The following is a 57,671-nucleotide window of genomic DNA, read 5'->3' on the forward strand; positions in this document are numbered from 1 at the left end:
TAGCCCGCCGTGTTGGAGAGAAGAATATCGAAGCAGCTTCGCGAAGTGCCGCACAGGGTATCAACCTCGCATTGATCGTTGCAGCATTCATCAGCATACTCGGATCCATCTTCGCAGATGATGTGCTTCGCATGATGGGCGGATCGCAGGCCGTTATCGAAGTTGGCACTACCTACACCCGCATCATGTTCGGCGGATCGGTGGTGATCACTTTGCTGTTCCTGATCAATGGTGTATTCCGCGGAGCGGGCAATGCCAACATCGCACTATGGGTGCTGGTGATCGCCAACGGAAGCAATATCATTCTCTGTCCGCTGCTCATTCATTTCTTCGGATTGCCCGGCGCTGCCATTGCCACCACTACCGGCCGTGCAGTAGGCGTACTGATTCAATTGTATTTCCTCTTCAAATCGAAAAGCGGGTTACTGAAAATAAAACGATCCTACTTCAAAATCGACTGGGGCATTTTCAAATCAATCTACAGTCTCAGCTGGGTGGTGTTCGTGCAGTTTTTCATTGCATCTGCCAGCTGGATCTTCCTCAACAGAATCATCGCCAAATTCGGAGACGATGCCGTTGCCGGTTATGGTCTCGCCATCAGGGTGCTGATGTTCTTTTTGTTGCCTGCATGGGGACTGAGCAATGCAGCTGCCACACTGGTAGGGCAAAATCTCGGAGCCGGTCAACCTGAACGTGCGGAGAAATCTGTATGGACAACGGCGCTGTACAATGTTGTATACATGGCCATCGTATCGCTGGTATGCCTGGTATTTGCCGACCAGATCATCTACTTCATGAACGATAAGGAAAGCATGGGCGTATGGGGAAAGAAAGCGTTGCACATCATCAGCCTTGGTTATATCTTCTATGGCATCGGCATGGTAGTAACCAATTCGTTCAACGGAGCGGGCGATACCAAAACGCCGATGTTCATCAACCTCTTCGGATTCTGGGTATTTCAGATCCCCTTCGCATATGTGCTGTCGATAGTGCTGAATATGGGACCGAGTGGCGTTTTCATTGCCGTGGTAACGGCCGAAACCCTTATCAGCATTACTGGCGTGCTCTTATTCCGTAGAGGTAAATGGAAGCAGGTAAAGATATGATGAAGTCTGGCCTCATTTTTATTATGTACTTTAGTATCCACTAAAGGCAGGCGCATGAATTATTTATCCAACAATGTTGTGAGGCAGGTGCTCATTCTGCTGATGATCATCTTCCTCGGAGTTATCCTGTTTATTCATCTTGAATCATTTTTGCCTGCCTTTCTCGGCGCATATACCTTTTATGTATTGCTGCGCAAATGGATGTTTATTCTGGTGGATAAATACAAATGGAAGAAAGCGCTCGCGGCCGTTGTGCTGATGCTGATCTCCTTTATTGTGATCATGGGCCCCATACTGCTGCTGGTAAATATGATGAGTTCGAAAATATCGTTCGCCATCGAGCACTCCAATGAAATAATGACCAGCATCGAACGATACGTGAATCAGTATGAACAACGATTCAAGATCGAACTGATCACCGATGAGAATATCAAAAAAATGACACAATACAGCGCCGAGATATTGCCCAAGATACTCGGCGCTACTTTCAATACGCTCCTCACCATTGTGATGTTGTACTTCATCCTTTACTTCATGCTGGTGGAGAATCGCAGAATGGAATCGAGGTTCTACGACTGGGTTCCGCTCAAAGATGATAATGTAATCACCATCAGAAAAGAAATGAACGGCATGGTGTTCTCCAATGCCATCGGCATTCCGCTCATCGCCTTGTTCCAGGGCCTTGTGGCCTTGCTCGGATTCTTTTTGCTCGGCGTAAATGAACCCATGTTCTGGTTTGTGATTGTTTGCATCACAGCCATGCTTCCTGTGGTTGGTGCCGCACTGGCATATGTGCCGCTGGCATTGATCTTCTTCGCAGAAGGCCATGCCCTTAAGGGTGTATTTATGCTGATTTACGGATTCGGCATTATCGGAACAGTTGATAATGTTGCGCGATTCTGGCTGCAAAAGAAACTGGGCGATGTGCATCCGCTGATCACGGCCTTCGGGGTAATCATCGGCATTCCCATATTCGGGTTCATCGGATTGATATTCGGACCAATTCTTATTTCTCTCTTCCTTTTAATGATCAGGGTTTATGCCAGCGAATTCAATGATGGCGGGCGTAAAGCAAACGCTGGTTGACCATTGAATTTCAAAACGATACATATTAGGAGTACCGGTACGCGTACTTTTTAGCTGCATCTGCACAATAAATAATTACGTCAGGTGCGGGGCATTTTCGGGCGGATGTGATACTATTTTTCCACAATCCCCGTTTAAAATGCGGATCATACACGTACCTATAACCTTTGAAAACCCTAAGCCATGTATCGTCCTGTAAAATCCGTATCCATTAGCCTGGTGTCTGTTTTCTTATTGTCTCCGGTATTCATGACCGGTTCGTCCAGCAAAGCAGATTCCCCATCAGACAAGCTTATCATCTATCTCCCCAAAGATGTAGAACCTAAAGCTGCTGTACACGATCCTCTTACACAGGAAGCCACAGCCTTGTATGAATCGCTTCAACTAAAAAAATACGGATTGGCACGAAAGGCATTCGCTTATGCCTTCAAAGGATACACCAGTTTGCTTGAAAAAGGAAAGCTGGCAAAGGATGGCGTGCTGAGCATCTGCGATTTCAGCCAGAGCAGCAGAAGAAAGCGGTTATACGTACTCGATATGGAACAGCGGAAACTGCTGGTGAATACATATGTGGCACATGGCCGTCAATCGGGCGGAGAGTATGCGCGTTCTTTTTCCAATAGCCCTGAATCACATAAAAGCAGTCTCGGATTTTATGTAACACGTTCTACTTATTATGGAGAACACGGACTGGCCCTTAAGATACAGGGACTGGAGCGCGGATTCAACGATAAAGCAGAGTCACGCAATGTGGTGATCCATGGATCGCAGTACGTAGGCAAACAATTTATCAGCAATAACAAATTCAACGGAAGGAGTTTCGGATGCCCTGCATTACCCGCGAAAGAGGCGCCGACTGTTATTCAGCAGATCAAGAATGGCTCCTGCCTTTTCATTTACCACCCAACAAAGAATTATATAACCCAGTCGAGGTTGTTGAATTGACTTAGCGTGGACATAAACTTCAGATGGTTTGATGGCAACAGAGCTCAATGTAGGTTCGTACCCTATGATTGGGCTTTTGTTTTTATAACCAGGTAGCCACCAGCTGACAAAGCATTCCCACCAGAAAGCCGGAATAAATATCGCGCTGCGTATGATCACTCACAATGAAACGCGCAGTGCAAACCAATCCTGCGATGATCAGTGCAACAGCGAAATACAATGCGGTGCCTTCACGCATACCGGTGGTGAGCAAATAGAAGAACATCACCAATCCGCCAACGCCTGTTGCGTGCATGCTGATCTTATAACGAATGTTGAACATCCAGGCAGCACAAACTGCCAGAAAACTTCCCAGCAAAAACTTCACGTAGTAAACAGGGATATCCTGAAGATTGTGGTATACGTACCAGATCCAGAAGTAAAAGGTGATAGCTGCCACATAAGGAATGATCCTTTCTTTTTGTGTACGCAGCTGAAAGCTCTGCACAAATCCGAGCGCACGCATCAGCAGCACAGCAAATGCAGGCAGAAAGCCCGTGCTGAAGAACACACTCACCAGCGTGAACACTTTCTGCTTCTCTCCCATCCCGGCAAAAGCATAGGGATGAATGAACAACAGAAAAGCCGTTACATATGTAGAAATAAACAAGGGATGAAATACATAACTCAGCAGATGCGCTCCAAATCTTACAGGTGCAGCAAACTGCTGTGAAGTATTGAGTTCAGTATGTTGTGCGGTGATATTGTTCTCCATTATAATTCTTTTCGCAGCCTCGCAACAGGGATATTCAATTGCTCCCGGTACTTGGCTACCGTTCTGCGTGCAATATTATATCCTTTTTCCTGGAGCATCTCGGTTAACTTTTCGTCGCTCAGCGGTTTTTTCTTGCTTTCGCCTTCGATCATGTCGCTGAGGATCTTTTTCACCTCGCGTGTGCTCACTTCTTCGCCGCTTTCGGTACTGAGACTTTCGCTGAAGAAGAATTTGAGACGATAGGTTCCGAACTCCGTCTGAACAAATTTGCTGTTGGCTACGCGGCTAACGGTAGAAATGTCGAGCATGGTGCGTTCAGCAATATCTTTCAGGATCATGGGTTTGAGGCTGGTTTCATCACCCGTCATGAAGAAATCGTGCTGATATTCCATGATGGTGCCCATTACACTGGTAAGCGTATGCTGGCGTTGCTTGATGGCATCGATGAACCATTTGGCTGCATCGATCTTTTGCTTGATGAAGAGAACGGCTTCTTTCTGACGTTTGTCTTTTTTACTGGCTTTGTCGTATTCGCGCAGCATATCGCGATAGCCTTCGCTGATGCGGAGGTCTGGTGCGTTCTTGGAATTGAGTGTCAGCTCCAGCTTTCCGCCATTGTTGTAAACGAAGAAGTCGGGTATCACATAGCTTTCAGCCTTGTTGATATTCTCGTGATTGCCACCGGGCTTGGGGGTGAGGCGGATGATTTGTCCGATCACTTCTTTGAGGCCTTCGTCGTTGATGCCGATGCCACGCTGGATCTTGTCGTAATGTTTTTTGGTGAATTCATCGAAGTAGTCGGTGAGCACGTCGATGGCTTTTTCTACTTCCTTGCCTTCGGCTTTCTGACGCTGGAGTTGCAGCAGCAGACATTCCTGCAGATCGCGGGCGGCAACGCCTGCGGGGTCGAAACTCTGTATCAGTTTGATCACAGACTCCACTTCAGCTTCGGAGCTGTCGATATTCTGGCGGAAGGCCAGGTCGTCGACAATGGAGGCGGAATCGCGGCGCAGGTAACCATCATCATCGATACTTCCTACGATCTGTTCAGCGATGCGTTTTGTGCGATCGTCGAGTTTGAGCATACCGAGCTGCTCCAGCAAAAATTCGTGGAAGGATGTTTCGATGCGATAGGGAACAACTTTATTGTCGTCGATCTCAGGATAGTTGTCGTCGCGGAGTTTGTAATCTGCGATGTCGCCATCTTCATCACCCACATATTCGCTGATATCGATATTGTCGTATTCTTCCTCACTGCCATCCGGCTCATATTCTTCGTCCCCTTTATCTTCAAATTCGTCTTTCAGATCGTTATCGAACTGATCGTCGTGATCTTCATCGGACTGTTCGAGGGCGGGGTTTTCTTCGAGCTCTTCTTTTATTCTTTCTTCGAGATTGGCAGTAGGCACCTGCAGCAGTTTCATCAGTTGAATCTGCTGAGGAGAAAGTTTTTGTAATAGTTTCTGTTGTAAACTCTGACTCAGTGCCATGTGCGTCTTAGGGATTTAGTTCGCTATCTCCCAAAATTTTGGAAAATTTCGCGGTTCCACAAAAATCAGGCCGTAAATTTACTTACAAATGTAATGCAGCCGATGAAACGATATTATAAAATTATGGTTATGCCGGCAATTTTCGTTCAAATGCTTGCCTGTATTGGATTGCAGGCGCAAAATAATTTTGGGAGGCATGTTGGTAAAACCAATGGCGGGACCATGATTTTGTTCGACGCATCTAAGGTTAAATCCGTATCGCTGGTAAAGTCAACCGCTGATTTTCAGGAAGGTATGCAAATGGTCAGGGGTTTCAATGAAGCCGCGACGTGCCTGTTGCTTAGCGGGCGCCCGGTCGCTCGCGTCGCCGCGAGTGACTTATATTTGGTCGGCTCCCGGCGACCCAACACGCTGCTGAACTCAGAAACCTGGGGTGAACGTAGGCCGCTGCTGCTCTCCGGAGGCGAGGAAATAGCCGTCACTCGCGAGACGCGAGCGACTGAGAGCTCCCGAAGTATGTCCGGGAATTTGGGTACAGCTGTGAGACCCGATTACTATTCTTCACACTTAGGCTTCTTCTGCCGTAAAGAATTGCAAATAGAAAAAGCGACCAGCATTCCCTTCCGTTTCCGGCTGGGATCACTGGCCGCCTGCAATGCTATCGAAGGAAAATAACGATCGTTTCAATTACACTTTCAGCCTGATCGCTTCACCGGCAAGTGATTTTCTGATCACCTGTGCCATCTTCTCTCCTTTCTCACGCGCCTGCTCCGGCGTCCACAACATACCTACTGCTGTTGATACGCTTCTGCCGATCACTGCATCACTCGCAGAAAAATCTTTATTCGCATGATGGATCACTGCTTTCTTCAACTCAGGGTTGAGTGCATTGAGTGAGTCTGCTGTTTTCAGATGCGCCCAGTTGCGGATATAGTGCCAGTTGTGATCGTACCAGTAAATGCTTCCTGCTGCCTGGCCTTCTGCTTTCAGCAATGCCATGGCATTTGCAGTGGCTTCGCGCGTAGGAAGGAACCAGCTCACATGGGTATGACTGTCGCCCTTAGGATCAGGAATTCTGCGGAAGCTGATCTCAGGAACCTCTGCCAGTGCAGATTTCAGCGCATCGAAGTTTCTTTTGAGGATAGCGAGGAATTCATCGAGTCTGTTGAATTGCGCCAGGCCCACAGCTGCATGCAGTTCAGAGATACGGTAGTTGTATCCGAGGAAAGGATGCTGGTCTGCTCCACGATCAACGCCGAGGTGATCATGACCATGATCGCTGTATCCGTCGCATTTGCGCCAGATCTCTTCGCTGTTGGTGGTGATGGCTCCGCCTTCGCCACAGGTTACTGTTTTTACGAAGTCGAAAGAGAAGGTACCGGCATCACCGATGGTGCCGAGATACTTTCCATTATACGTTGCACCGGTGCTCTGACAAGCGTCTTCGAGCAACAGCAGTTTATGTTCTTTACAGATCTGTTGCAGCGCATCCAGATCGGCCATGCTTCCGCACATATGCACAGGCATGATCACTTTGGTGCGTGGTGTGATGGCTGCACGAACAGCAGCAGGATCGAGCGTGAGCGTGTCGTCCACATCTACCAGCACAGGCACGGCGCCTACAGCGATGATCGCTTCAAAGCTGGCCACGAATGTGAATGTAGGCATAATCACTTCATCTCCTGATCCTACGCCCATAGCAGCGAGCACTGTTACCAGCGCAGCTGTACCGCTGGATACCACCTGCGTGTACTGACATCCTAATTTATTGCTGATGGCTGCTTCCAGCTCTTTCGCTTTCCATATTCCTTTACGGGGGCCGTCGAAACCATATCGCATAATGATACCTGTTTCAAGCACATCATTCACGTGTTTCCGTTCCGACTCTCCGAATAATTCAAAGCCTGGCATATAAATACATTTTATTTGTTATTGGGTTCCGTTTCAAGCGGATAACAAAGGTATAAAAATCAATAAATAGACATACCCCTATTTCATTATCCAGCCAAACTGGTCGTCTTTGATCGCATCGAGCGATAGCGGCCAGTTTGTATAAGGCTTACTTTCCTTGTTCTGTTCGTCCAGCGTTGTGAGGTAAAACCTTGCAAATTTTTTATCGGGAGGAAGCGGTGCATGAAAACTTACCGAATCTCCCTGGAACAAGGTGGTCACCAGCGCCGAATTATAGAAGTTATTGTTAGGGCCGTCGATATAACAGGCGTAGATACGGAAACCCTTGATGGGCCGCGTATCGAAATCGCTCTTCTTCACTTGTATCAGCAGACCATTATTGATCACAGCAACCGCCTGCACAGTTGGTCTTGCGGGAAGCAGACTGTCCAGCCAGGGCATATCAGGAATGCGGGCCGGTTGTTTGTAATAATTTGTTCGCAGGCTGTCGTTCCATCCAAACGGATTGCTTTGGAAAGATTTGCTGCTGAAGTAAATGGCGCCCTGCACAGTGGGATATTGTCTCAGTTCGCGGATCTGACGGGGAAGCTGTGTTTTATCGCGCCACGCCGCATTGCTGCCTGCACGATAAATGCCGAGCCCAACATAGCAGTGACGACCGTAAGTATGTTTGCTCCACCAGTCGATCAGCACTTCGTAAGGAGCAGCTTTTTGCCCGAACTCCCAGTAAAGTTGAGGCGCCACATAATCTATCCATCCTTCTCTGAGCCAGAGCAGGATGTCTGCATAGAGATCGTCGTAATTGGTAACACCTGCGCGGGTGGCGCTTCCCATCGGATCTTTATCTGCATTGCGCCATACGCCAAATGGAGAGATGCCGAATTTCACCTGCGGATTCTCATCTTTGATGGCCCTGCTCAGTTTCACAATGATGCTGTCTACATTGGCTCTTCTCCACTCATCTTTCGTAAGGCCTTTACCATATTTATTGTAGGAGCTCCAGTCGGGGAATTCTTTACCCGGCAGGCGATAGGGATAGAAATAATCATCGAAGTGAATGGCATCTACATTGTATCTGCTTACGATATCGCGCACCACTTTCACAACAAACTCCTGCGCTTCGCGGTTGCCCGGATCGAAGTAGCGGGTAGTACCATAAGTTACAAACCATTCGGGATGCAGTTTGGTTACATGCGTAGGCGCGATAGGAACTTTGCCGATGCTGAATTCTGCACGATAAGGATTGCACCAGGCATGGAATTCCATTCCACGCTTATGTGCTTCTTCTATCATGAATTCGAGCGGATCATAAAAAGGCGAAGGAGGGGTGCCTTGTTTACCGGTAAGCCACTGGCTCCAGGGTTCATATTGCGAAGGATAGAATGCATCTGCTGCGGGGCGCACCTGTACCACAACGGCATTGAGCCCATTGCGCTGGTGCATATCCAGCATACGGATGTATTCGGCTTTCTGACTTTCTGTATTGTAATTGCCGCGCGAAGGCCAGTCGATATTATCGACCGTTGCGATCCATGCCGCTCTGAATTCTGAAGTAGGCTGCGCCTGAACGGCGTAATTGCTGAGCAGAAGGGCCAGCAGAACAACAAACAATACTCTTTTCATAATTACGGGTCCTGTGTTCGCAAAACGCCGAAATTACTGATTATTCTGAGTCCCGAAGCTTATCCAGCAGCTGATTTAACGTTTTTGCCTCCTCATCGCTCAGTCGTCCGAGGATATTGTCCATCTCTTCAGTATACTCATCGAGCTTGGCCAGCACTTCCTTTCCTTTCTCAGAGATGGTAACATCTACCAGTCTTCTGTCTGTTTTACAGATCACCTTATCTGCCAGTCCTTTTCTGATGAGGCGATCCACTATTCTGCTGGTATCGCTCATTTTATCGAGCATTCTGTTGCGGATCTGCAGGGTTGACAATGGTGTGGTAGCTCCTCTGAGAATGCGGAGGATATTGAATTGCTGGGGAGTGATGTCTTCGCGCCCAAAGATGTCTTTGAGCTTCTCCATCATCCAGTTATACGTGAAGATCAGGTTTACCATCGAACGGCGGTATTCATTTCTGAACTTCGTTTGTTGAATATCGTTATCTATACTCATGTTCAATGCTGAAGGGTGTTTTTGGTTGGTTGATGTATTACAATCAAAAAGGCTTCATCGTTGCACGGGTTCTGCTGGTTAGTTGAAAAATATTCCAGCAATGATGGCTTTCGTGAAGCAGGAACATTTCCGTCCAGTCCGGAATGCTGAGCACACCGTAAACCGGATGGATTCCAGCACGCCGCAGGGTTGTATCCGGCAGCGCAACAAGATGGTTGATGAGAATAAAACGTTGGGTACTGAAATCTTCGGTCACTTCTTTGAGCGACCCTTGCAGGCAATCGTTGAATGCAGCATCGTTTTCTGCTGCGTATGGCTCAATCTCTGGCTGATCTTCCTGTTCGATCCTTTTCAGCCGATTGTAAAATACAGGCTGATAGGTTGTAAGATGCACCAGTTGTTCAAAAGCACTCCATTTATCAGGTATCACGCGGCGTCGTAGTTGCTCTTCCGACAGCCCCCTTATCAGATCATCGATCACTTCATGCTGATGTTGCAGACGACTGGTGACTGCAGTGGAAAGTGGCATGCGACTGATTTTTGGCTCGTCAAGTTACGAACAAATCATTGGGTTCGGCAAACCTTCACATATTCTTATGACTCAACAGGCACTATTCGCTCCACACTTTCGTGCCCTCACTGCAGTTGGCGCAGATGTCGATATTCTTGCGGCTCTGCAATATCTGCCTCCTGAAATTCACATACTGCTCGTTGTGCCAGATCTCACTGAACTTTTTCCCTTTGAGATCGCCCAGTGTATGTTGTGCATCCTTATCGAAACAACAGGGCACAACCAATCCATCCCAACTGATCACCGTTGCATGCCAGAGGCGCCAGCAGTGATTACTGAGATTGTTCTTGAATTCGTATTCTCCGCTGCTGTTCTTTTTGTAGCGACTGTATTTCTCATTGGTGGGGATCAGGTTGTTGGGATCATTTTCGTAATCGTACACCTGTGCTGTTTTGAACCGCACTTCGTCCACCCCTATTTCTTTTGCCAGCTGTTTGATCTCTTCAATCTGATGTTCATTGTGTTTCACCACAAGGAATTGAAAGAACACGAAGGGCGTTTTGCTGTTCATCTCTTTCTTCCACTTCACAATATTTCTGGCGCCTTCGAGTACTTTGTTCAGCTTTCCGCCAACACGATAACTCTGATAAGTGTCTTGTGTTGTTCCGTCGATGGAAATAATGAGCCTGTCGAGTCCGCTCTCGATGGTCTTCTTCGCATTCGCATCCGTGAGGTAATGCGCGTTGGTAGAAGTGGCGGTGTATATGCCTTTGTCCGAAGCATACTTCACCATGTCGAGAAAAGCGGGATTGAGATAGGGCTCTCCCTGAAAATAGAACACCAGGTAAAACAGATCGGGAGCCAGCTGATCGATGGTATCACGGAAAAAATTGTTCTGCAACATGCCGGTTGGCCTCGTAAACGCCCTTAGTCCGCTCGGACATTCGGGGCACCGAAGATTGCAACTGGTGGTGGGCTCAAATGAAATGGAAATCGGAAATCCCCATTGCACGGGCTTCTTCGTCCACTTGCTGATGTAGTAGCTGCATAACACTTTCGTCGCATTGAAAGCGCGGCGGAAGGTAAGCTTCGATAACAGATTTTTACTATCGTTCCAGTTAATTGAAGGCATTGGAACTATAAAATTAAGGGTATGCCTTTAACAGGCAATGAATTGACCCCATGAACGTTTAAAGTTGGCGGATTGTTCGCCTTTTGGGAACATTTATCCATTTGCATTCTTACGGTAAGGTGCACTCCTATATATTTGTATGCACATTATGGCTAAGGCGAATAAAAGAAATATCGGTTGGAAGATTCTGATGGGTGCAGTTTTTCTCGGACTGCTGGTGATGGCAGGCTTCCGCCTGTATGAATGGTGGATCGAAAGACAGGCGCATTTTGTTCGGTACGAAGCCTTCGGCATCGAAGTACCCACCAATTACGAGATCCATGGCATCGATGTTTCCAAGTATCAGGAAGCCATCGACTGGGAAAGCGTAAAGGGCATGAATGTAGAAGGCATCAAACTCCATTTCGCCTTCATCAAAGCCACCGAAGGCAACGGAAATGAAGACCGCTACTTCAAACGCAACTGGAAAAAAATAAAAGATGCCGGCATGGTGCGCGGCGCTTATCACTTCTTCATCGCCAGTAAAAGCGGCAAAACACAGGCCGAGAATTTCATCTCCTCCGTAGAACTTCAGCCCGGCGATCTCCCGCCCGTACTCGATGTTGAACAAACCAACGGACAGAAAAGCGACAAGATCCGCCAGCGTGTTCAGGAATGGCTTACCACTGTTGAGAACTATTACGGCGTAAAGCCCATCATCTATACCAACGTAGATTTCTACAAACAGATACTGAAAGACGACTTCGATCATTACCCCCTCTGGGTGGCCCACTATCTTCAGAAAGAAAAGCCGCGGATCTACCGCGACTGGCATTTCTGGCAATACAGCGAGCAGGGCCGCGTGAATGGCATCCTCAGCAAAACAGACTTCAATGTATTCAATGGAGATTCTACCGACTTCAAAGGATTGCTGATCAACTGATGCATATCCCTTAAAAAAAGATGCACCGGCCACCTTTATCAGGTACCAGTGCAACTATTAAAAATGCGTTTTGCAATATCAGTTGTGCGGATGCATTAACTGCTGTGATCTGCCACAATCACCCATTCTTTATTGATCTTGCGGATCAGCAGATTGAAGTGACCGCTCATATCGCCATCCTTCTTTTCTTTCAGTTCCCATTTGCCTACCACAAAATAGTACTCAGGACTTACCCGCGTGAAACGGATGAACGTGAAAGTGAGCTTGCCCATCGAGTCTACATTGCCGTTGCCGTATCCTTTCTTATAATTTTCGAGTGTGTTCTTGTATCCGTAGGTAACGCCGCTCTTTCCCACGAACATGAGGGAGTCGTTGTTCCAGTAACCTTTCATGAATCCTTCGAGGTCGCCGCGGTTCCAGGCAGCATTTTGTTTGGCCAGAATTTCGCGGATGGCTTTTTCATCGGCAGACTGTGCTTTTGCAACAACAGGACTAAGGCAGGCAATCAGTAAAATCAGCAGAAGCGATCTCATAATGTGTTGTGTTTTTACAAATATCCGTATTTAAGCAAACGCTCTGTCTCCTTTTTTATAGGGGAGGTTGCCATCGTAATGGCCGGGAACTTCTTCGTACCGCAGAGCTTTTGTTGCGCCGTACTCCGACGTAAAATAACCCAGCATGGTTAGCTGCTTCATCATCATAAAGTAGTGGGTAGCCTGTCCTTTTGCTTTGGATTTTTCGTACTTGCTCATATCATTGTCAATAGTGGTCAGCAGCTCATTGCGCTGCACTGGCGTGAGCGCCATAAATCCCGCTTTGTATTTTTTAGTGCTGGCGTCTTCGATCTTCTTCATGCCATCACGGAAGATCTTCTGATCAACAGGTTTGTAAGAGTCGGTTACCATCACCGCCATGAAAACACCTACCTCAGCAGCTTTGGCGCCTGGCGTATCTGTTGTTGGAATGATGATCTCAGACACTTCATTCAGATAAGCAATCTCTTCCTGCGTAAAGAGCTTTCCGGTATATTCCAGTTTCTTTGGAGGTGTATCTTTTTTTACCTCAGTGTTTTTGTTTTTGGAATCCTTCGCTGCGAGTTTCTTCTTTTCCTCTTCTTCCCTGCTGTTGAGTTTGCAACCACTGAGGAAGAACTCTGCACCAATCACAGCAGTTCCAAGCAATATGGCAACTTTTGAAACGGCATCTCTTCTGTTCATATGAATTGATTTGATGGTGAGGTTTAGAGGTTTCCTTTTTTCAGTTCTTCTACTGCAAAGTTCACTGCTCTTGCTGTGAGCGCCATGTAGGTGAGCGATGGATTCACACATGCGCCGGAGGTCATGCAGGCGCCATCGGTTACAAATACATTCTTGCAATCCCACACCTGATTGTTGCCGTTGAGCACAGATGTTTTAGCGCTTTTTCCCATGCGTGCTGTTCCCATTTCGTGAATGCCCATGCCGAAGTCATAACCATTGTCGCTGGCTTTGGCATCTTTTACGCCGGCATTGGTGAGCATTTCAACGGCATCATTCATCATGTCTTTGCGCATCTTCTTCTCGTTCTCTTTGATCTCACAGTTCATATCAAGTACGGGCAGCCCCCACTTGTCTTTTACCTTATTATTGAGCGTGATCCTATTCTCGTGGTAAGGAAGAATTTCTCCGAAGCCCGTGATTCCGATGCTCCATTCACCTGGCTCCTGCAGTGTTTCTTTGAGATTAACGCCGATGCCGAGTTCTGCTACGTTGCGGCTCCAGCCCTGACGGCCTGCACCACCCTGATAGCCGAATCCACGAAGATAGTTGCGCTTTTCGTCGGAAAGGTTTCTGTATCGCGGAATGTAAATGCCGTTAGGCCTTCTTCCGAAATAGTATTTGTCTTCATACCCTTCTACTTTACCACTTGCCCCGCAACGGAAGTGATGGTCCATTACGTTGTGGCCAAGTTCGCCGCTGCTGCTGCCCAATCCGCCTGGCCAGATATCGGTGGCAGAATTGAAGAGCACCCAGGTGCTGTTGAATGCAGAGGCACAGAGGAAAACTAGCTTCGATTTGAATTCGATGGTCTGATTGGTTTCGGTATCCAGCACTTCAACACCTTTCGCTTTCTTCGAATCTTTATCGTACAACACTTTAGTAACAAGGCTGAAAGGACGAAGTGTAAGATTGCCTGTGGCCACCGCCGCAGGCAGCGTACTGCTCTGTGTGCTGAAATACCCGCCGAACGGACATCCCAGCCAACACTTGTTGCGGTACTGGCAATTGGTTCTTCCGGGAAGCGGTTTGGTGATATTGGCCACACGGCCGATGATCATCTGTCGTTTATTGTCGTAATGTTTTTTGATGCGCGCTGCTACATCTTTCTCCACCACGTTCATGTCCATGGGTGGAAGAAACTGTCCGTCGGGCAATTGTGGAAGCCCTTCGAGACTGCCGCTGATGCCTGCAAATTTTTCCACATAATCGTACCATGGCGCAATCTCGTTGTAACGGATCGGCCAGTCGACACCATGACCGTCTTTTGCATTGGCTTCAAAATCGAGATCGCTCCAGCGATAACTTTGCCGTCCCCACATGAGTGAGCGGCCACCCACGTGATATCCACGGAACCAATCGAAACGTTTTGTTTCTGTATACGGACAATCCTTCTCATTCGCCCAGTAGCTGAGATTGATCTCGTTGAGCGGATAATCTCTTTTGAGTACCGGATAATCGTTGATCATCTGCTGCGTTCGGCCACCACGATGAGGGAACTCCCAAATGGGTTTGGTAGCATTCTCATAATCTTTCACGTGTTTGATATCGCGGCCTCTTTCGAGCAACAGAACTTTCAGACCTTTTTCAGTGAGTTCCTTGGCGGCCCATCCGCCGCTGATTCCGGAACCAACCACTATGGCATCATAAATATTGTCGGGCATGCGGGATCGTTTGATAATGTGGAAAAAATATGTTGATAACCGTTAGACGAACTTAGATATCACAGATCTGAACAGCTTTCTGCAATGCAGCAAGTTTTTCAGTATTGTCTTTTGAGGACGGAATGAATTCCTGCGCCACATAACCGGTGAAACCTGTATCCACAATAGCTTTCATGATGGCAGGATAATACAGCTCCTGTTTCTCGTCTATCTCATGCCTTCCCGGAACACCGGCAGTATGATAATGCGCGATGTACTGATGATTGTCGCGGATAGTGCGTATAACATCTCCTTCGTCGATCTGCATATGATAGATATCGTAGAGCAGTTTGAAATTGGGCGAGCCGATCCGCTTCGCCAGCTCAACACCCCAGGGCGTTTTGTCGCACTGATAATCTTTGTGATCGATCTTGCTGTTGAGCAGTTCCATCACTAAAGTAACATTGTGTTTTTCGGCAAGGCCGATCACCTGTTTGAGACCACTAACACAATTGTTCCATCCGGTTTCATCATCCTTTCCTCTTCGGTTGCCGCTGAAGCAGATGAGGTTTTTGTAGCCGGCTTTAGCTACAAGCGGAATCATCTCCGTATAGTTTTTGATGAGAGTGGCATGAAACTGAGTATCGTTCCAACCATCCACCAGATTGATCTCTGCGCCATTGCACATGGAAGAATAGAGGCCATGCTTTTGCAATATGGGCCAGTCTTTCGGGCCAACGAGATCGATGGCCTTGATACCCATCGGTTTTACAGCTGCACAAAAATCTTCTAACGGAACAGAGCCGAAGCACCACCGGCAAACAGAGTGATTAACTTTTCCTTTCAATGAATAATGATTGTCTGATGAAGAAGTGAATGAGGAGAGCATACCAGCAGTGCTGACAGCAGCAGTACCTGCAACAATATTTTTGATGGCAAGCCTTCGTGTGTGTTTTCCCATACTTAGTGTCGTTGGAACACCAAAATACAAAATGTTGGTTTATCTTTCGGCCATCAAACGTTTGCATGAAAAGAAAATTAAGAATGGGGATGATAGGTGGCGGAAGCAACGCATTTATTGGCGCTATCCATCGCCTCGCCACCAATATGGATGGGCTTATTGAACTCAGTTGTGGCGCATTCAGCTCAAACCCAGACACATCAAGAGAATCTGGCCGTGCACTGTTGCTCCCTGAGAACAGAATTTATGCGAGTTATGAAGACATGATTGTGAACGAACGATCGTTACCGGAAAATGAACGAATGGATTTTGTCAGCATCGTTACTCCCAACTTCGCACATATCGATCCCGCCCTCACGGCACTCAACAACGGCTTTCACGTTGTGATCGAAAAACCCATGACCTTCACCCTCGACGAAGCAAAACAGTTGCAGCAGAAAGTGAAGGATACAGGTTTGTTGCTCGCACTCACCCATACATACGCAGGCTATCCGATGGTAAAGCAGGCCAGATCGATGGTACAGGATGGCACTATCGGCAAAGTGAGAAAGATCTATGTGGAATATCCGCAGGGATGGCTCAGCACACTCAGCGAAAAAGAAGGCAATGCACAGGCAGCCTGGCGCACCGATCCCAAACGTTCCGGCAAAAGCGGAGCCATGGGAGATATCGGAACGCATGCCGCGCATCTCGCAGAATATGTATCAGGATTGAAAATCACAGAACTCTGTGCCGATCTCAACATCGTTGTTCCCGGCCGCGCACTCGACGATGATGGCGCAGTGCTGCTTCGCTTCGACAACGGCGCAACCGGTGTGCTCATGGCCACACAGATCGCCGCCGGCGAAGAGAATGCCCTCAAGCTGCGCGTGTACGGAGAAAAGGGAAGCATCGAATGGCAACAGATGGAACCCAACACATTGCTGGTGAAATGGCTCGATCAGCCAACACAAGTGTATCGTGCAGGACAAGGCTATCTTTCTTCATTCGCTAAATTCAATACGCGTACACCAGGTGGACATCCTGAAGGATATATCGAAGCCTTCGCCAATATCTACCGCTGCTTCGCACATACACTCAATGCAAGGCTCGAAGGCACTACCCCTACACCCGAAATGCTCGACTATCCCGGCGTGGAAGAAGGCGTTCGCGGAATGGCTTTCATCGAGAATGTAGTGGCCAGCAGTAACTCATCACAAAAATGGACAAGCTTTAAAATATGAGAACCATCAAAGGTCCCGGCATTTTTCTGGCGCAGTTCGTTGGAGACAATGCACCATTCAACACACTCGACTCCATATGCAAATGGGCGTCTGGTCTGGGTTTCAAAGGCGTGCAGATTCCTACATGGGATAGCCGCCTCATCGATCTGCAAAAGGCAGCCGAAAGCAAAACCTATGTGGATGAACTGCTCGGCACCGTTGCAGCACATGGCATGCAGATAACAGAACTGAGTACGCATTTGCAGGGGCAGCTGATTGCAGTGCATCCTGCATACAATGCATTGTTCGATGGATTTGCACCGGCGCAGTATCACAACAATCCATCATCAAGATATGAGTGGGCAGTGCAGCAACTCAAATGGGCAGCGAAAGCATCACAGAACCTTGGGCTCAATGCACATGCAACATTCAGCGGTGCGCTGCTCTGGCAGAATGTTTATCCATGGCCGCAGCGACCTGCGGGATTGGTAGAGACAGGTTTCAGAGAACTCGCTGCACGCTGGATTCCCATCCTCAATACATTTGATGAACACGGAGTGGATGTTTGTTACGAACTGCATCCCGGAGAAGATCTGCACGATGGCATCAGCTTCGAAACATTTCTCGAACACACTCACAACCACAAACGCGCTAACATTTTATACGATCCATCACATATGGCTTTGCAGTGTTTGGATTATCTGGCATTCATCGATCATTATCACGAGCGCATCCGCGCTTTCCATGTGAAAGATGCAGAGTTCAATCCCACAGGAAAGCAGGGCGTGTATGGCGGATACCAAAGCTGGATCAACCGTGCAGGAAGATTCCGTTCACTGGGCGATGGTCAGGTGAACTTCAAATCTATCTTCAGTAAAATGGCGCAGTACGATTTTCCGGGATGGGCTGTAATGGAGTGGGAATGCTGCATCAAACATCCTGAAGTGGGAGCTGCGGAGGGTGCGCGCTTCATCAGCGAACATATTATTCCGGTTACCGACAAAGCCTTCGACGATTTCGCGGGTACCGGAAGTAACGAAAATTTTAATAGGGCAGTTCTCGGTTTGTAAAGTAACTTGCCATATTCTTTGACGATTGATAAAACTGGTAACGAATGAAAAAGTTAATGGTTCTTGGCGCTATAGCTGCCGCCAGCCTTATGATGTATGCATGCGGAGGAGGTGAAACCAAAGCTCCTGAGCAGAAAGCCGAAGAGAAAAAATCTGCTTCTACAGTTGATGCTGATGCAGAGAAAGCACTTACCATGATCGGTAAGCTCGATTGCACTACCTGCCACAAGATCAGTGAAAAAAATATCGGTCCTGCTTATACAGATGTAGCAGCCAAATATGAAGCTACCGATGCAGTGATCGACGACCTCAGCAACAAGATCATCAAAGGAGGTCAGGGTGTATGGGGGCAAGTACCCATGACGCCACACCCAAGCCTCTCCATGGATGATGCGCGCATGATGGTGAAGTACATTCTGAGCCTGAAGAATCAGAAATAATCATTGACAGGTCCGGATGGAATGGCAGCTGCATTTTCAGCCAGCCATACACTGCGGCTTTCTCAACATATTCGAATGGCCGGTTACTACAACCGGCCATTTTAGCTTTCTGCCCTCTTGAATTCACTTCACAGCAGCTGTTGCCCGGCCATTAACGGAACAATAACGAGGCAAAACACTTCATATCTAAAATTTTTGCAGCACAAATGCGGGATTTGCTTATTTTTAAGCATCAATGAAACCCGTATGCTAAACCGATTTTGCACCATCCTGACACTTATCGCATTATGCAGCTGCACAACCAGCCGCAAATCGCAGACAGCTTCTTCAAACAATACACTCAGCTCCAAAGAACAATCGCAGGGCTGGGAATTGCTGTTTGATGGCAGTACTAAAAACGGATGGCATGTTTTCAACAACCGCACCGACGGCGCTGCCTGGAAAGTGGAAGATGGCGTGCTTTTTCTCGACCCTAAGGCCAAAGGCCCCAAAGGCGAAGGAGGTGGCGATCTCACATCAGACAAAACGTATGGCAACTTCCATCTCAAACTCGATTGGAAAATCGATTCCGCCGGCAACAGCGGCATCATGTTCCATGCACAGGAAGATCCGAAATACAGATGGGCTTATGTAACAGCTCCCGAAATGCAGATCATCGACAACAATGCACATGCCGATGCAAAATTTGTGAAGCATCGCGCAGGTGATCTCTACGACCTCATTTCGGCAGTACCTGAAAACAGCCGCAAAGCCGGTGAATGGAATACCAGCGAGATCATTTATCAGAACGGTAATCTCTCGTTGTATCAGAATGGCAAAGAAGTTGTAATCACCAATATGAACAGCCCTGAATTCAAAGAGCTGATCGCCAAAAGCAAATTCAAAACGATAGAAGAATTTGCAAAAGTGAATTCCGGCAAACTGGTATTGCAGGATCATGGCGATAAAGTATGGTTCAGAAATATAAAGGTGAAGACCTTATAATTGCCTATATTACTATCAATAAAAAACCGAATTGCTATGCGATCAATGCTCGCCGTTTTCATGCTCGCTGCAGGCTTTGTATCCTGTGGTGCCAACAATGACCATCCGCTCGACAATCAACCCAAAACCGATACAACCAAAGGTGGACCAGCCATCGATGTAGAGCCATACCACAACCAGTTGACCGGTCAGGAAAAAGAAGAAGGCTGGGAATTGCTGTTCGATGGCACTACCAAAAACGGATGGCACGTGTACAACAACAAATCAGACGGCAGCGCCTGGGTTGTTGCCGACGGTACACTGCACCTCGATCCCAAACAAAAGAAAGACTGGCAGACTGTGGGCGGTGGAGACATCGTATCTGAAAAAGAATACGACAACTATCACCTCAAACTGGAGTGGAAACTCAATGCAGCCGGCAACAGCGGCATCATTCTCTTTGTGAAAGAAGAACCTAAATACGAACATACCTGGCATACCGGCCCCGAAATGCAGGTGCTCGACAATGCAGGACATCCTGATTCAAAGATCAACAAACATCGCGCAGGCGATCTCTATGATCTCATCAGCAGCTCACCCGAAACTGTTCGCCCCGCAGGTGAATGGAATCAGGTGGAGATCATTTCAAAAGACGGCAAACTCGAATTTATGCTGAACGGCACAAAAGTGCTGAGCACCACTATGTGGGACGATCAGTGGAAGCAATTGATCGCCGGCAGCAAATTCAAGTCCATGCCCGATTTCGGTACCTATAAAAAAGGCAGATTCGGTCTGCAGGATCATGGCGATCCTGTATGGTACAGAAACATCAAGATCAAAAAATTGTAACGAAAGGTTGAGATAGTACTTACAATGAAACCGGGGCTGCGTTGTGAAATGCAGCCCCGGTTCTTTTTTCGAAACAGTTCTTTCGTTATTTCAGAATGCGTTCTTTCAGATTGGTGATGCTTGTTTGAATGCTGTCGAAAGGAGAGCCCGGGCATTGATCCTGCTCTACAAAAAAGTATTGCATGCCACTCTTCTTTGCGTGTTTAAAGATGGTAGTAAAATCGATCACTCCATTGCCTACTTCTGTGAATTTCTTTTCGGGTGTATTGTCCATATCCTTCACATGCCACATCGCAAAACGGCCGGGATATTGGTTGAACAAGGCAATGGGGTCATGCCCGGCCTTGGTGGCCCAGTAAATATCGAGCTCGAAATGCACGAGTGATTTGTCGGTGCCGCGCATCAGAATGTCGAGGCCGTTTTGTCCGCTCTGATCGGCAAATTCAAAATCGTGATTATGATAAGCGAGTTTCAGTTTGGATTGCTGCGCAATGGTACCCGCTTTATTGAGTTGATCTGTGAGTTGTTTGTAATGTTCGATGCTGCGAAACTTCTGATCGAGCCAGGGAACAACTATGTATTCCTGCCCGATGGCTTTTGCATCAGCTACTGCTGTTTTCCATCCTTCTTCCCAATTGGGTTCGAGAAAATATTGTCCTCCGTAAGTGTGGCCTGATGGAGAGCTGAGATCGTTTTCTTTCAGCAGCTTATTGAATTCATCTACAGAGAGGCCAAACCATTTACGGTCTTTGTATCCGTAGGTTTCAATTTGTTTGTAGCCAAGGCGTGCTACACGTGTAATGGTATCAACAGGGTCTTTCGCTACTTCGTTGCGAAGCGTATACAGCTGCACTCCAATGGGTGCCTGTTTTACAAAAAAGTTTTCGGGAATAATAAAGAGACCTGCAGTAAGTACAGTGGACTGCTTCAGAAATTGCCTGCGCGTTTTCATCGACATACGACATACGTGTTAGGCAATCAAGATACAAAGATATTCTGAGGAATCCCCGCTTAGGTGCTGGCGATAACAGCAGCAGATTGTTCTTCTGTGTGGATAACGGTATACCATCCGATCATCAGCAACAGCATGTATTCTGCAACGGGTGTGGCATGGATCTGCACTTTGCCGCGCTCCGATTTGCTGTGACTGCGGCTGAGTATGCTGATCACCGGTTTTTGCTGCGCATCCAGCCAGGCGTATTCTGCTTTGAATACCGCGGTGCGTTTCATTTTGTAGGTGTTGCCATCCTGATAACGGATCTCCAGCTTTTTGTTCCAGTTGATGGGATACGATTCAAGTGTATACGGACTCTGCTCTGCTTTGATCTCCAGTTTCGTTTTCCAGAAACCGGTTTTCTTCAACACCCATTTCTTATCACCGATGGTAACAACGGCATCGCTCTTGAAGGACGAAGGATAATTTATTTCGGCCAGCAATTCGTTATCGTGCCAGAACTCAAAATGCTTTTTGAGGTAAGCCGGCTTTTTTACTGTGATGGTTCCGGGGGTGTTCATGTGCAGTTAGATTTCGTCCATTTGCCTCAGCAGATCTTTCAGGTATTTGATATGCTGGCCATACAGTTTATTCAGGTACCATTTATTGAGGAAGTACATGCCGGCTGTTACCACTACTCCACCGATCAGAAATTCTGTGAAGAGGCCATGCTCTCTCACGGCATTCAGCATCGGCTGGGCGCGGTTTCCAAGGGTTTCTCCGGAAAGCTGAAAAGAAGGTGTTTTGTAAAGTATGATCAATCCGGTTAAGTAGTACAAAAACGGCATCAGCAAAGTGCCTGCGATGAAATAGAATCGTACATATTTTTCGAGCGTACCGAGTTGATGCTGCAGATTGCTTTTCACTTCCGATTCTACACACTGCATCGATTTCAGCAGTTTGTCTTTATGATAGTAGTAGAATCCGAATCCTACCGCTACGAGTGTAAACAGGATGGACACTTCCCAGTACCGGCCATGTTTTTCTGTGAGGTAGTAAATTATAGCAAATGCATAGGTGATTATTACGGCAACCAGTTCCCATCGGAGATTACGTCTGAGCTTTGCAACCGGGCTCTGCGATTTCTTACCCAGCATGGACAAAATCTCGTTACTGTTATCAGGGTGACGGTCCACGTGCTGGTCCTGTTCTTTCCAAATATCTTTCAGGCTATCCAACTCCATGTTCTACTGCTTTAGTGAGTTTACGTAATTTTTCTTTGATGCGGTTCATCTTTACCCGCAGGTTATTCTGGTTGATACCGAGAATCTCTTCCATCTCTTCGTAGCTTTTATCTTCCAGATACAACATCACAATACCTCTTTCGATTTCTGGTAGCTGGTGAATGGCTTTGTACAGTTGCGCCAGTTTTTCTTCTTTATCCTTGTTGTATTGAATGTCCTGGATCTCTGTGGGCAGCAGTTCCGGTTCAACGTTTTTGATAAGGTTTTTTTGCTTTCGGAGGTCGGAGATAGCAGTGTTCAGGGCAATACGATAGAGCCAGGTGCTGAATTTGGAATCGCCGCGAAAACGGGGGTAAGCCCGCCATAGCTGTATTACGATCTCCTGAAACAGGTCCTGTTTATCATATTCCGTGGCACAATACAGGTTACACACTTTGTGCAACATGCCTTTGTGCTGGTTTACCAATGCTAAAAACTCATCCGGGTCGGTCTTCGGGTGCAAACTTTAATTGGTTTTGGCGCAAAAGATACCAAATAGGTCGCGATAGACTATAAAAATATTACAGTCCTCCCCCTATTTTTGCCGGATTAATCCGAAAAGATGAAAAAGTTCTACCACCTCGGCAATTGCACTACCTGTCAGGCCATTATAAAAGACACAAAGGTTGATCAGAAAGGGTTTATGATGCAGGAGATCAAAACCGAATCCATCACTCCGGCGCAGCTGGACGAAATGAAGGCGCTGAGCGGATCTTATGAATCACTCTTCAGCCGAAGGGCGCTCAAATACAAAGAGATGGGATTGAAAGACAAAAACTTAACGGAGGATGATTACCGGAAACTCATTCTCGAAGAATATACATTTCTCAAAAGACCTGTGGCCATCATCGGTAAACAGATCTTTATCGGCAACGATAAAAAGAATGTAGCCGCACTCGCTGCCGCCGTAGAAAAATTATAGCCTACGGCTTGATCATCAGTTTCAGCACCTCGTTGAAATCGATGGCAGTGATGCGCACCAGGCCTTTCACGCCCGCATAGTCCCGTGCAGAGCTGTAGAGATAATCTTCGGGCAGATCCACAATTTTGTCGCGCACCGGATTCTCATGAATATGCAATACTTTTTCCTTGAGCCTGAATGGCTCCCTGAAATGAATGCATGACGGATTGGTGCAGCTCTGCCACACACAGAATTTTTCAAGACGTTTGAGAGATTGACTGCAATGTTCGAACCTTTCGAGCATCCACGATTTGCGGAGGTCCGTTTCAGTATCCATTGCTTCGAGTATCTTATTGGTAGTGATTTTCTTGAACTCTTTTTCGATATGTGCCAATCCGCCCGGATCGTCGCAACGGGCCAGCAGGTGAAGATGATTGGTCATCAGGCACCAGGCATGTACAATCAATCCTTTGGAGACGATGAAACTGTTCAGCACATCGGTAATGATCTGCTTGTAAACCGGACGGATAAAGATATCCACCCAATCAACCGTATTGAATGTGATGTAGGAACATGCCTTCGGGTCCACTCTGTTTTCCTTCTTTTCTTCCATTACCATTGGCTTTTTTAAAGCTTGAAAAATGGCTCAGGGGCATCTTCTTAAAGTTACGATTATCGTGCCGGGAGAACAAGGAGAAGGCCTTAAATATCATTAAAATTTATCATTGAAAAGTTAAATCCGGCAGCCTGAAAGCCGCACTGAGAAAGCTGTTGAATTAATGCAGGCAGATATTTCAACTTAATTGGCTGGCAACTTTTCGCTTCGAAATAAAAAGGGACTGACCACAAAGGCCAGTCCCGATATCGTTGATGCAGTTGCACCGATATGTTTACGCAAGAATGCGAAGCTTCGCGTAATTCAACATTATTTTCTTTTCTCCGTTCTGATCGAATTTGATGGTTGCAACCGGGTTGTGCGCAGAGCCTTCGATCTTAGCAACGGTTCCGAATCCGAATTTCTGGTGCTCTACTTTTTGCCCTTCTTTCAGTTCAGAAATGTCGCTTGCCACGAAGTCTGCACTGGGCGTATGTTCCACTACTTTTGATGTAGGTGGCTTAGGTTGCACATAAGAAGGTGTGGCTGCTTTTTTGGATGGCGGAGGTCCATATTGTTTTTCAGCATCGCGGGCAGAGTTGCCTCCCCATCCACTACCGCCGCCGCTTCCGCCATGCATGCGGTCGTAAGCGCTGCGACCCGATCCCCACTGGCTTCCGTTGCCGCCCTGATTGCGAACACCACCTCCGGCGAAACTGCGATCGATATACTGATCGGGCAGTTCATCGATGAAACGGCTGGGCTCGTTCTGCACCAGTTGTCCGAAACGGTATCTGGTATTGGCGTAAGTAACCCAGAGTCGCTGCTTGGCGCGGGTGACCACTACGTAGAATAATCGTCTTTCTTCTTCCAGTTCTTCCTTGGTGTTTATGCTCATGGCATTGGGGAAGAGCATTTCTTCGAGACCGGCGGCAAATACGCAGGCGAACTCCAAACCTTTTGCGGCGTGGATGGTCATCAGTTTAACCGTGTCGGCATTGGGATCTTTGTCGTCGGCATCGGTAAGCAGTGTGATCTGCTGCAGATATGCGCCGAGACCTTTATCCATCACTTCGCCTTCTTCACTGTCCGGACTTTCTACCCATTCTTTGATGGAGTTCAGCAACTCCTGAATGTTCTCGTAACGGGCAATGCCTTCGGTACTTTTATCGTTGAAAAGTTCTTTAACGAGGTTTGTTTGCTTACCCACATGAACGGCCACATCAGAGGCGTTTCTGTTTTCGAGCATGCTGGTAAAGCTCTTGATCATAGTTACGAAACCGTCGATGGCTTCGAGTGTATTGCTCTTGAAACCGAAAAGCTGCGCCTGATCCAGCACCTGCCACATGGAAATGTTCTGCTGATTGGCCACCAGCAAAGCCCTGTCGATAGTGGTTTTGCCGATACCGCGTGCAGGGTAATTGATAATGCGTTTCAGCGCTTCTTCGTCATTGGGGTTTACAATGATGCGGAGATACGCTACAAAATCTTTGATCTCTTTACGCGAATAGAAGCTGGTACCGCCGTACATGGTGTAGGCGATGCCCATGCGGCGAAGCGCTTCTTCAAACGCACGGCTCTGCGAGTTGGTGCGGTAGAGAATGGCGAAGTCGCGGTTACTGTAATGATTTCTGAGCTTTTGTTCCTGAATGGTGTCGGCAACGAATTTGCCTTCGTCGTTATCGGAAGAAGTTCTTACCAGTTTGATCTTTTCTCCTTCACTGTTTTCGGTCCAGAGGTTTTTGGGGATCTGTCCTTTATTGTTCTTGATCACTTCATTCGCAGCATTGATGATGCTCTGCGAACTACGATAATTCTGTTCCAGTTTCACAACTTTGGCATCTTCATAATCTTTCTGGAACTGAAGGATGTTTTCGATGGTAGCTCCGCGGAAGCCATAGATACTTTGCGCATCATCCCCTACCACGCAGACATTCTCGTGCATGGCTCCGAGCAGTTTGATGATTTCGTACTGCGCAGGGTTGGTATCCTGATACTCATCGATGAGGATGTATTTGAACTTGTGCTGGTATTTGCTGAGTGCATCGGGGAAATTCTTGAGCAGTTCATAGAATTTCATCAACAGATCATCGAAGTCCATGGCGCCGTTCTTGAAACAGCGTTTCACATAGGCATCATAGATCTGAGCGATGGCGGGGCGGTTGCCACGAAGGTCTTCCTGCTGAAGACCATAATCATTGGCATATTCGATGGGGCCAACGAGGGCGTTCTTGGCAGATGAGATACGATTGTAAACTGCGGATGGCTTATAGGTTTTGTCATCCAGGTTCATTTCGTTGATCACAGCCTTGAGCACGCTTTTGGCGTCGTCGGTATCATAAATGGTAAAGTTGCTGGGATATCCGAGGCGATGCGCTTCGGCGCGCATGATTCTGGCAAATACGCTGTGGAAAGTGCCGATATATAAGTTACGTGCATCGGAATTACCAAGGATATGCCCGATCCTTTCTTTCATTTCCTTGGCGGCCTTGTTGGTGAAGGTAAGTGCCAGGATGTTGAAAGCGTCTACTCCACTTGCCATGAGGTGTGCGATACGGGTGGTAAGTACTTTGGTTTTACCGCTACCTGCGCCTGCAACGATCATGAGAGGTCCGTCTTTGTGGAGAACAGCTTCGCGCTGTTTATCATTCAATCCTTTTAAATAGTCGATCATGGGTGCAATTTACGAAGGGTTCACCGGAGTGAAGGAATGTTTATAAATTTTTATGGGTTGGGTGATAAGTTAATGAGTGGATGCGGCATGTGAAGCGTCATGGCTAGGTGGTTGAATGAGAGTTATGTTTGATTTGCGATAGTTCAGAGAATGAAGGAGGCATTTTACTTCGCATCCGCTCAGTGTCCGTAGAGTGAGTAACGCGTGGGATGCGGGCGACCGGCAGTCCCGGCATATTTTCCGAACATTCTGCAATTCAGAAAATCCCTAAAACCATCTACGGTATTGTATTTCCGCGTATGTCAAAACATACGTAACCCTAACGGTAACGAATATCCTTATTCGTATTTTATATCACTATTTTTACCCAATCATTCCTTATCTTGCCGGCAAAGTGGAAATGATATGTCGCAACCCGATGCATCCAATCATCTCTTTTACCTCGCAGCCCGGTTTGTAAACCAAACCAACCGCCATCTCTTTCTCACCGGGAAGGCCGGTACGGGTAAGACCACTTTTCTGCGATACATCCGGGAGAATACCAACAAAAGGATGGCCATCATCGCCCCTACCGGCGTAGCCGCCATCAATGCAGGTGGCGTTACCATGCATTCTTTTTTTCAGCTTCCGTTCGGAGCATACATTCCATCGCCCCTGGCAGGATGGAACAGCAACCAGCAGTTCAACAATCAAAATACCCTGCTCAAGAACCTCAAACTCAGCAGGGACAAAAAAGAACTGCTGCGCGAACTGGAGTTGCTGGTAATCGATGAAGTGAGCATGCTTCGCGCCGATCTGCTCGATGAGATCGATCTTATTCTCCGCCACGTACGACGCAAGCCGGAGCAGTCTTTCGGAGGTGTGCAGCTTTTGTACATCGGCGATCTGTTTCAGCTGCCGCCAGTAGTGAGCAATGAGGAATGGGAAGTATTGAAAGATCATTACAGAAGTCCGTTTTTCTTCGATGCGCAGGTATTGCAGCAGCATCCGCCGGTATATCTTGAGCTGAAGAAGATCTACCGCCAACATGAGGCTGACTTCATCGACATACTCAACAATATCCGCAACAATACTACTACCGATCAGGATCTCGACAGGCTGCACCAGCATTATCGCCCCGGATATCAGCAGGAGCCCGGAGAGAACTTCATCATATTGACTACGCATAATGCCAAAGCCGATACCATCAATCAGCAGCAACTGAACAAACTCGATGGAACGCTTTATGAATTTCAGGGATTGATCACCAAAGACTTCAACGAAAAGGCGCTTCCCGCGGAACGCCTGCTTCAACTGAAAGAAGGTGCGCAGATCATGTTCATCAAGAACGATAAAGGCGAGAGCCGCCGCTACTACAACGGCAAGATCGCCGTGATAAGCCGCATAGCAGGAGAAAAGATCTACGTGAACTTCCCCGGCGAGTCTTACGAAATGGAGCTGGAGAAAGAGACCTGGAAGAATATCCGCTATCAATACAATCGTGAAGAAGACAATATCGAAGAAGAAGAGATGGGAAGTTATACGCAGTTTCCGATCAGGCTGGCATGGGCCATCACCATTCACAAAAGCCAGGGGCTTACATTCGAGAAAGCCATCATTGATGCGGGAGCAAGTTTTGCACCCGGACAGGTGTATGTGGCACTCAGCCGGCTGACATCACTGGAAGGTTTGATTTTATTTTCGCGCATCCAGCCGCATTGCATCCAAACCGATGCACGCACAAAACACTTCAGCAATTCCGAACAATCCGAAGACCTGCTGCAGCACTTGCTGGAAGAAGAACAAAAATTATTTGTGGCACGCTCACTCGTTAAAAGTTTCGATTTCACCAAGATGGCCGAAACATTTCGTGAGCACTATGATGATTACCACAATCGACAGCTCACCGATATGAACACAGCCATCAACTGGGCGCAAACCACTGTACGCACGGTGTTGCAGCATCAGGATATGGCGGCAAAATTCATGCGTCAGCTCGAACAATTGCTGCCGCATGCCGAGCAGGATAATTTCCAGTTTCTCCGCCAGCGCATTGCAGCAGCTGCGGAATATTTTCTGCAGCCGCTCGATCAGCTGATTGCAAGCATCAGAGATCATGCGGAAGATGTGCGCATCAAACAACGAGTGAAAAAGTACATCCGTGAGCTGAACGAACTCAGTCTGCTTCCTGAAAGAAAAAAACAGGAATTGCAACTGGCCATCCATATTGCTGCCGGATTATCGCAGGGACTTTCAGCCGGACAATTATTGCAGGAGGTGGAAGACATGCAGAAATCTTTCCGCGTTAAAACCGAAGAACAGGAAGTGAAGGAAGAAAAGAAATCGGGCAAGGCAACGAAGGGAGACTCCAATCGCATTACGCTGAAGCTGTTCCGGGAAGGCAAAACCATTCCTGAGATTGCAGCATTGCGAAACCTGGCGAACGGCACCATCGAAACACATCTCATTTCATTCATCGCCACAGGAGAAGTAGGCATAACGCAACTCGTAGAGGCCGATAAAGTGAAACGGATACTCGAAGAAATGGCAGTACAGCTGGATGGTCCCAGATCCGCCACAGCCATAAAAGAGAGACTGGGAGACAGTTACAGCTTCAACGACATCAGGGCGGTTGGCCAGCACAAAGAGTGGCTGAACAGTCAGAAAGAAGCGCAGCAATAGATCAACAGGCTTCAAAGGGCAGTCACCGTTTTTCGATGCACTCCCCTTTCAAACGTATCCATTCAAACTATTATTAGCATTATGTTCAGGCGCGTTTGATCACTGGCGTCCGTTCAGGTTTTCTCGTCCAGCGCATCAGCTCGGTCTGATCGAACCAGAAGATCAGCATCGAGTCTCTGAAACTATACCGGTTGGTGCGAAGGAAGTTTCTGAGGAAAGCAGCTTCATTATACCCGGTACACACTTTCTTTGAGAGCCGAAGCGGTTCTCCAAACTGCAATGTGCTGTCAGTGTAAGCAAATTCCCCTTCCATGGTATTGCATCCGGTATGTCCGGTGAAGTGGCCTTTTTTTGCATTGAACCGGATAGAAGGGAATTCTCCAGCTGCAGTATCGGAAGGCAGAACAGGCAATAAGAACCACTCGCCGGAGAAAATGGTATCTGCAACTGCCTCCTTTTCAATTGGAGCAATTGCAGAACGGATGTTTTCGCTGTTTCGCGGTGTAGCTGCAATCAGCAGTATCATCAGCCACACACCAATAAGAATAGTGCGCATAGCTTTTCAGAAACTGCATTCAAAATTGCTGCCATGGGGCGAAACACAGAAAGAACCGTCTGACATTGCCAGACGGCCTTTGTACTGTTGCTGGTTCAACAATAATATGCTGATTTGCTTATTTTTTTCGTTTGCCGGATTTTGTGGTATCAGCCGGCATGCTCCGCTGACTCGTATCCATGCGAATGGTATCCGTTCTCGCAGAATCTCCGGGATGGTTCAGCGTGGTATCCACTGCCTGAGGCTGAATAGTTGTGGTGTCGGAGTTTTCCATTTCTCTGTTGCTGCTATCATTGCAGGATGCAAATACTGCTACGGGTAAAGCCAATAACCATAGTCTTTTCATACTCGTGTTTCGGATTGGCTTTCAAATCTGTTGCCAGCCGTCTGATTCCACAGATTATCGGTGTGTAAATAAATTGTGCAGGTTCAGATTACAGCAAAGTCAGTTAGGGGTACTATTGATTTTGTTTCCCATGTTGTGATCGTTCCACAACAGTTGTTGATTTTCTTCCATTGAAATTTTTTATAAATTGTGCCATGCTGCAGAACCATGTATTGTTGATACTTTCCCTGCTTTTTGTTGTTTCGATGTTAGCGATGCTGAGTGAGAAGTTGCGAATTTCTTATCCCATCTTTTTGGTAATCGCCGGATTGCTGATCAGTTTTATTCCCGGTATTCCGGAGATAAGCCTCGAACCGGAAGTGGTGTTCATTATTTTTCTTCCTCCATTATTATATTCGGCTGCCTGGTACACATCCTGGAACGACTTCTGGACCAACCGGCGACCGATCGGATTATTATCTATCGGGCTGGTGATATTTACATCGGCGGCAGTGGCCTTCACTGCCGTAGCCATGATCCCGGGATTTACACTGGCGATGGGCTTTCTGCTCGGCGGCATCATTGCGCCTCCCGATGCAGTAGCAGCAACGAGTGTATTGCAGGGTCTGAAAGTACCCAAGCGCGTGATCACCATTCTCGAAGGCGAGAGTCTGGTGAATGATGCGTCTTCACTCATCGTTTTCAGATTTGCACTGGCCACCATTATGTCCGGACAATTCATATTGTGGAAAGCGGGCGCTCAGTTTGTTTGGGTATCGTTGATGGGTATTGCCATCGGACTGGCTATTGCATTTATCGAATACCTCATACATCGCTTTCTGCCAACCAACGCGAGTATCGATACAGCCATTACCCTGATCACTCCTTATCTGATGTACATCACCGCAGAGCATTTTCATTTTTCCGGAGTATTGGCTGTAGTGGCAGGTGGATTGTTCATGAGTTCAAAATCGCACGAGATCTTTTCTTACAATACCCGCATACAAACCACCAGCGTTTGGAATACACTCGTGTTTTTGCTGAATGGTGTGGTATTTATTATGATAGGTCTCCAACTGCCGGGCATTGTAGCCGGATTGGAAGAGAACACCATGATGCAGAGTTTCAAGTATGCAGTAGTGATCAGCGTGGTTACCATACTTATCCGCATACTTTGGGTTTATCCTGCCACCTATCTCCCAAGAGTGCTGAGCAAAAAAATCAAAACAAAAGAACCAAGACCAGGCTGGAGACCGGTGTTTCTGGTGGCATGGAGCGGAATGCGTGGCGTAGTGTCGCTGGCAGCAGCATTATCGATTCCGCTGGCACTTGGAAATGGACATAGTTTTCCATTCCGTAACCTCATATTATTTATTACGTTTTGTGTGATATTGGTTACGCTGGTGATACAGGGCCTCAGCCTTCCGTTCTTGCTGAAGGCACTCAAAATTGAAGTGTCGGAAGATGAACATGCGCAGGAGCAGGAAATCAGATTGCGCCTGGCGAATGCAGCGCTGAGCCATATGGAAACCAATTATGCGGCAGAAGCCAATTCCATAGAGGCTTTCATCAGATTGAAAGATCGTTACAAACGAATGGCGGAGATCGCAGCAGGCAAACTTGAAAAAGAAGAAGAACTGCGCAAGCGACCCGAATTTCTGCACAAGTATCGCGAAATGCTGGTGGAGCTGGTGCATGCACGCCGGATGGAGCTCAATAAAATGCGGCACGAAAAACAATATGCAGATGAACTGCTCCGCAAGCGCGAAGACGAATTGGATCTGGAAGAAGCACGGCTCCGCAAATAACCGGAACGTGCAGAACAATCATACATATTATTATGGAAACAATCGTTCTGCTTCATGGCGCTGTTGGTGCAGCTTCGCAACTGAAGCCGCTGGCCGATGCGCTCGGTAAGGATTACAAAGTTCATTACTTCAATTTAAAAGGACATGGCGGAGAGCCAATGCCGGACGAACCGTTCTCCATTGAAATGTTTGCACAGCAGGTGCTGGATTATTTCGAACAGCATCAGCTGCAATCGCCCATCGTTTTCGGTTACAGTCTCGGTGGTTATGTAGGCATGTATATTGCGCGGCATTATCCGGGGAAGATCAGCCGGCTGATAACGCTTGCCACCAAATACGAATGGAGCCCTGAGATTGCAGCAAAGGAGGGAAAGAATTTCGATGCGGAGAAGATCGAAGCGAAAGTTCCGGCATTTGCAGCGCAGCTGGCAAAACTGCATGCGCCCGGAGACTGGAAACTAACATTGAAAAAAGTAGCGGAGCTGCTTCATGCGTTGGGTAACCGAAATGCGCTCGGCATGGAAGATTATCCGCAAATAAACATACCTGTACTGGTAATGGTGGGAGACAGAGACAGAATGGTGAGTATCGAAGAAACGGTTGGCGTGTATCGTGCACTGCCGGCAGCAACGGCTTCACTCTGTATTTTGCCGGGAACCCCGCATCCGCTGGAACAGGTGAATCTCCATCAGATATTGAATCAGATACTTCAGAAATAAAAAAAGCCGGCTGTTCTTGCGAACAGCCGGCCAATTGCGTATAAGAGTTAATTGATGTCCCTTCGAAAGATTAGTTTTTCTTTTCGAGCAGTTTGAAGAACTGATCCAGTTGTGGCAGAATCACAATACGGGTTCTGCGGTTAGCAGCTTTACCTTCTACAGTATCATTTGCACCAACAGGTACATATTCAGAGCGACCGGCAGCGGTCATCTTAGCTGGCTCGAGACCATACTGGTTTTGCAGAACGCGAACTACAGAGGTAGCACGTTTTACAGACAGATCCCAGTTGTCTACGAGAACGCCTCTTGAGAAACCTACGTTGTCTGTATGACCTTCAACCATGAATTCGATATCAGGCTGATTTTTCAGTACAGTTGCAACTTTGCCGAGAACTTCTTTTGCTTTATCGGTTACATCATAGCTTCCGCTTTTGAACAACAGTTTGTCGGAGATGTCGATGTAAACAACACCTTTGTCAACTTTGATGTTGATGTCTTTATCGTCCAGGTTGCCGATAGCGCCTTTCAGATTCATCACCAGTTGCATGTTGAGTGAATCTTTCTTAGCCATAGACTGCTGGAGCGTTTGGATATAAGCGTCTTTAGCGCCGATATTGTCCAGAGACTTGCGAATGCTTTCTGCCTGAGAGCTGGAGATCACGGAGAGATCCTGCAGTTGTTTCAGGGCAGTAGTATTGTTTTCTTTAAGGAACGCGATTTGTTTGTTGAGGCCATCGATTTCAGTTTGCAGGCCTGCAGCTTTACGTGCAGCTTCTGCTTTCAGGTCTTCGCAACCTTTGAGATCGTTGGTTAATTTACCATTAGCTTCTGTGAGCTGTGCAACTTTGGCTTGTTCAGCCGCGAATTTCTTTTTACTTACGCAAGAGTAAAGGAGGATAGGGGACACTGCTACTAATAAGAATTGACTGGGCTTCATATAAATTGATTTGATTGAGAAATATACATCCATCCGTGCATTGCTGCAATTGCCTTTCTTTTTATGCTTTTAGCAAGCTTCATGCCTAACTGGGGTTCCAAAGGTAAATGAAGCAGATAAATTAGTTACTAAACAATTAGTTAAGTGTTGTTTTTAAGTTCTTTTTAATGCGCGTGCATAGGGGTATTCAAACTACCACAAAGTAGTATTGACGGGCATTTGGAATTGTTATCCCTTTGCATGTGTTATCAGCCTATACCTTTATCTGGAGATCAGGTTCACGCTTATTTCCAGGGCCCCACATCAAGCGGTGGGGTTTTTTATTGGAAGAGTTATTAGAAGTGATGATCATATGATGGGTACGGTTAATCACTGGATAATTTCTGCTGCTGCACAAACGAAATACTACCGTAAATATTTTATTCAGGATCAGGCAAAAAAAACGCCACCAAAAAAATTAGTTCATTTTGCTAAAATAATTAGTTTGTAATCCGGAAATTTCCCCTACATTTGACATACAATATCGCACTCTACTAATAACTACTAACAATACTAAAAAACTACCCATTATGGCTAAAGAGAAGGACAGCGTTGGCGTTGAAAACAACGACAAACTGAAAGCACTGAAACTCACCATTGATAAGATCGAGAAAGACTTTGGTAAGGGAAGTGTAATGATGATGAATGAAAAATCCCAGGATCCGCATGAAGTGGTATCTACCGGGTCAATCGGTCTCGATACAGCATTAGGTATCGGCGGATTTCCGAGGGGGCGTATCATTGAGATCTATGGTCCTGAATCATCCGGTAAAACAACCGTAGCCATACACGCAATTGCAGAAGCACAGAAAAAAGGTGGCATGTGTGCCATCATCGATGCGGAACACGCATTCGACAGCGCTTATGCACGCAAACTGGGAGTAGATGTAGACAATCTCCTGATCTCTCAACCTGATTATGGAGAGCAGGCACTCGAAATTGCAGACAGATTGATTCTTTCCGGTGCACTCGATGTTGTGGTGATCGACTCTGTGGCTGCGCTGGTACCAAAAGGTGAGCTCGAAGGTGAAATGGGCGACAGCAAGATGGGTCTTCAGGCACGTCTGATGTCTCAGGCGCTTCGTAAACTCACAGCAACGATCAATAAGACCAATACCATTTGCATATTCATCAACCAGTTGCGTGAAAAGATCGGTGTAATGTTCGGTAACCCCGAAACAACCACCGGTGGTAATGCCCTGAAGTTCTACGCATCTGTTCGTCTTGATATCCGCCGCATGGCTCAGATCAAAGATGGTGATGAAGCAATCGGTAACCGTGTGAAAGTAAAAGTGGTTAAGAATAAAGTAGCTCCTCCATTCCGCGCAGCAGAATTCGATATCGTTTTCGGAGAAGGTATCTCCAAAACTGGTGAGATCCTCGATATGGGAGTGGAATTAGGAATCGTAAATAAAAGCGGTAGCTGGTTCAGCTACAATAGCGATAAACTCGGACAGGGACGTGATGCAGTGAAACAATTGCTGATCGACAATCCTGAACTGAGCAACGAGATCGAAACTAAGATCCGTGAAAAGATTAAGGAAATGCAGAATGCGTAAGCATCCCATCAACTCTGCATTCAAAAGATAGTTTTATGATGGGTTAGTAAATAGTAGGACCGGCCAATTCTTTGGCTGGTTTTTCTTTTTTATAGAACTCTCTTGAAACCTATGATAGAGTAAGGCCTGACACTGGTTTACAGGCACAAAACAAACAGCTGTTCTGCCTGTTATCCCTAACCGATTTTTCCCGGAGGTTCTTTTTCCCGGCTTATGCACTTACGCACATGAATGCCGGTTTTTTCTTCTGAACAAAACCTTTTGCATTCTCCTGACGAATCATTTTAGAAGGCATAGCCCAGAACTCAGGCGCATCCTTAATTCCCTCCGAAGCATAAGAAACTTCAAACGCTTTCGACAGAGATGGAAACAGCACCATCGAACGCTCACGGTCTATCATATACGCAGTATTGAACGCCACCTTCTTTGCAGTAACTTTTGCTCCTCCCCTGGTGGTGGCCGTGAACCTTTGTCCATTCCAGTTCACCGATTCAAGCTGTCCCAACTTTACTTCCTTCACCTTCCCCCCACTCTTCAGAAAAGAATCGGTTACACCAGCCGTTTTGGTTCCCATTCCCTGCACCAATAAAATGTCTGCATCATCCAATTGAATTTCTGCCACTACCATATCTGGCATCATTAAAACAGCAGGAGCTATCATACCCGTGCGAAATAGAAAATTTCTTCTGTTCATATAGCAGGAATTTTAATGTAATAAGCAAATTTTGAATACTTCCCGAAGGAAAAGGGTATTGCTACCTGATACCGGTAAACAGCAAACTATCTGTTCTGCCGTTGTTCAGGAAACAGGTAATATTTATCGCATGTACATCAGGGTAAGCTGCAAAATGCAGCACTGTTCTATGTTTCGGAGCTATGGAAGGGAAAATCTGTACTAAAATTAGAGAAAGTAAAGGAAATAAAAAAGGGGTCTGAATAGACATTCAACCCCGCTTTAAAATCCAATATCCTATGAAAAACCGAGGTAAAAATAAGGGTGAAAATCCATTTCTGCAATACCATTTTGTGGTAATCGGTAAAATCCCTGTTTGAATTGACTAAAATCAATTTTTCAGCAGCCTTTCCTGTGTTACGGTTCCGGTTACGCGGTTTGTGCAGCGAAGGAGGTAAATACCCTTTTCCAGGGATGTAACATTAATGGTTTGCAGCCCCTGAATTCTGCTCTGGCTGAGGCGGAGTTGCCCATTGCCATCGAGCACCTGCAGATCGATGGGGTCTTCGGTACGTACAATTAATATATTGTCTACAGGGTTGGGGTAAAATTTGAAGGAGATATCGCCGGCCACCATCGTGCTGGCAATCAGAGAATATTGTTCCACACCCGTTTTACCGGCATGTTTAATTCTGTAAGCATTGCGGCCCTTCGCAGGGGAATCATCCACCCACTCGTACCAGTCGCCCGTTTCCGGCTGTTTCAACAGTGCCACCATTTCAAAATCTTTCCCGCCCGCACTTCTCTCCACTGACACAAACTCTCTGTTTCCGTTCTTCGGCAGGCGCCAGTTAAGCAAAACCCTTGTTTTTTCTTTTACGGTAGCCACAAGATTGGTAACCTGCGAAGAAGATGCATCCGACTGATCCTGTATTTCCGATGTGGTATCAGCCTGCGCCCATGCCGTGGATAATCCACCGCACAACACGCAAAACAGGAATATCAGATTTTTAAGCATCAAAGTGTTTTTCAATTTTCAGGAACAGCATATTTACAATATCCGTGCCCAGGTGGTTGAAAAACGAAGCAACAACAGCAAAATTTTTGGAGCACACGTTAAAGTTTCTTCAAAAAGCCCGTTATCACTACCTTTAAGCATGATCAAGACCCGACGTTTAGAAATAAGAAAACGCATCGCCCTCGTAGCACACGACAATAAGAAGAAAGACCTCATCGAATGGGCCGAGTTCAATAAAACTGTACTCTCCAAACACGAACTGATAGCCACAGGCACCACAGGAAAACTGCTGGAAGATCAGCTGGACAGGCCTGTTAAAAAATTCCTCTCCGGCCCACTCGGCGGAGATCAGCAGATCGGCGCCATGATTGCCGGAGGAGAGATCGATATCCTCATCTTCTTCTGGGACCCCATGGAAGCACAGCCCCACGACAGTGACGTTAAAGCCTTGCTGCGTATTGCCATGGCATGGAACTGCATCATGGCATGCGATCGCTCCACTGCTGACTTTGTACTGACATCTCCCCTGATGCAGAGTGAATATCTCTGCACTATCCCTGATTATTCAGGATACCTTAAACGAAAGATCGACTGAGTTTGTTAATGATTCCATACACCCGGCAATAAGGCCATTGGCCGTAAATTTGCCGGTTATCCTTTTTAAATTATGGCATTCAACTTACACAATCCATTTACTCCTTCGGGCGATCAGCCGGGAGCCATCCGTCAGTTGACCGAAGGCATCCTCGCAGGTGAACAATCCCAGGTCTTACTGGGTGTTACCGGAAGTGGTAAAACCTTCACCATGGCCAATGTGATTCAGAATGTGCAACGCCCTACCCTGGTGCTAACACATAACAAAACACTGGTGGCCCAACTATATGGTGAGTTCAAACAGTTCTTCCCGGACAATGCCGTTGGTTACTTTGTGAGCTATTACGATTATTATCAGCCGGAGGCCTACATGCCTGTGTCTGATACCTATATTGAAAAAGATCTCAGCATCAACGATGAGCTGGATAAACTCCGCCTGCACGCCACTTCCGAACTGCTCTCCGGCAGACGCGATATCATTGTAGTTGCATCCGTGAGCTGTATCTATGGTATGGGTAATCCGCAGGTACTGGAAAATGGTATCATTCGCATCAACCGCGGACAAACCATTTCGAGGCAGGCTTTCCTTCACTCGCTGGTTAATGCGCTCTACAACCGCACCCAGCTTGAATTTACACGCGGTACTTTCCGCGTGAAAGGAGATACTGTTGATATCAATCTGCCCTATCTCGACCAGGGCCTTCGCATCACTTTCTTCGGAGATGAGATCGAAACCATCGAAACGCTCGATATCAAAACCGGCAAACGCATCGCCGGAAAAGAAACAGCAGCCATCTTCCCTGCCAATCTTTACCTGGCACCAAAAGATATTATTCAGCAGATCCTTTACGAAATTCAGGATGAAAGCCACAGGCAGGTTGAATATTTCAAACAGGTGGGCAAGTTCATCGAAGCGCAACGCCTGAGTGAACGCGTGAATTATGATGTTGAAATGATCCGCGAACTCGGCTACTGCAACGGCGTAGAAAACTACTCCCGCTTCTTCGACAGAAGAACTCCGGGAACACGCCCATTCTGTCTGCTCGATTACTTCCCCGACGATTATCTCATGATCATCGATGAGAGCCACCAGACCATTCCGCAGATCAGCGGCATGTACGGTGGTGACCGCAGCCGCAAACTGGTGCTGGTTGATTACGGTTTCAGGCTTCCTTCGGCGATGGATAACCGCCCGCTTAACTTCCACGAGTTTGAATCGCTCACCAATCAGGTAGTGTATGTGTCGGCCACTCCCGGCGAATACGAACTGGAAAAAACCGGCGGCGTAGTTGCAGAACAGGTGGTCCGTCCGACAGGATTGCTCGATCCGCCCATCGAAGTTCGCCCAAGCGTTAATCAGATCGACGACCTGCTCGACGAAATAGACAAGCGCGTTAAGAAAGGAGACCGTGTGCTGGTAACCACCCTCACCAAAAGGATGGCAGAAGAGATGGACAAATACCTGCACCGCATCAATATCAAATCGAAGTACATCCACAGTGAAGTGGATACACTGGAGCGCGTGGAAATCCTTCGCCAGCTCAGGCTCGGCGATATCGATGTACTGGTGGGAGTTAACCTGCTCAGAGAAGGGCTCGATCTCCCGGAAGTCTCGCTGGTAGCCATTCTCGACGCAGACAAAGAAGGCTTCCTCCGCAACGAACGCTCATTGACCCAAACGGCAGGACGCGCAGCCCGTAACGTAGACGGACTCGTAATCTTCTATGCCGACAAGATCACCGAAAGCATGCAGCGAACGATGGACGAAACCTCCCGCCGCCGCGAAAAACAGATCGCTTACAATCTTGAACATAATATCACGCCAAGAACAGTCACCAAGTCCAAAGAACAGGTGATGGCCCAGACCTCTGTAGTTGACATCAAAGGGTACGATCCCGACAGTCCGCTTCGCGTTATGCCTGGCGAAGACATCGTAAGAGTTTCGGCAGCGGCAGAAGAACAAGTGGAATATCACACCATTCCTCAGATAGAAAAAGCTGTAGGAAAACTGAAGAAGGAAATGGAAAAAGCCGCAAGGGATCTGGATTTCATGGAGGCAGCCCGACTTCGCGACGAAATGTTTTCCCTGCAGAAAAAACTCCAGGAAATGAAACAATAATTGAAACAGTATCGCGAATACACCAATGTTCCCACACAGAAAGTGAATGCTCCGAATGTAGGATAACCGGATCAGGAACCGCCACACCGAATTTGAACGCTGACCGTAACGGTTGGCGTTTTTTTGTGTCCCAACCAGATAACGCGGTATTGTCGTTTTTTTTCAGAGCAAAACGTCCAAAATCATAATATTCTCGGATTTCACTCCAAAAATATCATAATTTTATAGGAATAGAATCCCACAATATGATAACCAGAGTTCTTCAAACCGCCATCGAATCCAGGCTTTTTAAAGGAAAAGCTATTTTGATATTCGGCCCACGACAATCGGGTAAATCCACGATGGTGGAAGAAATATTGAAGAACCGTGATATGTTGTATTTGAATGGAGACGATGCTGATACCAGAGAACTGCTCACCAATACCAGCGCTGCAAAACTAAAATCTTACATCGGTAGCAATAAGTTGATGTTTATTGATGAGGCACAACGCATTTCCAATATCGGCCTTACGCTTAAACAGATAACCGATCAGATAAAAGATGTGCAGGTAATTGCCACCGGGTCTTCTGCATTTGAATTATCCAGCCAGGTAAACGAACCGCTCACGGGCAGAAAATACGAATACATGCTGTACCCTTTGAGCTTTGAAGAAATGGTAAATCATCATGGATTGATCACTGAGAAAAGACTTCTTCACCAGCGAATGATATATGGATATTATCCTGAAATCGTAACAAAACCCGAAGAAGCGCATGAGCTACTGAGATTACTTGCAGATAGTTATTTGTACAAAGACCTGCTTATGCTCGATCAGATCAAGAAACCAATGCAACTCGCAAAACTCCTGAAAGCACTGGCACTACAGGTTGGATCAGAAATAAGCTATCAGGAAATTGGACAAACAATTGGATCAGACAATAAAACAGTTGACAAATACATCGATTTGCTTGAAAAAGCATTTGTGTTGTTTCGCTTGCCTGCATTCAGCAGAAATGTGAGGAATGAAATCAAAAAAGGGAAAAAAGTGTATTTCTATGATTGTGGAATTCGTAACGCCATCGTCAATAATTTCAAACCCTTAACATCCCGAACCGATACCGGAGCTTTATGGGAGAACTTTCTGATGTCGGAAAGAATGAAATATTGCCGATACCATAACCTGAATGTTTCACAATATTTCTGGCGAACCACACAACAGCAGGAAATTGATCTCATTGAAGAGGATTCTGATAAGCTACATGCATTTGAATTCAAATGGAGCAAAACAGAAAAACCAAGATTTCCCGAAACCTTTACAGGAAATTATCCAGGATCAGAAACCAAGGTGATTTCTCCTGAAAATATGGAAGAATTTATTGCCTGATCCCCCTTCATCACCCGTTTCTGCCTCTTCGTCTCTCCAATCGCCAAATACCTGTTCCGTCGGAACTGCTTTGTTGTTAACTTAGCGGCATGAGTAAAAAAGTATTTCTTCTCGATGCGCTGGCACTCGTTTTCCGTGCCTACTATGCACTGATCCGCAATCCAAGGATTACTTCAAAAGGTAAGAACACCAACGCACAGTTTGGTTTCATCAACACCCTGCTCGATCTGCTCAATAATCAGAAACCAACCCATATGGCCGTATGCTTCGATACATCGGCCCCTACTGAACGACATACCGAATTCACAGAATACAAAGCTAACCGGCAGGATGCACCCGAAGATCTCATAGCCGCACTTCCGGATATCAAAAAAATCATCCGCGGATTCAATATCCCCGTGATCGAGTTCGATGGCTATGAAGCCGATGACGTTATCGGCACCCTCAGCAAACAAGCCGCCAAAGCAGGTTACGAAGTGTTTATGGTAACACCAGACAAAGACTATGGCCAGCTGGTTGAAGAAAACATCAAAATCTACAAACCTGGCTATCAGGGCGGAGATGCAGAGATTCTCGGTCCCAAAGAAGTTTGTGAGAAATGGAATATCAAAGAAGTGCATCAGGTGATCGATATCCTCGGCCTCATGGGCGATGCCGTTGACAACATTCCAGGCATAGCAGGCGTAGGAGAAAAAACTGCCGCCAAACTGCTCGCAGAATACGGCACACTTGAGAATGTACTCGAAAACGCAGACAAAATAAAAGGTGCACTCGGAGAAAAAGTACGCAACGGAAAGAACGCCGCCCTCCTCTCCAAAAAACTGGCAACCATCATTACCGATGTGCCAGTTGAATTTCATGAAGACGATTTCAAAGTAAAAGAGATCAATAAAGAATTGCTTACCGAGATCTTCACCGAGCTCGAATTCAAAACAGTAGGCAAGCGCATTCTTGGCGAAAGCTTCAACATTGTGCCAGGTGGCCAACCGCAGGGTGTGCAGAAAGATCTTTTCGGAAATGATATGGAAACTGCGCCCGCAAAGGGAAAAGCAAAGAAAGAAGAAGCCGGCTCCGATGAAGACCGTGTGGAAACCACCGACGCCATCTTCGCAGGAAAAAGCATTGCCAACACAGCGCACCAGTATCGCGCCATCACGGATGATGCAGCCATCGATACACTCATCAAAGAATTGATGGAGCAATCCGAAATTTGCTTCGACACCGAAACCACCAATCTCGACGCCAACGACGCAGAGATCGTAGGCATGAGCTTCAGCTTCAAAACAAGCGAAGCTTACTATGTTCCCTGTCCTCCCGATCAGGAACAAACGAAAAAACTGCTGCAAAAATTCGCGCCGCTCTTCGAAAACAAAAACATCATCTGGTTAGGCCAGAACCTCAAATACGATATGCTCGTACTGAAATGGTACGGCTACGAACTTAAGGGAAATATCTTCGATACTATGCTCGCCCATTACGTAATCGAGCCGGATGGCAAACACAGCATGGATGTACTCAGTGCACAATACCTCGGCTACGAACCCATCCATATCGATGAGCTCATCGGTAAGAAAGGAAAAACACAGGGCAATATGCGCGATGTGGAACTGAGCAAGATCACCGAATATGCCGCCGAAGATGCAGACATTACGCTTCAGCTGAAGCAGGTGTTTGCGCCGATGCTCAAATCAAAGGATGTTGAAAAAGTGTTTGGCGAAGTAGAAAATCCACTCGTGAAAGTGCTCACAGATATGGAATACGCAGGCGTTCGCATCGACGAAAACTTCCTCAAAGATTATTCAATACAACTCGATAAAGAAGCCAAACAGGCCGAAGAAAATGTTTTCCAGCAGGCCGGAGTTAAATTCAATCTCGGTTCTCCCAAACAACTGGGCGAAGTGCTTTTCGAGAAACTGCAGCTCGATCCCAAAGCGAAGAAAACCAAAACCGGACAATACGCTACCGGCGAAGACGTGCTGCTGAAGCTCGCCGGCGAGAATAAGATCGTTGACGACATACTTGCCTATCGCGAACTCACCAAGCTTCGCTCTACCTATGTGGATGCGCTGCCGCAAATGATCAATCGCAAAACAGGTAGGGTGCATACATCCTATGCGCAAGCGGTTGCCGTAACTGGTCGTCTCGCAAGCAACAACCCCAACCTCCAGAACATCCCTGTTCGTACAGACAGAGGCAAGGAGATCCGCAAAGCATTCATCCCGACAGACGATAAACATATTCTGCTTTCTGCCGACTACTCGCAGATCGAGCTGCGCATTGTTGCTGCCATCAGTGGCGACCCTGCCATGTGCGAGGCCTTCAAACTCGGCAAAGACATTCACACCGCTACTGCCGCAAAAGTGTACGGCGTTGCTGAAGCAGATGTAACCAAAGAAATGCGTTACAAAGCAAAGAGCGTAAACTTCGGTATCATCTACGGCCAGGGCGCCTTCGGTCTCGCCGACAACCTTGGCATCAGCAGAACCGAAGCCAAAGAGATCATCGACAATTACAAAAAACAGTTCTCCAATATTCAGAAGTATATGGATGATACCATCAACTTCGCCCGCGAGAACGGATACGTGCAAACCCTCATGGGAAGAAAGCGCTGGCTCCGGGACATCAATTCCTCCAACTTCACCGTAAGAGGATTTGCTGAACGAAACGCCATCAACTCACCCATCCAGGGCACTGCAGCGGATATGATCAAACTGGCTATGATCAAACTGCACCACGAGTTCAAAAAACACAAATTCAAATCCACCATGATCATGCAGGTGCATGACGAGTTGGTCTTCGATGCCACGCTCGACGAAGTGGATATCATCAAACCTATCATTCTGGAGTGCATGCGCAGCGCACTTCCTCTCCCCAACGAAGTACCGGTAGAAGCCGAGATCGGAGGCGGAAAGAACTGGCTCGAAGCACACTAATCAGTTTCAAATACTTAACATTCCTTTACATTATCAGGGGCTTGAATTTACAAGCCCCTAACAGTCTCCGGCGTCTAATTTGTTGCTGTTGATAATAACAGTAAACCGCATTCGTTTAGCAGGAAGTTTTAACAAGGTTATGATTAACTGATCTTAAACATTTACCCCAAATTCCGTCTAAACTTCATGTGGAATTCCCAAAACCTAAATTTACCCGGTATGAAGGTCCTTTATTCATTCCTTTGTGCGCTGGGGCTGGTTGCCATCATCCAGCCGGCGATGGCCCAGGGCTCCTGGCCTAAAACAGTAGCTACCAATGGCGCTACTGTCAAGATCTACGAATGGCAACCGGAATCATTCTCCGATAACACCCTCAAAGCCAGAGCAGCCATTTCTGTTACGGAATCCGGCAAGTCCGACCCGGTATTCGGGATGGCCTGGATCACCGCCACCACCGAAACATTCGGCAATCAGGTAATGGTGAAATCGGCTAATATCAACAGCATCAAACTTCCCGAAGACATCAAAGATGATCAGCTCGAAGAGATCAGCAACACCATTGAACAGCAGATAAAATTTCTGGGAATCAATTTCCAGCAAGATCAGCTGCAGCAGTCCCTGCAACTCAACACCCAGCAAAAGCAGCTCAGCTCTCAGATCAGCAACAAACCTCCCAAACTGATCTATTCCAATGCTCCATCGGTATTGGTGCTGATCGACGGAAAACCTGAGTTCAAAAGAAACGACAGCTGGGGTGTGGACGCCGTTGTAAACACACCGTTCACCATCGTAAAGAACAACGGAAACATCTATCTCTACGGCGGCAAACACTGGTACATGGCGCCCACCGTAAACGGACCATACAATATCACCAACAGCATCTCTCCCAACCTTCGCAAAATCGAAGAGGCGATGAAAAACGCCGACAAAGACTCCGACAACAACGAAGCAATGGAGCAGGATGAGAACACCATCTATAAAATTATCGTAAGCACCGAACCTGCCGAACTGGTACAGAGCCGTGGCGACGCCAATTTCTCACCGGTTGAGGGCACCAATCTGCTCTACGTTACCAACTCTGACGACGACATATTCATGGACATCAGCGGTCAGAATTACTATGTGCTTATTTCCGGTCGATGGTTCAAAAGTTCCAGCCTCAACGGTACCTGGAATTATGTGCCTGCAGACAACCTCCCTGCTGACTTCGCGCAGATCCGTGAAGGATCAACTAAAGACAATGTACTGGCCAGCGTTGCCGGTACCGATGCAGCCCAGGACGCTTTGCAGGAAGCACAGGTTCCTCAAACTGCCAAAGTAGAGCGTCAGAAAGCACGCGCGCAAATTGAGTACGATGGTACGCCTGAGTTCGAATCCATCGACGGTACCGATCTCATGTACGCCACCAATACCGGCGCTTCCGTTCTCAAATACAGAGGAAGATATTATTCTGTTGACAACGGTGTTTGGTTCGAGGCAGCCTATCCCACAGGACCCTGGGTGGTAGCCACTTCCAGACCTGTAAGTGTGGCGCTTATTCCTCCCAGTTATCCCGTGTATAACCTGAAATATGTGTACATCTACGATGTTTCGCCCGACTACGTGTACATGGGATATACGCCCGGTTACCTGAATGCATTCATCTACGGACCAACCATCGTATATGGCACAGGGTATTATTACCGTCCATGGCATCGTCATTATTATTATCCACGCCCTTCAACATGGGGATACCGTGTTAGGTACAATCCATGGGTAGGTTGGGGATTCGGCTTCAACTTCAATGCCGGATGGTTTAATGTAGGGGTTGGCTTTGGCAATTACTCTCCCTGGAATTACTGGAGTGGCGGTTGGTGGGGACCACGTTACTATCGCGCACCCTATTGCTACAGACCTTACAGCTACAGGCACTATGGCTATTACAGCAATCGTTATTACGATAGCAGAAGAACTTACATCACTCACGCCAATCACTACAACAATATCTACAATTATCGCAGAGATGTTGTGAGCAGAGACAATCGCCGCTACACTCCTGTGTATCGTGATAACAACTATCGAAGGGATTATACCAGCAACCCCGGCAGATATAATAACAACAATGGAATGAATCGTCCGGACAGAGGCCGCGATTACAACCGCGGCAACGATCCACGTTTCAATAACAATAATGGTCGTGGTAATATCGACAGAAGGTTCGATCGCACTAACAGAACCGACTGGCCTACCACGCGTAACAGAGACTGGAATTCGAGGCCCGACAGAACCTGGACCAATCCTAACAACAACAATAACAACAGAGGGGAAGACAGACCCGGCCGTATCAACAATCCTCGCGAAACACCCCCCGGAAATAACAACGGAAACAATAATGGTCGTCCGGAAAGAATCTACAATCCACGAAGCGAACGTAGAGATGAATCAACACCTGGCCGCAACTACGAACGCCCACGCACGGTAACACCTCCGTCGGGAAATCGTGAGCCGGTACGCAGAGAATATGAGCGTCCTGTTCAGCCACAACGCGACTACAATCGTGGTGGAAACGACAGACCCAACAGAAGTTATTCTCCACCGCAACGTGAGTCAGGACGCCAGTTCAGCCCTCCTGAACGCAGATCTGAACACCGCGAAGGCGGTGGTGGCGGAGGGGGTCGCTCAGGTGGAGGTGGCGAACGATCCAGACCTTCAAGGGCTTAGGTGCCATTGCGGCCATCTTCATGTCATTTTAATGTGAGTGATCCCGGTTGGCACAGAAATTGGCTACCTTACTTCAGAAATAAGTTCTATCACTCATAAAACAATACGTTATGAAAGCAAAGCATGTTGTTATTGGAATGGTAGCTGCTGCTGCAGTTGGCGCTATCGCAGGACTTTTGTTCGCTCCAAACAGTGGAAAAGACACCAGAAAGAAAATCAAAGATGCCGCAGGTGATCTGGCAGGCAAAGTGAAAAAAGGATTACGCAAAAATTCGCTCACAGGTGAAATGGAAGTGAATTAGCGCTTCGGCACTATTCATTCTGCATATATTTTTCATCATCATTATTCAGGGGCAGTATCAGCAATGGTGCTGCCCTTCGATATTTTAGTAAGGTTGAACTATCAGCTTCTTCGTTTCGAGTATTGCGCCGTTATTTCCAATGAAGGTAATCAGATAAGTGCCGGGTATGTAGAGTTGCATTTCTACCACTGTTCTTTCTCCCACCGCTTCTTCTCTCAGTTTTCTGCCGAGCATATCGGTAATGAGAATTGTTTTCACTACAGCCATTCCGCTGATGCCCACAAAGAATTGTCCACGTGTTGGATTAGGCCATAACATCAGGTGATAATCTCCGGGTTTGCCTTTCACCGAAACCATATTGGAATAAGCCCTTTCATCGCGCAGGTTCACCAGCAGCAGCCGGTAATAACTGATGCCTGCATAACTGTTGTTATCCATCATCATATAGTTGAGGTAATCGATGCTGGTGCCGTTGGGCGCTTTGGAAGCCACGGTATCGATATTATGAAATTCGCTTTCGTTGGATAATCTCCGCTGCACCACAAAATAATCCTGATCAATTTCAGGTTTGGTGGTCCAGTATACGCGAACCTTGTTCCAGTCTGTGCGGAAGGCATTCAGCAATACCTTTGTTTCTACCGGCAATGGTTTGTTGATGCCGGTGAATTTTGTGAAGAAAGATGCATTGCCGATCAATCCGTTCACTGTTCTGCTGTTCACACCTGCATCGGCAAGTGGTGGGCCGGTTGTGAGATAACCGGCAACAGGCAAGGTCTGTGGCATGGCTGTATCCCAGTACTGGCCGTTGTATCGTGAGATGTAAGTAGCTGATCTGCGTGTTTGGAAAAAGCTGCCTTCATCATTGATCAGGTGTTGTAAAAAGATATCTGCTTCATCCATGCCCGGACGATTGATCTTTCCGATCTCCCATGTTTTATTCACAGTGGAATCTTTCAGATTCATACCCGATGTAAGATCTGCTTTCACGCTATCGAATACGCTCATATAATAATCATCACCTGCGGTTGTTTTGCTTTGAATAGCTCCGGGCGTATAAGCATTGGGTTTAGATCCGATTGGAAAAACTACGGTTCCATCGGATGAAGTGATATTTTCTCTCAGCAATATTCCATTGCCGGGCAGGTTTGCCGTAACGAGGTATCTCGATGCATTATAGCCATTGATGATGCCGGGGTTGCCATTTCCTACTACCAGCACATTATTGCCGAGATAGAATAATCCTCCGGAAAATTTCAGTTCTGAAAGAATCTTAGCACTGCTTCCGGTGAGCTGCATTCCGAATGGATTCAACAGCTCCAGCTTTGAAAATGCTGACCCCGTGCGTGTTACAGCGTTGAACCCCGCAAAAAGTGTTTGGAGTTCGGAGTCGCTGATGAAGCGGATCCACCCCCCTGTTCCGTTAACGCCGTCACCACTGTTGCTTTCGTCGGTGATCAGTGCGCTGCTGCTATTCTCCCAGTGTTTGCCTTTGAAGTTCACCACGGCGGGTTTGCCAATGCCGAGTTTTCCTTCATTCAATACATTGGAAAAAATGGTAGCGCTGTCTCCGGTGAAAAAGATACGGGCCGATGGAGGAACATAAAAACCAGTCTGCGCCCATATTGCAGCCTGGCAGAGCAGCAATATCAGCAGCAGAAAAATATGTCTGGTTAGTGGCTTCATCAGAATTCTGTGATAGTAATATAAACCGGAGTGGCGGCAGAGAACGTTGCCGTACTCGTTCCATAGTTATGAATCCGGACTTTTACCTGATATGTACTGCCGTTCAGCAGCAGACGCGCAAAGGCTACTCCACAGTTGGCAGGAAGATCTTGCCCGAACGAAACACTAACAGTGGCCTGTGTTGATGTGGGGGCATTTGCCGCAGGAACGTTAAATACATAATCAGTAGTTGGCACTCCCGGCGCATAGGAAACACCCAGTATCACAAGTGATGCCGCAGGAATGCTGGAGTTTGCCGGAATGCTTCCTGCAAAACTGATCTGGTTCTTATTCACATTGCCTTTCGCTCCCAGTTTGAATGTGCCGTTCACGTCTGCCTTTGCTGCGGGCGAAGTAGTGGCTACGCCTACGTTTCCTGCGGATGTAATGCGCATAGCTTCATTCGCAGCCTGCGTACCACCGGTAAGAAACAGAATGCTTTTGGTAGTATTGTTATTCGCAATGTAAAGATCATTGCCTGCACCAAGCAGGTAAGCATCGTTCGCTTGCCCTGTTCCGATATTGTTGGAAGGACTAACCACCCATCCTGAGCCATTGATACCGATATTCACAAAATTCGTGGTCTCGGTACCGTTATTAGCCGTGGCAACAATATCCGAACTTGCTTTGGCACTGCTCGCCTGATTCTGAATATTGATCTGAAAATAATTATTGATGCTCCCCTTCGCATACAAAGCATTCACGGAAGTGGTTGAGCCTGCATTGATCAGCAGTTTCTCCGGATAAGTAGCATCGAAACTGGTTGCTCCGATGGCCACATTGCCGGCACTGGAAATGCGCATCCGTTCTGCATTGTTGGTGTAGATGGGCAGATCAAAATTATCGAGGTTGCCGAGTATTTTGATGCTTCCGTTGCTGTTGCCTGCTGTACTCCAGGCATTGGCTGCTGCAGATTTTCCTGACGCGATGGGTTGCCATGCGCTGTTGATTCTGATCATCAGCTGATTGGTTGGTGTGAAATAAATCACTGTCCCATCCGGCGGCGTATAGGTATTGATGGCCACCGTGTCGGATAGCCTGGTAAACAGCAGTCCCTGATTGCTGCTGCTCAACTCCAGCACCGCCGCGCGTGTAAGCGTAGTGGGATTTGTGCCCAGCTTCAGTTGCTGTGCCACCAATGTGCAGCACCAGCATAACAGGAATGTACCCGTTATCACATACCGCTTCTGTATCATAGGAATGGAGCTTTTACCTCAGTCAAATTACTTTTTGATGATGAACCAGTTGCTGCCATCGGTTTGGATGGTAACAAATGTCCAGTCGTTGTAAATGATGTAATTGGTTCCACCATCGATGGTGGCTGAGGTTGGTGTAATGGTCAGCGCATTGTCTATTCCGCCATTGCCTATCTTTTTGATAGTATAAATCCTGCCCGTGAGCCCGGAAGGTGCAGGCAAGGTGAGTGTGATGGCTCCGCTGCTGGTATTGGCCAATACAGTATTGTCGGTTCCAGTGATAGAGCCGCTGCTGGTGGTTGTGCGGATACCCATAGATAACGAGCCTGTAAGCTGTGTGGTAGAATTGGCGTTGCCGTTGCTTCCTACTATCAGTGAAGTGGCAGCCTTGGTACTATCCTGAAAGGTTTTTGTACCTGCTATGGTTTGAGCCGTATGCGTTACTACACCTCTCGCTGTTGGGCTGGCATCCGGAACATTTAGCAGGATGCTGTCTGTGCCGTTGGTAGTTACCAGCAGATCAGTTCCTGAATTCCGGAATGCAATCTTCTGTGCCGAATCTCTGTTGCCATTGATGCTTCGTATGGCATTTCCGAAGGCTGACGCACTCACCTGTCTTTTCTGTACAAGTCCATTGGTTACTACCAGTACAGAATCCGCCGTTGAGTTGGTGGCGAGATTGTTCAGCGTGGTGTTTCCGTTTACAGTAAGGTTGTTGTTGAATGTTTTGTCGCCGCCGAATGTTTGTGCGGTGGCTGTTACGATACCAGGGTTGGTAGCATCAGCAGGATGCAGCACCAGCTGCCTCGTTCCCGCACCGGTACTATCGATATGCGCACCATTTACATTGGGTACAGTGGCTACTGCGCCGATGGTGATGGTCTGCACCGCGCTCTGGATCTTATTCCAGTCGGCCAGTGTGAGAAACCCGTATGGCTTGGTAGCAGATGATCCGTTCTGCACCGGCAGATTGATGGCAATGGTACTGTCTGCCACCCTGTTCTCTACCTGCACGGTATCCGTTACAGTGCTGGGTTGCGCGGTAAGACTGAGCGTCTGCTTCTGAATGCCGTTGATTGCGCGAATGGCATTGTCGAATGTGGAAGACGAAATGGTCCTTTTCAAAACCGATCCGTCGTTGGCAATCACCAATACTTCGAGTTCATTGGTGCCTGCCGGCAGGTTTTGCAGTTTCACTGTTCCGTCTACATTCAGTTTGGCTGTAGGATTGTTGGTGCCGATACCAACATTGCCCGCAGCGTCTACACGTAAACGTTCTGCATTGTTGGTTCGCACTACCAGCGGTTGTCCGTCGATTGTTCCGATAAAGTTTGTGGTGGGATTGGTTCCCGTGTTACCTGTGAGGCTCCAGTTGGCTGTAGCAGAGCCAAGATCGGCAATTTTTACCCAGCTGCCGTTGCTGCGCAGACGAAGACTTTTGTCGGGATTGAGATAAATGATCATCCCGTCTGGTGGGTTCAACAAATTGATTGCAGCCGTATCAGCCAGTCGCGGCAGCAGCAAACCCTGTCTGGTGCTTTCCAGCTCCAGAATACTTGATTTCTGAATTGAAGTGGGATTGTCGCCGATCTTAAGCTGTGCGGTTGCAAGGGTTGAACATCCGACAAGTGCCATAAGGGTGAGCACATGCCGCCAGAAGTAGAGTTTTGGCTTCATAAGATGATGCTTTTCGGGATATGGAAATTGATTGTCGATATATAGTTACGAAGAAAAATATCTCAAATGAAATTTTTCGCGCAGGTATAAACGCTTTTTTTAAAACTGTTTAGATATATCAAATATTTGTGAAACAAATACCCGAAACGGTTCAGATTGAGGAAATAATGCCCCTTATCATTGTGCAGACTCTTTGACTCAGATCAACAAAAAGTTAAACAGAAAATCCGGAGGGTTTTTGAACAGACACTAACAGAAATATATAAGCGATAATATTTTTACCATATCCATGTTATCGGTTTTCAGGTCATAACATCCTCCCCAAAATGTCCCTCCATGCTTACCTTTTGGTTAGCTGAGACATACGCCCCACACATTTTCGTATTTTTGCATCCTTATGTTTACAATCTACTATTGCTACGACGCCTACTGCGGATGGTGCTACGGATTCAGCCCTGTTATCAGCAAGCTGGCAGACACCTATAAAGACAAGATCCATTTTGAAGTACTCTCCGGTGGAATGATCCTCCCCGAAGAACCACGCCACATCGGCGTTACAGCCGGATACATTGCCAACGCCTACAAAGTGGTGGAAGAAAGAACCGGCATCAAATTCGGAGAAGACTGGCTCTGGCATATCCTCAATCCCAACGAAAGCGACTGGTTCCCCAACTCGCTGAAGCCTGCCATTGCGCTCTGCATCTTCAAAGAATATTATCCCGATCAGCAGGTAGCATTCGCATCCGATCTTCAATACGCCCTTCATATGGAAGGCCGCGATCTCACCGATAACGAAGCCTACAGGCATCTGCTCGAAAAATACCAGATCCCTGCGGAAGACTTCTACACCAAACTGAAAAGTGATACCTACAAAGAGAAGGCACAGTACGAATTCGCACTCTGCAAACAATTGCAGGTAACAGGTTTCCCCGCCGTGCTGATGCAGGTTTCAGACGCTAAATTCTATCTCGTTTCCCGCGGGTACTCAGATTATGAAACATTGCATCAGAGAGTTGAAGCTATTATTAAGGAAGTATCTGAGCAAAATTAAACAGGCTGGCTTGGTCTGCCCGATTCGCCGGTTCATCCCGGTATAATCCTTGTGGCTATTGATTTTGGTAATTATTAAGTAAATTACTTTAAAATTATTTGCCATATGAAAAAGATAGCTTTGGCCCTCGGCGTTCTCTCCTTTTTAGCAGTTGCCTGCAATAACGCAGCGAATGAAAAGAAAACGGACAGCGCCTCAAAAACAGACACATCGTCTTCAACACCGATTGCAGCTTCTGGTACCGAAACTCCCCCTCCTCCCATGGACAAAGATGCCATGATGAAGGCATGGGAAGCAGCGAAGACTCCCGGCGATAATCATAAGTTATTAGCCAATCTCAATGGCACATGGGAGAACGAAATGACCATGTGGGAAAGTCCGGACAAACCGCCTACCACCAGCAAGGCAACCAGCGTTGATAAAATGATCCTTGGTGGCCGCTACCAGCAAGCAACATTCACCGGCACTTTCATGGGTCAGCCATTTGAAGGCATCAGCATTTTCGGGTATGACAATACAAAGAAGAAATTTGTAAATACCTGGATCGACAATGGAGGAACCGGTATCATGTACCTCGAAGGTGATTACGATCCTGCTACAAAATCCTTCACCATGACGGGAACTATGAAAGAACCCATGAGTGGACAGGATTGCCATCATCGTCAGGTTTTCACCATCACCGACGACAAACACACCACCATGGAAATGTACGCTACCATGCCTGGTCAGAAAGAAATGAAAATGTTTGAAATAAAATCAACGAAGAAATAACAGCTGATCAGAAAATACCACAGGCAGGCCTAAACGCCTGCCTTTTTTTATTGGAAGAAGAACCCGGTATCAGCGCCATGCGCCGATGATAGCGCCCATCAATGCAGAAGCCAGTATGCAATAACCGCCATTGATAAAAATATGACGGGAAGATTTCATTTCAAATAAACCGATCACTGCCACAAATGCAAACACACCAACACCTGTTCCGCAACCTGCTAGAACACCTTCCAGCAATCGCATCGATTGTTGTGCTCCTTCGATATGCGATACAGGATCTGCCAGCAGCATGCCCATATTGGAGGCAACTATCAGACTAAGCACAAAAGACCATCCGAAGATTCTGCCTTTATTGCTCTTTCGCAGTTCTTCGATGGTAAGATGATTCTCTTTCATCCAAACCCGGCCAAACAGGGCAGGCGAATACCAGATGCCTCCCATCACCAGCGCAGAAATACCGGCCACAAGCACCGCTAACCAATTTACTGAATGCACTATCATCATTTCTTATTTTTGTAGTCAAATAATTCCTGCGGGTCAACAGTACTTCGAATCTATTTCACTAATTTTTACGCAACAATTCAAACAGCACCGGAGTGGAAAAAGAGGCGACGAATACAAAGAGAGCGGAGACGAAAACTCCCGTAAACATGCGGGTGAACGATATTGGCTTCCGGCTGGTACTGGTTCCCTTCTTTGGTATTCTCATTCCACTGATAGCTAACCTGGTCGATCACACCAAATTCACACACTGGCAGATTAAACTGAGTTATCTCTACACTATCGGTTTATCATTACTGATATGGGAAGGAAACCGCTATCTGTTGTTTACACTCCGAAGTTATTTCAACTGGTTCAACAAACCTTTACGTAAAGTGATTGTGCTGATTCTCGCAGCATCTTTCTTTACCATTCCGGTGAGTGTGTTGTTGCTCATCACCTGGTATCAGATCTTTATGCATGGCATTGTAAACTGGAGTGTGATCACAGAATCAACGCTGATCATCATGATATCAGTGCTGTTTATTGTTCATGTGTACGAAACTGTTTTTCTGGTGAAAGAATCTGAAAGTGAAATGGTGAAGAATGCACAATTGCATCAGGCGAAAGCAGAAGCTGAACTCGAAGCATTGCGCAATCAGATCGACCCGCATTTTATTTTCAATTCGCTCAATACATTGTCGCACCTGATAGAAGAGAAGCCGCAAAAGGCCCGGCAGTTCAACGACAACCTGGCGGATGTATACCGATACATCCTGCAAAGCAAAAGAAGAGAATTAGTATTGCTTCGCGAAGAATTGAACTTCCTGAATGATTACTTTTACCTCCTGCAGATCAGGTTTGAAGATGCCGTGCAATTGGTGGTGACCATTCCGGAAGAGGATGCAGATCAGTTTCTGATTCCTCCCATCTCATTGCAGGTGCTGGCAGAGAATGCCATCAAGCACAATGAGTTTTCAGCATCTTTTCCGTTGACCATCGAAGTTGAAATGCAGCATGGATGGCTGATTGTGCGAAACCCTATCAGAAAGAAACTGCTGCGCAAACCTTCTTCGAAGATCGGTTTGGCCAATCTGCAGGAACGATACAAACTCACCACTAACCGGCAAGTGATCATCGAAGAAGAAAATGATCATTTTGTGGTTCGACTGCCGGTGCTAAAAATCACGTGATATGACAGTTATTATTGTTGAAGACGAAAAACCCGCAGCGGAAAAACTGGTAAAGGCACTGGCCGCTTTCGATCCGTCGATACAGGTAGCAGCCATACTTGCAACCATTAAAGAAACAGTGAGCTGGCTGCATCAGAACCCGGTACCGGAGCTGATCTTCATGGACATCGAACTTACAGACGGATTATCGTTCCGCATATTCGAAAAAGTAAGCATCAGTTGTCCGGTTGTGTTTGTAACTGCTTACGACGAATACTGGCAGGAAGCATTCGAACATAACAGTATCGACTACCTGCTGAAACCAGTGAAGCAGGAAAAGCTCGAAGCAGCCATGAAGAAGCACGATAAAGTGAAGCAGTATTTTGCAGCCAATTACCAGAATCTGGTTAACTGGCCAACCACCAATCCTGCGGGGAGTTATAAAAAACGATTTCTCGTAAAACGCGGAACCGATTACCAGAGCATCCGCACAGAAGACATCGCTTATTTCTATGCGGCGCATAAACTGGTTTGCCTGGTAGATGCGAAGGGACAGAAATTTATTCTCGATCAGTCGCTCAGCGATATCGAAAGTCAGTTAGACCCTGCTCTCTTCTATCGCGTGAACAGAAAGTATCTGCTCAACATGAGTGCCATCAAGAGAATAAAATCCTATCCCAAAAGCAAGTTGCTGCTCGAAGTGGAGCCGCCACTTCACGAAGAAGTGATCATCAGTCAGGAGAATGTAAGTGCATTCAAATCCTGGATGGGGCAATAGTTATTGTCCGCCACCACCTCTGCCGCCACGTTGCGGACGCATGGCTGGTTCTATTTCTTCTTTCCATTTTTTGAACTGATCGTCTGTGAAGATCTTTTTCAGTTCATCATCGCGATCGCTGCTCAGTTTCATCATTTTTTCGCGCATTTGCGAGCGGTCTCCGCCTCCGTTCCGCATTTCTTCAAACATCTTATCGCGGTCTTTGAAGTAATGGGTGAGCGCTGTGTCGGTTTTGACGGTCTGATCTTTGTCGAGACTCAGCGGCGCCAGTTTTTCCAGTACCAGTTTCACATTCTCTTCAACGGTACGGCGTTGCATGCCGCCACCCTGTGCCTTTACCACCATTGTAGCAGACAGCATAACAGCTGCCATCAGCAGGAAGATCTTTTTCATTGCATGAATGATTTAAGTTGAAATGATAAAACCCGATCAATTGGATGCCGGCTTCCGCAAAAAACCTGCGCAGGGTTTTGTTATTCACCCAATCGGCTTTTTTTGACGGGGAGAAGCTTACTCAGTTTAACCGGTTACCCTTGAACAGCTGCGCTTTTTCGGAGGGCCGCAGAATAATGGATCAGACCCGCTTTCGGGCCGGCAGCATTTCAGCGGATCTTTCCCTGATTTAGCCCTGCGTGCAAAGTGCCGCGAAGATTTGGGCAGGTTTTCCGGATTTTCGGATTATCTTGCATATCCTTTAAAAAACATGGTTGATATGGAATATGGAAAAATCGTATCGGTAACAGGGTTACCCGGATTGTTTGAATTAGTAAGCAGCAAAAATGACGGGGCCATCGTTCGGTCACTGGAAGACAAAACCACAAAGTTCGTTTCCAGCCGGATCCACAATTTTTCCCACCTGGAAAGCATTGAAATTTATACCGTTCGCGACAACGTAAACCTGGTGGAAGTTTTCACTGCTATGAGCAATGGCGGAGACAAACTCCCCGACGGTAAAGATGCCGGCGCACTTAAAAAATATTTTGAGACTGTATTCCCTGATCTCGACTTCGAGCGCGTGTATTCCAGCGACATGAAGAAGATCGTGAAATGGTTCACCATTCTCAAAGGCGCTAATGTTGAAATCAAACTCAGAGAGTTTGAAGAAGAGCCAGTTGAAGAAACTGTAGAGGTTGCCGAAGCGCCAGCTGAAGAAAAACCTAAGAAAGCTGCAAAGCCAGCTGCCAAAAAAGAAAAGGCTGCTGAAGAAGGTGCGGAAGCAACAGAAGAAAAGCCTAAAAAGAAAGCCGCTCCAAAAGCGAAAAAAGAAGAAGGTGCTGAAGGCGAAGAAAAGCCAAAAGCTGCCAAAAAGAAGGCTGCTCCTGCTTCTGATGCTGAAAAAGCAGAGAAGAAAGCAAAAAAATAATGTTAATAGGTCTATAGCATGCAAACTCCAGGAAACATTCTCTCCTGGAGTTTGTAGTTTTAATACAATCAATTATTTCCTATGCATTACAGCGCTGATATACAAAAAACTCCCCGTCATTTTTTGCCCGCTGATTTTACAGTTACCAACTGGGAAACGCTGGAACCTTATTTCAAAGACCTGCTCGATCGCCCGATCAACTCCGGTGCAGACATGGAAAAATGGCTGCTCGATATGAGTGAGATCGAAGCCGTGATCAGTGAAGACGCCTGCTGGCGCCAGATCAAAATGACCTGCGACACCGAAAACAAATCGCTCGAAGAAGCATTCGTATTCTTTGTTACAGAGATTCAACCGAAGATTCAGCCCTATGCAGATCTGCTGAACCGCAAACTCATCGAAAACCCATT

General features: G+C 47.0%; 54 protein-coding genes (2 of these 54 running past the window's edge). 27 read left to right on the plus strand and 27 right to left on the minus strand.

The features are described from left to right. The 3 genes from HHL16_RS03375 to HHL16_RS03385 all read left to right on the plus strand — a co-directional run. A protein-coding gene (locus HHL16_RS03375) for an MATE family efflux transporter (protein ID WP_169423731.1) crosses the window boundary here: on the plus strand, positions 1-1,106 show its 3' portion. It extends 319 nt beyond the left edge of the window; the window shows 1,106 of its 1,425 coding nt (coding positions 320-1,425); its start codon lies beyond the left edge, outside the window; it ends in the stop codon at positions 1,104-1,106. A 54-nt stretch (positions 1,107-1,160) separates the two neighbouring features. Further along, the gene (locus tag HHL16_RS03380) at positions 1,161-2,192 is read left to right on the plus strand and encodes an AI-2E family transporter (RefSeq protein ID WP_169423732.1); all 1,032 of its coding nucleotides are present in this window, start codon (positions 1,161-1,163) and stop codon (positions 2,190-2,192) included. Between the two features lie 183 nt (positions 2,193-2,375). Next, a complete protein-coding gene (locus tag HHL16_RS03385) occupies positions 2,376-3,137 on the plus strand; it encodes a murein L,D-transpeptidase catalytic domain family protein (protein ID WP_240965758.1) in 762 nt (253 codons plus the stop codon). A gap of 82 nt (positions 3,138-3,219) precedes the next feature. On the opposite strand, the gene HHL16_RS03390 is transcribed toward HHL16_RS03385, so the two are convergent. Beyond that, entirely contained in the window at positions 3,220-3,891 is a 672-nt protein-coding gene (locus HHL16_RS03390; RefSeq protein WP_169423733.1) for a hypothetical protein, read from the minus strand. After that, on the minus strand, positions 3,891-5,381 hold the full coding sequence (gene rpoN / locus HHL16_RS03395) for an RNA polymerase factor sigma-54 (protein WP_169423734.1): 1,491 nt from the start codon (positions 5,379-5,381) through the stop codon (positions 3,891-3,893). The genes HHL16_RS03390 and rpoN overlap by 1 nt, the downstream gene beginning before the upstream one ends. Positions 5,382-5,510: 129 nt before the next feature. Between rpoN and HHL16_RS03400 the strand changes: the two genes are divergently transcribed. Continuing rightward, positions 5,511-6,056, plus strand: coding sequence for a hypothetical protein (locus HHL16_RS03400; RefSeq protein ID WP_169423735.1), 546 nt, complete (start codon positions 5,511-5,513; stop codon positions 6,054-6,056). Positions 6,057-6,068: 12 nt separating this feature from the next. On the opposite strand, the gene HHL16_RS03405 is transcribed toward HHL16_RS03400, so the two are convergent. The 5 genes from HHL16_RS03405 to HHL16_RS03425 form a co-directional block, all read right to left on the minus strand. After that, positions 6,069-7,292 (minus strand): DegT/DnrJ/EryC1/StrS family aminotransferase, encoded by a 1,224-nt coding sequence (locus HHL16_RS03405; protein WP_169423736.1) that lies wholly within the window; start codon positions 7,290-7,292, stop codon positions 6,069-6,071. A gap of 78 nt (positions 7,293-7,370) precedes the next feature. Continuing rightward, complete coding sequence (locus HHL16_RS03410) at positions 7,371-8,915, minus strand: family 10 glycosylhydrolase (RefSeq protein ID WP_169423737.1); 1,545 nt, start codon at positions 8,913-8,915, stop codon at positions 7,371-7,373. A 40-nt stretch (positions 8,916-8,955) separates the two neighbouring features. Next, on the minus strand, positions 8,956-9,408 hold the full coding sequence (locus HHL16_RS03415) for a MarR family transcriptional regulator (RefSeq protein ID WP_169423738.1): 453 nt from the start codon (positions 9,406-9,408) through the stop codon (positions 8,956-8,958). Between the two features lie 43 nt (positions 9,409-9,451). Continuing rightward, positions 9,452-9,937, minus strand: coding sequence for a DinB family protein (locus tag HHL16_RS03420; RefSeq protein WP_169423739.1), 486 nt, complete (start codon positions 9,935-9,937; stop codon positions 9,452-9,454). 82 nt (positions 9,938-10,019) lie between these two features. Beyond that, a complete protein-coding gene (locus tag HHL16_RS03425) occupies positions 10,020-11,051 on the minus strand; it encodes a radical SAM/SPASM domain-containing protein (protein ID WP_169423740.1) in 1,032 nt (343 codons plus the stop codon). Between the two features lie 148 nt (positions 11,052-11,199). Here HHL16_RS03425 and HHL16_RS03430 point away from each other — a divergent pair, with 148 nt between their 5' ends. Then, positions 11,200-11,973, plus strand: a complete 774-nt coding sequence (locus HHL16_RS03430) for a glycoside hydrolase family 25 protein (RefSeq protein WP_169423741.1) — start codon at positions 11,200-11,202, stop codon at positions 11,971-11,973. Between the two features lie 95 nt (positions 11,974-12,068). Here HHL16_RS03430 and HHL16_RS03435 read toward each other — a convergent pair whose 3' ends face one another. From HHL16_RS03435 to HHL16_RS03450, 4 genes are read right to left on the minus strand one after another with little or no spacing between them, the layout of a single operon-like run. After that, a complete protein-coding gene (locus HHL16_RS03435) occupies positions 12,069-12,506 on the minus strand; it encodes a nuclear transport factor 2 family protein (protein ID WP_169423742.1) in 438 nt (145 codons plus the stop codon). Between the two features lie 30 nt (positions 12,507-12,536). After that, entirely contained in the window at positions 12,537-13,190 is a 654-nt protein-coding gene (locus HHL16_RS03440; RefSeq protein ID WP_169423743.1) for a gluconate 2-dehydrogenase subunit 3 family protein, read from the minus strand. A 23-nt stretch (positions 13,191-13,213) separates the two neighbouring features. After that, positions 13,214-14,893 (minus strand): GMC family oxidoreductase, encoded by a 1,680-nt coding sequence (locus HHL16_RS03445; RefSeq protein WP_169423744.1) that lies wholly within the window; start codon positions 14,891-14,893, stop codon positions 13,214-13,216. Between the two features lie 52 nt (positions 14,894-14,945). Further along, positions 14,946-15,833, minus strand: coding sequence for a TIM barrel protein (locus tag HHL16_RS03450; protein ID WP_169423745.1), 888 nt, complete (start codon positions 15,831-15,833; stop codon positions 14,946-14,948). A 65-nt stretch (positions 15,834-15,898) separates the two neighbouring features. Between HHL16_RS03450 and HHL16_RS03455 the strand changes: the two genes are divergently transcribed. The 5 genes from HHL16_RS03455 (at position 15,899) to HHL16_RS03475 (ending at position 20,357) form a co-directional block, all read left to right on the plus strand. Continuing rightward, a complete protein-coding gene (locus HHL16_RS03455; RefSeq protein ID WP_169423746.1) occupies positions 15,899-17,056 on the plus strand; it encodes a Gfo/Idh/MocA family oxidoreductase in 1,158 nt (385 codons plus the stop codon). Further along, a complete protein-coding gene (locus HHL16_RS03460) occupies positions 17,053-18,105 on the plus strand; it encodes a sugar phosphate isomerase/epimerase (RefSeq protein ID WP_169423747.1) in 1,053 nt (350 codons plus the stop codon). The genes HHL16_RS03455 and HHL16_RS03460 overlap by 4 nt, the downstream gene beginning before the upstream one ends. 44 nt (positions 18,106-18,149) lie before the next feature. Next, the gene (locus HHL16_RS03465; protein WP_169423748.1) at positions 18,150-18,545 is read left to right on the plus strand and encodes a c-type cytochrome; all 396 of its coding nucleotides are present in this window, start codon (positions 18,150-18,152) and stop codon (positions 18,543-18,545) included. Between the two features lie 246 nt (positions 18,546-18,791). After that, positions 18,792-19,529, plus strand: a complete 738-nt coding sequence (locus HHL16_RS03470) for a DUF1080 domain-containing protein (protein ID WP_169423749.1) — start codon at positions 18,792-18,794, stop codon at positions 19,527-19,529. Between the two features lie 36 nt (positions 19,530-19,565). Then, positions 19,566-20,357: a DUF1080 domain-containing protein gene (locus HHL16_RS03475; RefSeq protein WP_206022236.1), complete on the plus strand. Its 792-nt coding sequence runs from the start codon at positions 19,566-19,568 to the stop codon at positions 20,355-20,357. Positions 20,358-20,442: 85 nt separating this feature from the next. Here HHL16_RS03475 and HHL16_RS03480 read toward each other — a convergent pair whose 3' ends face one another. From HHL16_RS03480 to HHL16_RS03495, 4 genes are read right to left on the minus strand one after another with little or no spacing between them, the layout of a single operon-like run. After that, a complete protein-coding gene (locus tag HHL16_RS03480; protein ID WP_169423750.1) occupies positions 20,443-21,315 on the minus strand; it encodes a sugar phosphate isomerase/epimerase in 873 nt (290 codons plus the stop codon). Positions 21,316-21,368: 53 nt separating this feature from the next. Next, a complete protein-coding gene (locus HHL16_RS03485; protein ID WP_169423751.1) occupies positions 21,369-21,872 on the minus strand; it encodes a hypothetical protein in 504 nt (167 codons plus the stop codon). Positions 21,873-21,878: 6 nt separating this feature from the next. Beyond that, on the minus strand, positions 21,879-22,535 hold the full coding sequence (locus HHL16_RS03490; protein ID WP_169423752.1) for a hypothetical protein: 657 nt from the start codon (positions 22,533-22,535) through the stop codon (positions 21,879-21,881). Beyond that, complete coding sequence (locus HHL16_RS03495; RefSeq protein WP_240965759.1) at positions 22,522-23,037, minus strand: RNA polymerase sigma factor; 516 nt, start codon at positions 23,035-23,037, stop codon at positions 22,522-22,524. The genes HHL16_RS03490 and HHL16_RS03495 overlap by 14 nt, the downstream gene beginning before the upstream one ends. A gap of 99 nt (positions 23,038-23,136) precedes the next feature. On the opposite strand from HHL16_RS03495, the gene HHL16_RS03500 reads away from it, so the two are divergent. Further along, positions 23,137-23,496: an ArsC/Spx/MgsR family protein gene (locus HHL16_RS03500; RefSeq protein ID WP_169423753.1), complete on the plus strand. Its 360-nt coding sequence runs from the start codon at positions 23,137-23,139 to the stop codon at positions 23,494-23,496. Between the two features lies 1 nt (position 23,497). Here HHL16_RS03500 and HHL16_RS03505 read toward each other — a convergent pair whose 3' ends face one another. Both HHL16_RS03505 and HHL16_RS03510 read right to left on the minus strand, forming a co-directional pair. After that, positions 23,498-24,088 (minus strand): transposase, encoded by a 591-nt coding sequence (locus tag HHL16_RS03505; protein ID WP_169423754.1) that lies wholly within the window; start codon positions 24,086-24,088, stop codon positions 23,498-23,500. 277 nt (positions 24,089-24,365) lie between these two features. Beyond that, complete coding sequence (locus tag HHL16_RS03510) at positions 24,366-26,744, minus strand: UvrD-helicase domain-containing protein (protein ID WP_206022238.1); 2,379 nt, start codon at positions 26,742-26,744, stop codon at positions 24,366-24,368. Positions 26,745-27,149: 405 nt separating this feature from the next. Here HHL16_RS03510 and HHL16_RS03515 point away from each other — a divergent pair, with 405 nt between their 5' ends. After that, positions 27,150-29,405, plus strand: a complete 2,256-nt coding sequence (locus HHL16_RS03515) for a helix-turn-helix domain-containing protein (protein WP_169423755.1) — start codon at positions 27,150-27,152, stop codon at positions 29,403-29,405. 85 nt (positions 29,406-29,490) lie between these two features. On the opposite strand, the gene HHL16_RS03520 is transcribed toward HHL16_RS03515, so the two are convergent. After that, positions 29,491-29,961, minus strand: coding sequence for an META domain-containing protein (locus HHL16_RS03520; RefSeq protein WP_169423756.1), 471 nt, complete (start codon positions 29,959-29,961; stop codon positions 29,491-29,493). Between the two features lie 118 nt (positions 29,962-30,079). Then, positions 30,080-30,307 carry a hypothetical protein gene (locus HHL16_RS03525; RefSeq protein WP_169423757.1) on the minus strand — a complete coding sequence of 76 codons (228 nt, stop codon included), beginning with the start codon at positions 30,305-30,307 and terminating at the stop codon, positions 30,080-30,082. A gap of 194 nt (positions 30,308-30,501) precedes the next feature. Between HHL16_RS03525 and HHL16_RS03530 the strand changes: the two genes are divergently transcribed. Then, on the plus strand, positions 30,502-32,094 hold the full coding sequence (locus HHL16_RS03530) for a Na+/H+ antiporter (RefSeq protein WP_169423758.1): 1,593 nt from the start codon (positions 30,502-30,504) through the stop codon (positions 32,092-32,094). A gap of 32 nt (positions 32,095-32,126) precedes the next feature. Then, positions 32,127-32,813: an alpha/beta hydrolase gene (locus HHL16_RS03535; RefSeq protein WP_169423759.1), complete on the plus strand. Its 687-nt coding sequence runs from the start codon at positions 32,127-32,129 to the stop codon at positions 32,811-32,813. A 70-nt stretch (positions 32,814-32,883) separates the two neighbouring features. Here the strand turns inward: HHL16_RS03535 and HHL16_RS03540 are convergent, their stop codons facing one another. Next, complete coding sequence (locus HHL16_RS03540) at positions 32,884-33,750, minus strand: OmpA family protein (protein WP_169423760.1); 867 nt, start codon at positions 33,748-33,750, stop codon at positions 32,884-32,886. A 569-nt stretch (positions 33,751-34,319) separates the two neighbouring features. Here HHL16_RS03540 and recA point away from each other — a divergent pair. Beyond that, entirely contained in the window at positions 34,320-35,348 is a 1,029-nt protein-coding gene (gene recA, locus HHL16_RS03545) for a recombinase RecA (protein ID WP_169423761.1), read from the plus strand. A 211-nt stretch (positions 35,349-35,559) separates the two neighbouring features. On the opposite strand, the gene HHL16_RS03550 is transcribed toward recA, so the two are convergent. Together HHL16_RS03550 and HHL16_RS03555 are read right to left on the minus strand one after the other, a co-directional pair. Continuing rightward, positions 35,560-36,042 (minus strand): hypothetical protein, encoded by a 483-nt coding sequence (locus tag HHL16_RS03550; protein WP_169423762.1) that lies wholly within the window; start codon positions 36,040-36,042, stop codon positions 35,560-35,562. A gap of 370 nt (positions 36,043-36,412) precedes the next feature. Continuing rightward, positions 36,413-37,039: a T9SS type A sorting domain-containing protein gene (locus HHL16_RS03555; protein ID WP_169423763.1), complete on the minus strand. Its 627-nt coding sequence runs from the start codon at positions 37,037-37,039 to the stop codon at positions 36,413-36,415. Between the two features lie 139 nt (positions 37,040-37,178). On the opposite strand from HHL16_RS03555, the gene HHL16_RS03560 reads away from it, so the two are divergent. The 6 genes from HHL16_RS03560 to HHL16_RS03585 all read left to right on the plus strand — a co-directional run bounded on the left by HHL16_RS03560 (position 37,179) and on the right by HHL16_RS03585 (position 47,051). Next, the gene (locus HHL16_RS03560) at positions 37,179-37,634 is read left to right on the plus strand and encodes a methylglyoxal synthase (protein WP_169423764.1); all 456 of its coding nucleotides are present in this window, start codon (positions 37,179-37,181) and stop codon (positions 37,632-37,634) included. A 72-nt stretch (positions 37,635-37,706) separates the two neighbouring features. After that, positions 37,707-39,752, plus strand: coding sequence for an excinuclease ABC subunit UvrB (uvrB, locus tag HHL16_RS03565; protein WP_169423765.1), 2,046 nt, complete (start codon positions 37,707-37,709; stop codon positions 39,750-39,752). 245 nt (positions 39,753-39,997) lie between these two features. After that, entirely contained in the window at positions 39,998-41,116 is a 1,119-nt protein-coding gene (locus tag HHL16_RS03570; RefSeq protein ID WP_169423766.1) for an ATP-binding protein, read from the plus strand. An 89-nt stretch (positions 41,117-41,205) separates the two neighbouring features. After that, a complete protein-coding gene (gene polA / locus HHL16_RS03575) occupies positions 41,206-44,049 on the plus strand; it encodes a DNA polymerase I (protein WP_169423767.1) in 2,844 nt (947 codons plus the stop codon). Positions 44,050-44,268: 219 nt separating this feature from the next. Further along, a complete protein-coding gene (locus HHL16_RS03580; RefSeq protein ID WP_169423768.1) occupies positions 44,269-46,749 on the plus strand; it encodes a hypothetical protein in 2,481 nt (826 codons plus the stop codon). A 110-nt stretch (positions 46,750-46,859) separates the two neighbouring features. Next, positions 46,860-47,051: a YtxH domain-containing protein gene (locus HHL16_RS03585; protein WP_169423769.1), complete on the plus strand. Its 192-nt coding sequence runs from the start codon at positions 46,860-46,862 to the stop codon at positions 47,049-47,051. Positions 47,052-47,135: 84 nt separating this feature from the next. On the opposite strand, the gene HHL16_RS03590 is transcribed toward HHL16_RS03585, so the two are convergent. The 3 genes from HHL16_RS03590 to HHL16_RS03600 are packed head-to-tail and all read right to left on the minus strand — an operon-like array spanning position 47,136 to position 51,646. Further along, positions 47,136-48,734, minus strand: a complete 1,599-nt coding sequence (locus HHL16_RS03590; RefSeq protein WP_169423770.1) for a T9SS type A sorting domain-containing protein — start codon at positions 48,732-48,734, stop codon at positions 47,136-47,138. Then, positions 48,734-49,969: a hypothetical protein gene (locus tag HHL16_RS03595; RefSeq protein ID WP_169423771.1), complete on the minus strand. Its 1,236-nt coding sequence runs from the start codon at positions 49,967-49,969 to the stop codon at positions 48,734-48,736. Before HHL16_RS03595 ends, HHL16_RS03590 begins: the two co-directional genes overlap by 1 nt. A 27-nt stretch (positions 49,970-49,996) precedes the next feature. Then, positions 49,997-51,646 (minus strand): hypothetical protein, encoded by a 1,650-nt coding sequence (locus tag HHL16_RS03600; protein ID WP_169423772.1) that lies wholly within the window; start codon positions 51,644-51,646, stop codon positions 49,997-49,999. Between the two features lie 397 nt (positions 51,647-52,043). On the opposite strand from HHL16_RS03600, the gene HHL16_RS03605 reads away from it, so the two are divergent. Both HHL16_RS03605 and HHL16_RS03610 read left to right on the plus strand, forming a co-directional pair. After that, on the plus strand, positions 52,044-52,697 hold the full coding sequence (locus HHL16_RS03605) for a DsbA family protein (RefSeq protein WP_169423773.1): 654 nt from the start codon (positions 52,044-52,046) through the stop codon (positions 52,695-52,697). A gap of 105 nt (positions 52,698-52,802) precedes the next feature. Further along, the gene (locus tag HHL16_RS03610; protein ID WP_169423774.1) at positions 52,803-53,468 is read left to right on the plus strand and encodes a DUF1579 domain-containing protein; all 666 of its coding nucleotides are present in this window, start codon (positions 52,803-52,805) and stop codon (positions 53,466-53,468) included. 69 nt (positions 53,469-53,537) lie between these two features. Here HHL16_RS03610 and HHL16_RS03615 read toward each other — a convergent pair whose 3' ends face one another. Continuing rightward, entirely contained in the window at positions 53,538-53,933 is a 396-nt protein-coding gene (locus HHL16_RS03615) for a DUF1761 domain-containing protein (protein ID WP_206022241.1), read from the minus strand. Between the two features lie 131 nt (positions 53,934-54,064). Between HHL16_RS03615 and HHL16_RS03620 the strand changes: the two genes are divergently transcribed. Together HHL16_RS03620 and HHL16_RS03625 are read left to right on the plus strand one after the other, a co-directional pair. Next, complete coding sequence (locus tag HHL16_RS03620) at positions 54,065-55,141, plus strand: histidine kinase (protein ID WP_346766821.1); 1,077 nt, start codon at positions 54,065-54,067, stop codon at positions 55,139-55,141. A 1-nt stretch (position 55,142) separates the two neighbouring features. Beyond that, positions 55,143-55,898, plus strand: coding sequence for a LytTR family DNA-binding domain-containing protein (locus tag HHL16_RS03625; RefSeq protein WP_169423776.1), 756 nt, complete (start codon positions 55,143-55,145; stop codon positions 55,896-55,898). Here HHL16_RS03625 and HHL16_RS03630 read toward each other — a convergent pair whose 3' ends face one another. Further along, the gene (locus tag HHL16_RS03630; protein ID WP_169423777.1) at positions 55,899-56,291 is read right to left on the minus strand and encodes a hypothetical protein; all 393 of its coding nucleotides are present in this window, start codon (positions 56,289-56,291) and stop codon (positions 55,899-55,901) included. It abuts the gene before it with no gap. Between the two features lie 319 nt (positions 56,292-56,610). Here HHL16_RS03630 and HHL16_RS03635 point away from each other — a divergent pair, with 319 nt between their 5' ends. Then, positions 56,611-57,261, plus strand: coding sequence for a DUF5606 domain-containing protein (locus HHL16_RS03635; protein WP_169423778.1), 651 nt, complete (start codon positions 56,611-56,613; stop codon positions 57,259-57,261). 81 nt (positions 57,262-57,342) lie between these two features. Next, a protein-coding gene (locus HHL16_RS03640; RefSeq protein ID WP_169423779.1) for a M3 family oligoendopeptidase crosses the window boundary here: on the plus strand, positions 57,343-57,671 show its 5' end (the start). 1,393 nt of this gene lie beyond the right edge of the window; only the first 329 of its 1,722 coding nucleotides appear in the window; it begins with the start codon at positions 57,343-57,345; the stop codon falls past the right edge of the window.

Source organism: Pseudoflavitalea sp. G-6-1-2 (assembly GCF_012927185.1).
Taxonomy (GTDB): Bacteria; Bacteroidota; Bacteroidia; order Chitinophagales; family Chitinophagaceae; genus Pseudobacter.

Coding starts and splice junctions, on each gene's coding strand:
- HHL16_RS03380 (WP_169423732.1), top strand. CDS start 1,161: ATGAATTATTTATCCAACAATGTTGTGAGGCAGGTGCTCATTCTGCTG.
- HHL16_RS03385 (WP_240965758.1), top strand. CDS start 2,376: ATGTATCGTCCTGTAAAATCCGTATCCATTAGCCTGGTGTCTGTTTTC.
- HHL16_RS03390 (WP_169423733.1), bottom strand. CDS start 3,891: ATGGAGAACAATATCACCGCACAACATACTGAACTCAATACTTCACAG.
- rpoN (WP_169423734.1), bottom strand. CDS start 5,381: ATGGCACTGAGTCAGAGTTTACAACAGAAACTATTACAAAAACTTTCT.
- HHL16_RS03400 (WP_169423735.1), top strand. CDS start 5,511: ATGCCGGCAATTTTCGTTCAAATGCTTGCCTGTATTGGATTGCAGGCG.
- HHL16_RS03405 (WP_169423736.1), bottom strand. CDS start 7,292: ATGCCAGGCTTTGAATTATTCGGAGAGTCGGAACGGAAACACGTGAAT.
- HHL16_RS03410 (WP_169423737.1), bottom strand. CDS start 8,915: ATGAAAAGAGTATTGTTTGTTGTTCTGCTGGCCCTTCTGCTCAGCAAT.
- HHL16_RS03415 (WP_169423738.1), bottom strand. CDS start 9,408: ATGAGTATAGATAACGATATTCAACAAACGAAGTTCAGAAATGAATAC.
- HHL16_RS03420 (WP_169423739.1), bottom strand. CDS start 9,937: ATGCCACTTTCCACTGCAGTCACCAGTCGTCTGCAACATCAGCATGAA.
- HHL16_RS03425 (WP_169423740.1), bottom strand. CDS start 11,051: ATGCCTTCAATTAACTGGAACGATAGTAAAAATCTGTTATCGAAGCTT.
- HHL16_RS03430 (WP_169423741.1), top strand. CDS start 11,200: ATGGCTAAGGCGAATAAAAGAAATATCGGTTGGAAGATTCTGATGGGT.
- HHL16_RS03435 (WP_169423742.1), bottom strand. CDS start 12,506: ATGAGATCGCTTCTGCTGATTTTACTGATTGCCTGCCTTAGTCCTGTT.
- HHL16_RS03440 (WP_169423743.1), bottom strand. CDS start 13,190: ATGAACAGAAGAGATGCCGTTTCAAAAGTTGCCATATTGCTTGGAACT.
- HHL16_RS03445 (WP_169423744.1), bottom strand. CDS start 14,893: ATGCCCGACAATATTTATGATGCCATAGTGGTTGGTTCCGGAATCAGC.
- HHL16_RS03450 (WP_169423745.1), bottom strand. CDS start 15,833: ATGGGAAAACACACACGAAGGCTTGCCATCAAAAATATTGTTGCAGGT.
- HHL16_RS03455 (WP_169423746.1), top strand. CDS start 15,899: ATGAAAAGAAAATTAAGAATGGGGATGATAGGTGGCGGAAGCAACGCA.
- HHL16_RS03460 (WP_169423747.1), top strand. CDS start 17,053: ATGAGAACCATCAAAGGTCCCGGCATTTTTCTGGCGCAGTTCGTTGGA.
- HHL16_RS03465 (WP_169423748.1), top strand. CDS start 18,150: ATGAAAAAGTTAATGGTTCTTGGCGCTATAGCTGCCGCCAGCCTTATG.
- HHL16_RS03470 (WP_169423749.1), top strand. CDS start 18,792: ATGCTAAACCGATTTTGCACCATCCTGACACTTATCGCATTATGCAGC.
- HHL16_RS03475 (WP_206022236.1), top strand. CDS start 19,566: ATGCGATCAATGCTCGCCGTTTTCATGCTCGCTGCAGGCTTTGTATCC.
- HHL16_RS03480 (WP_169423750.1), bottom strand. CDS start 21,315: ATGTCGATGAAAACGCGCAGGCAATTTCTGAAGCAGTCCACTGTACTT.
- HHL16_RS03485 (WP_169423751.1), bottom strand. CDS start 21,872: ATGAACACCCCCGGAACCATCACAGTAAAAAAGCCGGCTTACCTCAAA.
- HHL16_RS03490 (WP_169423752.1), bottom strand. CDS start 22,535: ATGGAGTTGGATAGCCTGAAAGATATTTGGAAAGAACAGGACCAGCAC.
- HHL16_RS03500 (WP_169423753.1), top strand. CDS start 23,137: ATGAAAAAGTTCTACCACCTCGGCAATTGCACTACCTGTCAGGCCATT.
- HHL16_RS03505 (WP_169423754.1), bottom strand. CDS start 24,088: ATGGAAGAAAAGAAGGAAAACAGAGTGGACCCGAAGGCATGTTCCTAC.
- HHL16_RS03510 (WP_206022238.1), bottom strand. CDS start 26,744: ATGATCGACTATTTAAAAGGATTGAATGATAAACAGCGCGAAGCTGTT.
- HHL16_RS03515 (WP_169423755.1), top strand. CDS start 27,150: ATGTCGCAACCCGATGCATCCAATCATCTCTTTTACCTCGCAGCCCGG.
- HHL16_RS03520 (WP_169423756.1), bottom strand. CDS start 29,961: ATGCGCACTATTCTTATTGGTGTGTGGCTGATGATACTGCTGATTGCA.
- HHL16_RS03525 (WP_169423757.1), bottom strand. CDS start 30,307: ATGAAAAGACTATGGTTATTGGCTTTACCCGTAGCAGTATTTGCATCC.
- HHL16_RS03530 (WP_169423758.1), top strand. CDS start 30,502: ATGCTGCAGAACCATGTATTGTTGATACTTTCCCTGCTTTTTGTTGTT.
- HHL16_RS03535 (WP_169423759.1), top strand. CDS start 32,127: ATGGAAACAATCGTTCTGCTTCATGGCGCTGTTGGTGCAGCTTCGCAA.
- HHL16_RS03540 (WP_169423760.1), bottom strand. CDS start 33,750: ATGAAGCCCAGTCAATTCTTATTAGTAGCAGTGTCCCCTATCCTCCTT.
- recA (WP_169423761.1), top strand. CDS start 34,320: ATGGCTAAAGAGAAGGACAGCGTTGGCGTTGAAAACAACGACAAACTG.
- HHL16_RS03550 (WP_169423762.1), bottom strand. CDS start 36,042: ATGAACAGAAGAAATTTTCTATTTCGCACGGGTATGATAGCTCCTGCT.
- HHL16_RS03555 (WP_169423763.1), bottom strand. CDS start 37,039: ATGCTTAAAAATCTGATATTCCTGTTTTGCGTGTTGTGCGGTGGATTA.
- HHL16_RS03560 (WP_169423764.1), top strand. CDS start 37,179: ATGATCAAGACCCGACGTTTAGAAATAAGAAAACGCATCGCCCTCGTA.
- uvrB (WP_169423765.1), top strand. CDS start 37,707: ATGGCATTCAACTTACACAATCCATTTACTCCTTCGGGCGATCAGCCG.
- HHL16_RS03570 (WP_169423766.1), top strand. CDS start 39,998: ATGATAACCAGAGTTCTTCAAACCGCCATCGAATCCAGGCTTTTTAAA.
- polA (WP_169423767.1), top strand. CDS start 41,206: ATGAGTAAAAAAGTATTTCTTCTCGATGCGCTGGCACTCGTTTTCCGT.
- HHL16_RS03580 (WP_169423768.1), top strand. CDS start 44,269: ATGAAGGTCCTTTATTCATTCCTTTGTGCGCTGGGGCTGGTTGCCATC.
- HHL16_RS03585 (WP_169423769.1), top strand. CDS start 46,860: ATGAAAGCAAAGCATGTTGTTATTGGAATGGTAGCTGCTGCTGCAGTT.
- HHL16_RS03590 (WP_169423770.1), bottom strand. CDS start 48,734: ATGAAGCCACTAACCAGACATATTTTTCTGCTGCTGATATTGCTGCTC.
- HHL16_RS03595 (WP_169423771.1), bottom strand. CDS start 49,969: ATGATACAGAAGCGGTATGTGATAACGGGTACATTCCTGTTATGCTGG.
- HHL16_RS03600 (WP_169423772.1), bottom strand. CDS start 51,646: ATGAAGCCAAAACTCTACTTCTGGCGGCATGTGCTCACCCTTATGGCA.
- HHL16_RS03605 (WP_169423773.1), top strand. CDS start 52,044: ATGTTTACAATCTACTATTGCTACGACGCCTACTGCGGATGGTGCTAC.
- HHL16_RS03610 (WP_169423774.1), top strand. CDS start 52,803: ATGAAAAAGATAGCTTTGGCCCTCGGCGTTCTCTCCTTTTTAGCAGTT.
- HHL16_RS03625 (WP_169423776.1), top strand. CDS start 55,143: ATGACAGTTATTATTGTTGAAGACGAAAAACCCGCAGCGGAAAAACTG.
- HHL16_RS03630 (WP_169423777.1), bottom strand. CDS start 56,291: ATGAAAAAGATCTTCCTGCTGATGGCAGCTGTTATGCTGTCTGCTACA.
- HHL16_RS03635 (WP_169423778.1), top strand. CDS start 56,611: ATGGAATATGGAAAAATCGTATCGGTAACAGGGTTACCCGGATTGTTT.